At 52.5% G+C, this 42,333-nt stretch carries 31 protein-coding genes; 14 read left to right on the top strand and 17 right to left on the bottom strand.

What is annotated here, in order from left to right:
- Window positions 1–108: 108 nt before the first annotated feature.
- The 4 genes from AC6T8Q_RS19290 to AC6T8Q_RS19275 form a co-directional block, all read right to left on the bottom strand.
- Entirely contained in the window at window positions 109–969 is an 861-nt protein-coding gene (locus tag AC6T8Q_RS19290) for a DUF1559 family PulG-like putative transporter (protein WP_500680631.1), read from the bottom strand.
- Window positions 970–1,118: 149 nt separating this feature from the next.
- On the bottom strand, window positions 1,119–2,447 hold the full coding sequence (locus AC6T8Q_RS19285; RefSeq protein WP_500680630.1) for a hypothetical protein: 1,329 nt from the start codon (window positions 2,445–2,447) through the stop codon (window positions 1,119–1,121).
- A gap of 241 nt (window positions 2,448–2,688) precedes the next feature.
- On the bottom strand, window positions 2,689–3,828 hold the full coding sequence (locus AC6T8Q_RS19280) for a PEP-CTERM sorting domain-containing protein (RefSeq protein WP_500680629.1): 1,140 nt from the start codon (window positions 3,826–3,828) through the stop codon (window positions 2,689–2,691).
- Window positions 3,829–4,011: 183 nt separating this feature from the next.
- On the bottom strand, window positions 4,012–5,184 hold the full coding sequence (locus AC6T8Q_RS19275; protein WP_500680628.1) for a XylR family transcriptional regulator: 1,173 nt from the start codon (window positions 5,182–5,184) through the stop codon (window positions 4,012–4,014).
- 171 nt (window positions 5,185–5,355) lie between these two features.
- Between AC6T8Q_RS19275 and AC6T8Q_RS19270 the strand changes: the two genes are divergently transcribed.
- From AC6T8Q_RS19270 to AC6T8Q_RS19240, 7 genes are all read left to right on the top strand, one after another.
- Entirely contained in the window at window positions 5,356–6,441 is a 1,086-nt protein-coding gene (locus AC6T8Q_RS19270; protein WP_500680627.1) for an anhydro-N-acetylmuramic acid kinase, read from the top strand.
- Between the two features lie 13 nt (window positions 6,442–6,454).
- Window positions 6,455–7,387, top strand: coding sequence for a Gfo/Idh/MocA family oxidoreductase (locus AC6T8Q_RS19265; protein ID WP_500680626.1), 933 nt, complete (start codon window positions 6,455–6,457; stop codon window positions 7,385–7,387).
- 2 nt (window positions 7,388–7,389) lie between these two features.
- A complete protein-coding gene (locus AC6T8Q_RS19260; protein WP_500680625.1) occupies window positions 7,390–8,448 on the top strand; it encodes a Gfo/Idh/MocA family protein in 1,059 nt (352 codons plus the stop codon).
- Window positions 8,449–8,477: 29 nt separating this feature from the next.
- Entirely contained in the window at window positions 8,478–10,361 is a 1,884-nt protein-coding gene (locus AC6T8Q_RS19255; protein WP_500680624.1) for a sodium:solute symporter family transporter, read from the top strand.
- A 9-nt stretch (window positions 10,362–10,370) separates the two neighbouring features.
- On the top strand, window positions 10,371–12,080 hold the full coding sequence (locus AC6T8Q_RS19250) for an FAD-dependent oxidoreductase (protein WP_500680623.1): 1,710 nt from the start codon (window positions 10,371–10,373) through the stop codon (window positions 12,078–12,080).
- 82 nt (window positions 12,081–12,162) lie between these two features.
- Window positions 12,163–13,800, top strand: a complete 1,638-nt coding sequence (locus AC6T8Q_RS19245; protein ID WP_500680622.1) for a glycoside hydrolase family 10-like protein — start codon at window positions 12,163–12,165, stop codon at window positions 13,798–13,800.
- Between the two features lie 24 nt (window positions 13,801–13,824).
- Window positions 13,825–15,294 (top strand): Gfo/Idh/MocA family protein, encoded by a 1,470-nt coding sequence (locus AC6T8Q_RS19240; protein ID WP_500680621.1) that lies wholly within the window; start codon window positions 13,825–13,827, stop codon window positions 15,292–15,294.
- Between the two features lie 700 nt (window positions 15,295–15,994).
- Here the strand turns inward: AC6T8Q_RS19240 and AC6T8Q_RS19235 are convergent.
- Entirely contained in the window at window positions 15,995–18,100 is a 2,106-nt protein-coding gene (locus AC6T8Q_RS19235) for a glucosidase family protein (protein ID WP_500680620.1), read from the bottom strand.
- 147 nt (window positions 18,101–18,247) lie between these two features.
- Window positions 18,248–20,056, bottom strand: coding sequence for a class I mannose-6-phosphate isomerase (locus AC6T8Q_RS19230; RefSeq protein ID WP_500680619.1), 1,809 nt, complete (start codon window positions 20,054–20,056; stop codon window positions 18,248–18,250).
- A gap of 281 nt (window positions 20,057–20,337) precedes the next feature.
- Between AC6T8Q_RS19230 and AC6T8Q_RS19225 the strand changes: the two genes are divergently transcribed.
- The 3 genes from AC6T8Q_RS19225 to AC6T8Q_RS19215 are packed head-to-tail and all read left to right on the top strand — an operon-like array spanning window position 20,338 to window position 23,513.
- On the top strand, window positions 20,338–21,546 hold the full coding sequence (locus AC6T8Q_RS19225) for a GntR family transcriptional regulator (RefSeq protein WP_500680618.1): 1,209 nt from the start codon (window positions 20,338–20,340) through the stop codon (window positions 21,544–21,546).
- A 31-nt stretch (window positions 21,547–21,577) separates the two neighbouring features.
- Window positions 21,578–22,594 (top strand): N-acetylglucosamine kinase, encoded by a 1,017-nt coding sequence (locus AC6T8Q_RS19220; RefSeq protein WP_500680617.1) that lies wholly within the window; start codon window positions 21,578–21,580, stop codon window positions 22,592–22,594.
- Between the two features lie 4 nt (window positions 22,595–22,598).
- Window positions 22,599–23,513 carry a GNAT family N-acetyltransferase gene (locus AC6T8Q_RS19215; protein WP_500680616.1) on the top strand — a complete coding sequence of 305 codons (915 nt, stop codon included), beginning with the start codon at window positions 22,599–22,601 and terminating at the stop codon, window positions 23,511–23,513.
- Here the strand turns inward: AC6T8Q_RS19215 and AC6T8Q_RS19210 are convergent.
- The 3 genes from AC6T8Q_RS19210 to AC6T8Q_RS19200 form a co-directional block, all read right to left on the bottom strand.
- Entirely contained in the window at window positions 23,440–25,536 is a 2,097-nt protein-coding gene (locus AC6T8Q_RS19210; protein WP_500680615.1) for an alkaline phosphatase family protein, read from the bottom strand. The two genes, AC6T8Q_RS19215 and AC6T8Q_RS19210, sit on opposite strands and share 74 nt — an antisense overlap.
- 37 nt (window positions 25,537–25,573) lie before the next feature.
- On the bottom strand, window positions 25,574–26,701 hold the full coding sequence (locus AC6T8Q_RS19205) for a hypothetical protein (RefSeq protein WP_500680614.1): 1,128 nt from the start codon (window positions 26,699–26,701) through the stop codon (window positions 25,574–25,576).
- A gap of 209 nt (window positions 26,702–26,910) precedes the next feature.
- Window positions 26,911–27,795: a PEP-CTERM sorting domain-containing protein gene (locus AC6T8Q_RS19200; RefSeq protein WP_500680613.1), complete on the bottom strand. Its 885-nt coding sequence runs from the start codon at window positions 27,793–27,795 to the stop codon at window positions 26,911–26,913.
- Between the two features lie 450 nt (window positions 27,796–28,245).
- On the opposite strand from AC6T8Q_RS19200, the gene AC6T8Q_RS19195 reads away from it, so the two are divergent.
- Window positions 28,246–29,994: a dockerin type I domain-containing protein gene (locus AC6T8Q_RS19195; RefSeq protein ID WP_500680612.1), complete on the top strand. Its 1,749-nt coding sequence runs from the start codon at window positions 28,246–28,248 to the stop codon at window positions 29,992–29,994.
- 20 nt (window positions 29,995–30,014) lie between these two features.
- Here AC6T8Q_RS19195 and AC6T8Q_RS19190 read toward each other — a convergent pair whose 3' ends face one another.
- Entirely contained in the window at window positions 30,015–30,674 is a 660-nt protein-coding gene (locus tag AC6T8Q_RS19190) for an EF-hand domain-containing protein (protein WP_500680611.1), read from the bottom strand.
- A 46-nt stretch (window positions 30,675–30,720) separates the two neighbouring features.
- Window positions 30,721–31,767, bottom strand: coding sequence for a DUF1559 family PulG-like putative transporter (locus tag AC6T8Q_RS19185; RefSeq protein ID WP_500680610.1), 1,047 nt, complete (start codon window positions 31,765–31,767; stop codon window positions 30,721–30,723).
- A 774-nt stretch (window positions 31,768–32,541) separates the two neighbouring features.
- Here AC6T8Q_RS19185 and AC6T8Q_RS19180 point away from each other — a divergent pair.
- Window positions 32,542–33,540 (top strand): DUF5005 domain-containing protein, encoded by a 999-nt coding sequence (locus AC6T8Q_RS19180; protein WP_500680609.1) that lies wholly within the window; start codon window positions 32,542–32,544, stop codon window positions 33,538–33,540.
- 50 nt (window positions 33,541–33,590) lie between these two features.
- Complete coding sequence (locus AC6T8Q_RS19175; protein WP_500680608.1) at window positions 33,591–35,399, top strand: sodium:solute symporter family transporter; 1,809 nt, start codon at window positions 33,591–33,593, stop codon at window positions 35,397–35,399.
- A 7-nt stretch (window positions 35,400–35,406) separates the two neighbouring features.
- Here the strand turns inward: AC6T8Q_RS19175 and AC6T8Q_RS19170 are convergent, their stop codons facing one another.
- Complete coding sequence (locus AC6T8Q_RS19170; protein ID WP_500680607.1) at window positions 35,407–36,444, bottom strand: DUF5005 domain-containing protein; 1,038 nt, start codon at window positions 36,442–36,444, stop codon at window positions 35,407–35,409.
- 95 nt (window positions 36,445–36,539) lie between these two features.
- Window positions 36,540–37,385, bottom strand: a complete 846-nt coding sequence (locus AC6T8Q_RS19165; RefSeq protein WP_496918757.1) for a fumarylacetoacetate hydrolase family protein — start codon at window positions 37,383–37,385, stop codon at window positions 36,540–36,542.
- Window positions 37,386–37,453: 68 nt separating this feature from the next.
- Here AC6T8Q_RS19165 and AC6T8Q_RS19160 point away from each other — a divergent pair, with 68 nt between their 5' ends.
- The gene (locus AC6T8Q_RS19160) at window positions 37,454–38,407 is read left to right on the top strand and encodes an SMP-30/gluconolactonase/LRE family protein (RefSeq protein WP_500680606.1); all 954 of its coding nucleotides are present in this window, start codon (window positions 37,454–37,456) and stop codon (window positions 38,405–38,407) included.
- Between the two features lie 268 nt (window positions 38,408–38,675).
- Here the strand turns inward: AC6T8Q_RS19160 and AC6T8Q_RS19155 are convergent, their stop codons facing one another.
- From AC6T8Q_RS19155 to AC6T8Q_RS19140, 4 genes are all read right to left on the bottom strand, one after another.
- Window positions 38,676–38,900, bottom strand: a complete 225-nt coding sequence (locus AC6T8Q_RS19155; protein WP_496918759.1) for a Rossmann-fold NAD(P)-binding domain-containing protein — start codon at window positions 38,898–38,900, stop codon at window positions 38,676–38,678.
- A 112-nt stretch (window positions 38,901–39,012) separates the two neighbouring features.
- Window positions 39,013–40,011, bottom strand: a complete 999-nt coding sequence (locus tag AC6T8Q_RS19150) for a mannonate dehydratase (protein ID WP_496918760.1) — start codon at window positions 40,009–40,011, stop codon at window positions 39,013–39,015.
- A gap of 35 nt (window positions 40,012–40,046) precedes the next feature.
- Window positions 40,047–41,237, bottom strand: a complete 1,191-nt coding sequence (locus AC6T8Q_RS19145; RefSeq protein WP_500680605.1) for an aldose 1-epimerase family protein — start codon at window positions 41,235–41,237, stop codon at window positions 40,047–40,049.
- Window positions 41,238–41,253: 16 nt separating this feature from the next.
- Window positions 41,254–42,039, bottom strand: coding sequence for an SDR family NAD(P)-dependent oxidoreductase (locus AC6T8Q_RS19140; protein WP_500680604.1), 786 nt, complete (start codon window positions 42,037–42,039; stop codon window positions 41,254–41,256).
- Window positions 42,040–42,333 lie beyond the last annotated feature (294 nt).

The raw sequence follows: 42,333 nt of genomic DNA, 5'->3' as shown, positions 1-42,333 counted from the left end.
CCGTCAACAGCATGATCAAACGCTCGATGGGATCCGCCCTGCGGGCGAGAACCTTCTGGTCTCAGTCACGCGAAATCACACTTCGAGTCCTGACACACAACATCATGATTATCCCGTGCGACTAGGTTTTCGACAGAGCAGGACAGGAGTATTTTGCCGGTGCATACAGATATTGGGGGCATTTTCTAGGACCTTCATTGCATAGGGGACATCGCCAAAACCAGCCACATACCAAGGACGGACATTCCCCGGAACGTCTTCCGTTACGACTTCCTGAAATTGGCAGTTAACGTGTACGTATTCGCCAATCAGCATCGAGTTGCTTTGGCCATCGGTGATTTCACCGAGTCCGCGAGCCTTGCCAATGGGGGGGTCGAATTTACCCGGTCCCGCTTTTTGCATCGTGAAAGCACCATTATCAGGGATCGCGCCTTCGCCAGAGGAAATCGTCGTCTGACCCGGTTGAATAGCCCCCGCAACACCCGCGTAGGTCACCATGGCTCCCAGCCGATACTCAAAATTGGGAGGCGCGGATTGATTAACTCGATCATAAGGCCAACTAGGACAGATGTAGGTTTCCACCAAGTGATCGCGTGCCGGGTCATTGTAATAGGGCGTGCTCGTGGTATAGAAATCGCGATCCTGCAAATTGTAAGCGGCTTGTTGTTCCATGTAAGGGAGGATCTCGGAAAAGAGCCCCGTCTTGACGAAGGTGCGACGCGCGTCGGTCACATCCTCCAACACTCGCCCATACCCCATCGGTAATTCACGTTTCGTCGACATGTAATTTTGCGCGCCCAATCCCATCTGATGGAGATTGTTGCTGCACTGGGCACGCCGCGCGGCTTCGCGAGCCGCTTGCACGGCCGGGAGCAACAAAGCCACCAACACACCGATGATTGCAATCACGACCAGCAATTCAACGAGCGTGAATGCTTGTTTGCTGAGAGAGCGACGAACGAGTGACATGGCAACGGCTCACTTCCGATGTTAAGTAATTCTCGCCACGGGCGACGCTGCAAAACGCATGTCGTCCTTAACTAATCTTCACGATCTAACGCAAAATTATTCATGGGTGCCTGCTACCCCTGACAGGCACCCACGAGTTAATCGAACACTCAGCGGCTGCTACGTTTCAGCCCCGCGAGGCAAGCCACTGCTGCTGCGATAATAGTCAGCGAACTTGGCTCAGGCACGGCCGACAAAGCCGTTAAAGCACCACCGTTGTACGCCCCTTGCCACTCGGCGAGTGCATTCGCGTCGAAAGCGGGACTGGTTTCCCCTCGTTGCCAAGCTAGGAAATCTCGCCCGGTCACTGCTCCATCGCCGTTGAGGTCTCCGGGAAGTCCACTTTGCGTGCCGACTTGGAAGATGTGGACCAAACGATTCGAGGTATCCAAAAGGGCCAAGGTTTGTGTTACAGGATCAAAATCGTAGTCATACCAAGCAGCTCCGGTCGCTGGCAGAAAGGCAGAACTATCGGCATTCGGTAACCACGTGAAGTTCATCGCCTGCGGGGTGCCGGTCGGAGTTACAAGCTGATTAACCGTGAAGAAATCTTGGCCACCCCCTCCGGAAGCACGATTATTGTAAATCACGAAGTCACCATCACTGGTTGTGTTGAGAAACGCCAGATGTTGATAGTTCCCAAAGACATTATCCGTATTATCAACAATCTTGAGGTTCTGAGATTGATCCGTGGTGTTGTCGCCAGTGCGTTTGGCGAAGAACAAATCATTATTTGATCGAATGTACATGTCACCAGTATCGGGATCGAACGTGATGTCGCGGGCATTACCAGCGTTTCCACCATTAGGAATCCAAATCATGCCATCGGTCGGTGTCCAGATGTCCGCCCCCGTGGCCGCATCGAGCAAAGCTCGTCGTCCACTGCCGAACGATTCCACATAGGCCACGCCCGTGCCTTGGGCCGCATTTCCCCCAGGAAACCCAGGATCAAAGGCCACGCCACTATCCCCACGTTCGGCGTATGACCACAGTCGCGAATTATCGCTGGTATCAAAAAGCTGCAAACCATCCACGGCTGGCCCTTCGGGTGACGTGTTGGCAAACCCGTCGCTAAACGAAGCTGCCAGACGTGTCCCGTCGGCATTTAGATCGAGTCCCGTGTATCCACGTTGTGAGGGAGTAATCTGGGTGCTGATCAACGAACTGTAAGTCGGGGTCACCAGCCCAGTCGAGGTGGCGTTGGTGATTTCGATAATGCTGGTGACCGCATTCACCGAAGGAGGCTGAAGACCGCTGTTGTTGAAGCCGGCGATGTATAGCTTCGAGCCACTCCAAGCCATGGCCACGGCGTTCACGCCGATAAAGTCCTGATCAGGGGGAGGCAAGGGATCGCCGGGTGCAACCGTCGGATTCCCCGTGGCACTGATATCAAAACGAGCGATTTCGGTAAAATCGACGCCCTGAACTCCGACACTCATCGATAAAACACAAGATAAGACCAACACACAACTGGTAAACCTACGGGCTGTCATCGCCATATCTCCGTCAGGATGTTTGTTTGGATCGTATTCTCGGCTGAAAGCTTGTCCACCCGAAGTCAACGAAAGCGTTCGCAAAAGTTGGTCGCGAAATTCTTTGTCATTTCTTCCCTGCGTAACTCAGGTCGGTCCAACCGCCCGCAGCCAACAAGCATGACTGCGGACGGTGGGTAACTTGTCACTATCGTCCGTTGCGGCGGCCGCGCATGACTCCCATGACGGCAAGTCCTAAACCACAAAGCGCCAGGCTCGTTGGTTCGGGCACCGTTGTGAGTTCAAAGGCCTGGATGCCGTTGTTGGTATCCAAGGAGTAAATAATCGCCTTACGATAAGTAGTCTTACCGATGGCCACTGAGCCCGTAGCGTTACCGTTAGCGTTCGAGATCGTGGTGTTGCTTTTCTGAGCAATCTCTACAGGATTATTCGGATCGGTCATATCATAGATAAATAATCTTGATGTAGTGCCAATACCTAGTGAAATATCGCCAGCAATCTGCTGCATAGCAAGAATCGGAATACCGTTGCCTAAGACCGTGTAATCGATTGGTCGGTAAGTGTTCTGACCATTACTGCTCACCGCAACCTGTGTTCCCGTCGTCAATCCCGCAGCGATATCAACGACACGCGTATTGGCACCATCGCCACGTCCTACGACGGTATCATTGTCTGTAAAGGTGAGCCCAAGACGGAAAGAGCTCGAAACGGTTCCACCTGGAGCAGGTGACAGTGGAATCGCAACCGATGTGCCAGTGAAGTTACTACCATCGGCAGTTGTAAAAATCGAAAAGTTGTTGGCTGGAGTCCCATGACCAGCGATGATACGCGTATTGACGCCACTGCCAGTGACATCAATTGTGTCACCGTATCGGGTAGCTTGCGGAGCACCCGAGAAGGCAAGTGTCGGAGTCGCGGCTTCGTCGTCCCACCGATAGATTTTGTAAGGACTCGTGCTTGAAGCGGGACTGGCCAAATTGGCTGCGAAGATAGCGCCGTCACTGGCAACGCCAATCGTGCTAAGAGCAAAAGTACCGCCGGAAATTCCAGTCACATCGAGAGTCCCCTCATCGGCTCCGGTGACACCATCAAACTTCTGGACAAAAGTTCCACCCGTGCGACTGACCAGCAACACATTGCCTGATACAGGGTTGTAGGCGAGTCCACGCTGGTTGTTGTCATTCTGAACTCGAGGATGATCCCCCGGAGCAATCCAACCATCTCCCCCACCAAAAGTTGATAGAGCGGTGAGTGTGGCGGCCTGCAACGAGCCATAAAATTGAAATACGATGGTTAAACAGAGTAGCGGAAACAACAGTTTCTTCATTAGACACCCCTCGACACAGATGATGGGACAGAGAAAAGCGGGTAATCGCTGGGCAATTTCCAACTCTCGTATGCTAGCCAGTTTCCGAGCGAGCACAAAATGAATCTGCGCAATTCTTTCCACTAAAAGCGCACAGACTGTTTCCGCAGTTCCATGATATTATTGCGGAAAATCGCAGGCCAATTAGCTTTGATGAAGCTGCTTACGGAACGCGAGAGGCGTCAGGCCATAGCGTTTGCGAAACGCGACGCCGAATTGCGTGGCACCGGCGTAGCCACAAACCGTGGCAATCGATTCCACGGAATCATCGGTTTGCGTCAATAACTCTTTGCCACGTTCGAGGCGTAAATGACGGATTTCTTCGGCAGGCAGTCGGCCAAAGTAGCGTTTGAACTGGAGCTCCAGATAGCGACGCGATACGGGGACTTCGCGGAGAATGTCATCAACCACGATGCCTTGAAAAGCATAATTTTGAATAAAACGCATGGCCTTGACGATCAAAGGATCCCCAATCGCCATCGCGTCGGTCGATTGATTGCCGATCACTCCCAGCGGCTGAACCAGGATGGGTTCGGTGTGGTTTGATTTCCCTCGGATCATTTCGTCGAGTAGCTTAGCGGCTTCAAAACCAATTCTCTGACCAGCCACCAAGATGCTTGAGAGCCGCGGCGTGCATAGCTCGCAGAGCAAATCGTCGGTATCGCCTGCCAAAATCGCCACTTCGTCGGGTACAGCAATCCCTTCGATGTTGCATACTTCCGCGAGATCACGAGCCCGACGAGCATCTATGGCTAAAACCGCAACCGGTTTGGGAAGCCCACCGAGCCAACGGAAAACACGGTTGTGTTGCTCATCGCGGTCAACTCGACGACTCACACGATAGCCGGGGCGATAGACATGGCAGTCGAAGCCATCGTTTTCCAACGCAGCCATGAATTCATGTTCCCGGCTCTTGGAGTACTCGGTGCTTGGGGGTGCATAATAGGCAAATTGACTGAAACCACGTTCACGAAAATGATCGACCGCCAGTTGGGCACGCTTGGCTTCATCGGTCTGCACTCGCTCGATGCCTGCCAGATCGGTAAACACGTCGTCGACGTTCACCGTCGGGAGCTTGGAATTGATGATTTCATCCAACTGCAAAGGGGAACTAATCCGCGCGATGATCCCATCGCCACGCCAGCGATCAGGCAATGACCAGCGATGACTGTAATCTCGCGGCGCGACAAGCAAATGCCAGGGGCCATGCTTATCTGAATAGTTGGCAACACCTTGCACGATGCTGCGCCCCCAGGTGCTGTCGGTTTCTACCAGCACCGCAATTTCACGCACTCGCGTCTTTTCGGTTTGAATCATACGGGTTTTGCAAGGGTGCAGGGAATCGCCGAGCCTGGCTGACGAACTCCATAATAACGTACATGCGCAATCAATGGAAAAAATATCGCTATTTGTTAGCTTGCTTCAATAACAGAGTGATAAACTGGGAATCTCGTAATATTTTTTCACGTTTCGCACGAGTTGTGACTGATGTCGGCTGCTTTTCTTTATCGCTCCGTCGGGCTTATCAGCTCATCGTCCGGCGATGGCGTAAAAGCGGCTGTTATTGATACTGACGGCCGTGACGTGATCAAACCCCTGGGCGGAATTTCGCTTGATTACAACGAGCAACTCCGCTGGCGAATTCTCGAAGCGACTCAGAATGATCTCCCCACCACCGAAATTCTTCGCTTAGAAAAGTTACTCACCCAGCACCACATCGAAGCTTTTCGCGTCTTGTCAGAAACTTATCCCTCGGAGGTCAAGGACGCGAAGCTGGCAGGGCTCAATGGCCACATGATCAGGCATCTGCCCAGTGAAGGGCTCACTCACCAGATCGGTAATCCCTGGCAGCTTTCCGAAGGGATCGGTCTGCCGGTCGTGAGTGATTTTCGTCGACACGACATGGCAACAGGTGGGGAAGGGGACCCTCTGGTAGCCATGTTTCATTGGGCCCACATGGCAACCGAACCACGTCCTGCCTTGATGCTCAACATCGGTTCCGTGGCTAGTGTCACATGGCTTAGCAAGCAGAACGAGATTATCGCGGGGACCACGGGCCCTGGCGTGGGATTGCTAAATGAATGGGCCCAAGAAATGGCGGGCTTGCCACATGACCTCGATGGCAGGCTTGCCTTAGAAGGAACCGTCAACACGGCGGTTGTCGAAGAGTCATTGTCCGCTCCATTTTTTCAGCGGCCACTCCCCAAGGCCGCTGGATTGCATGAGTTCGATCACATTGACGTAGCAAGTTTGAATGTGGCTGATGGCGCTGCTACGCTCTGTGCAATCACTGTCGAGGCTTTTGCGCGTGCGGCCAAGAAGCTCCCTGATCTCCCTCAACTGCTATGGGTCACAGGTTCGGGAAGCGATCATCCCTTGATCAATCGTATGCTGAAAAAGCATTTTGCCGACGTGAAGAATGTTAGCGAACGAGGGCTGAATCCACGCTGGATGTCGGCGGAATGCTGCGCCTGGCTCGCGGTGCGGCACGTGCGCGGGCTTCCCATCACAACTCCCGAAACAACGAACTGCCGTTCGGCGGACTGCGGCGGATTTATCACGCGTCCGCTTTGATTAGGACTTGGATATGGCGAACAAACGGATTGGTTTGGTTGACTATCAACTCGATAACTTTCACGCCCGTGTTTATCTTGCGGCGGTGCGGGGAGTGCTTGCCCCGCGCGGATACGAGATCGCTGGGGCAACGGCTTGGGATTGCGACTCCAGTCGCTGCTGGGCAGAAAAGAACGGCGTGCCGTATTTCGAGACGACCGAAGAATTAGCACGCAACGTCGACTTCTTTATGGTGTTGGCCCCCGCCAACCCCGAGTTGCACCTGGAAATGTGCGAGCAAGTTCTACCGTTCGGCAAGCCAACCTTTGTCGACAAAACGTTTGCTCCGAGTTTCATGGTGGCCCAGCAAATCTTTGAGATCGCCGAGGCACATAACACGGCAATTCAAAGTACGTCGGCCTTGCGCACGAGCACCGTTCAAGATCGACTCGGCAAAACGGCGGAGCCATTAAGATCGATGTTGATCACGGCATCAGGGCCTACATTTCAGGAATATGGCATTCATCCCGTTGAGTTGGCGGTCAGTTGCTTGGGGCCGTCCGTTGAATCAATAATGTTCGCGGGCACGGATCAGTATCCGCAACTTATTCTGGTTTTTTCTAACGCGCGGACGGCCGTGATCGATTTCAATACTCAGGCGGAGTTGCCATTCACGGCGACCTTGCTCACGAGCAGGGGCGCGGAGCACGTCGTCGTAGCTGGCGATCAACTGTTCGTCAAAGCCGCGGCGAGCATTCTTGACTTTTTTGATGCGGGAGTTGCTCAGATCGACCCTTCCGAAACACTCGTGATCCGGAGAATTCTCGACTTGGTCGAAAGTATCCCCCAACGAAACACGTTGATTTCGTTGAGCAGCTCAGGTACGCAGCACACAATCAAGGGCCCTCATTGGAACAATCCGGCGCGGGGCCATTCCGAACGGACATCGCCATTGGAGAAGGCATAAACATGAAGATTGGTATCATCGGAGCAGGTGCCATTGGCAAGAAGCACGCCGAAGCGGCCATTAAAGCGGGGGCCAACGTCAGTTGGGTCATCGATATCGATCCCGAACTAGGGCCTGCCTTGGCTAAGGAATATTCCGCCAAGTATTCTGAATCACCAGAAGCCCTGTGGGAGGATTCTTCAACCACCAGCGTCGTGATTGGCGTACCCAATTGGCTGCACAAGCCGTTTGCCGTTGCTGCACTCTCCGCAGGAAAGGATGTGTTTCTCGAAAAACCGATGGCGCTCACTGTGCAGCAATGCCAGGAGATTGCCGAAGTCGCGGATTCGCATAACCGCATCCTGCAAATTGGCTATGCCCATCGCTATACGGGCGTGGGGCAAATCTCCCGTGAAATAATCCAGCAAGGCAAACTCGGCGAGATCTATCACGCCCGAGCCAATCTCTTCCTACGCCGTGGCGTACCGGGGCTAGGAAAATGGTTCACCAACAAGGAGTTTTCTGGCGGCGGAGCGCTGATCGACGTCGGTGTGCATCTGATCGACTTATCTTTGTTTTTGCTCGATTTTCCGCAGCCAACACAAGTCTTGGGGCAAACCTACGAAAATTTCGGTCGGCGTATGAAGGATTATCAGTTTGAGAACATGTGGTCCGGCCCGCCCAATTACAACGGTATTTGCAACGTCGAAGATTCGGCCCAAGCCTTAGTTAAGTTTGCCAACGGCACGACGCTTGAACTTCACATCGCTTGGGCGGGCAACTATCCCAGCAAATTCATGCCCATCTCACAAGTTGCTGTCTTGGGTGATCGTGGCGGGCTTGGCTTTGAACTCTTTGGAACGGAGGTTCATCTCGCCCAAGTCGAAGAAGGCAAGCTTATCGACTCGGTAGTGACTGTTGCCGACGACGACTTTTTTCTTAAACAGTTTCGTGATTTCATGAATAGTGTGACTCAACGCGAAACTCTGGGCCCCACTTCCCAGCAGGCCATCGCCGTTCAATCGCTCGTGGAAGCCATTTACGAATCCAGCCACGCCGGTGAAATCGTTGAACTTGTCTAGATAATCGTGATTCTGGTCTCCTTCTAAACATGCCAATCGCTGCCGTTCATTCCGCCGATGTCGTGATCATTGCAATCTACATGATTGCCAGTTTCGGTATTGGAATCTTCGCTAGCCGATTCATGCACACGAGTGCTGGGGGAGAAGAAGATTTCTATCTGGCGGGGCGGAATGTCTCGGGGTGGCTCAATGGAGTTTCCTACGCCGTGACCGCCATGAATGCCGACGTTGCTCCGCTGTATTGCGGTTTGATGGCCGTGATTGGACTCCCCATTGCTTGGTACTATCTTTCTCGTTTTGCTTTCGCATGGCTGATCGTGTCGCTGCTATTTGCCGTCCGTTGGCGGCGTTTGAACATCAGCACGGGCCCCGAGTTTTATTCTTTGCGCTTTGGCGGTAGGGGTTCAAAACTTGTGCGAGTCTATACGGCGCTCTTCACGATTGCAGTCAATATCATTCCGTGGATCGGGGCGGGTCTGTTGGGGACCTATATGATCTTCGGCCCGATCTTCGAGATCGAAAGCAAGTTCACGTTGCTACTTATCACCTTGCCGGTGCTCGTGATTTATGTCTGGGTCTCCGGATTCGCGGGGGTGCTCATTACCGACGTGATGCAGACTGCTGTGATCTTGGTGGCCAGCTTGATTATGCTGCTGAGCATTTTGACCAAATATGATGGGCCACAAGGTCTCGCGCAAGCCATTACCTCTGCCCATCCCGCCGAGCATCAAGAGATTCTGTCGGTGCTCCCCGTCGCCGGACATGAAGTCCTTGGTCCCTTGCTGGTCCTGGCATGGATGATCGTGCCAACCGTGGGCCGCGGTGGCAGCGTCGACGTCGACGGGCAGAGAATGTTTTCCTGCGCCAATTCCCGTGAAGCTGCGAAAGTGCCGATCTGGGCTGCCTGCACGTTGTTCGTGATGTTGTTGCTGATAACGCTACCAATTCTGAGCGTACTCATCGATCACCCTGAAATGTACCACGCCTCCCCCGGTGAGCGCGAAAAAGCGTATAGCATGCTATTGGCCGAGAATCTTCCCACTGGTGTTTTGGGGCTGGCCATGGCCGCACTGCTTGCGAGTGTCATGTCGACCGTGAGCGGACTGATGACCTACGGCGCGCAAACAGCCGTGAACGATGTCTTGCGTCCGCTGCTGCCTAACACCCCACTACTCGATCCGCAAAGTAAGGCCTGCGTCTGGATTGGCCGACTTGTCATGTTGGCCATCATGATTGCTGGTGTGTTCGTGATGCTGGGCGCGGGCTCGCTGTTCCGCATTGCGACAATCATCTCCGGAATGTTTGGCGCATCAGGCGCGTTCTTTTGGGCTCAATGGTGGTGGTGGCGGATCAATGTTGCCTCGTGGCTCGCCGCGATGATTGCTGGACCGTTTGTTTATCTGGGGCTCGGATTGGTCTTGCCGCTCTGGGATTGGTGGGACGCCCAATTGCAAATCAGCCCGGCCAACGCCGACGCCATGGCGATGCTCCAGGCCGTCATCTCGATTGGCTTAACTACCTTGTGCTGGTTATTCACTGCGTTGCTTACCACTCCTGAGTCCGAGGCAACCCTGGTGGAATTTTATCGCCGCGCGCGGCCGCTCGGCTTGTGGAAGCCCATTCGTGAAGCATTTCGCCGCCAATATCCGGATGAATATGCGGCAGCCCCCGCCTTGTTACTCCCTGGTTTGGGGGTCGCGATCGTCGGCACTGCCTGGATTGCACTCGCGATTCTTGGATTGTCGCAACTGGCAGTCGGCAAGTATGTCCTTGCGGCGGAATTGGGAGTCAGTGCTCTCCTCATCGCTTTCGTCTTTCGTTCCTTATTCAATTGGCACATCACACGAATGGAAACATCACAACCCATCGACCACTCATTGCCTATCAATTTAAGTACATCTTTTTCGAAATAATTGCGGACCATGCCTAGAATTACGCTCAGCTTTTGTATTTGTTGGCTCATCGCTTTTTATCCTCTCGGTCTCCTTGCCGAGGAAACCACGCCGACAATTCACGACGAATTCGACGTCGTGATCGCCGGAGGTTCGACGGCAGCGTTTGCCGCGGCGCTCGCCTCGGCCCACTCGGGAGCGAAAACCGCTCTCATCGAACCCACGGATTGGGTGGGGGGGCAACTCACGGCCAGCGCGGTCCCCGCCATCGATGAAGCCTGGCACACGATCAAAGACAAAGAAACCCAAGAGCCGCTGCTCAATGTGGCCAAGTTGGCCCGCGATCGCAAGAATATGACGCCCAATTTCCTGGGCACGCTCACAGGAATGAGTGACTGCGGCAATTGTTGGGTCAGCCGCTTTTGTTTTCGCCCTGTCGAGTACCTGCGCACACAACTTTTGCCGCTGCAAAAAGCGGCTGGAGAGAATCTTGTTGTCTTTCCCGAAACGGTCGTCAAACGCCTCGTGCTCGACGAAACAGGCACGCGCATCAAATCGCTCGAATGCATTCAGCGCAAACCCAAACCAAACGTCAGATCCAAGGGCTACGACCGCTTGCCATCCGAAGATTTAGCCGACTGGTATTCACTGACCCCTTCCGATCGATTCGAGAAATCGGTTGTGGTGTTTGAGAATTCCACAGACAAGCCAATCATCTTTATTGAAGCGACCGAATGGGGCGAGCTGCTCGCGCTCAGCGGTACGGATTATCTGCAAGGCGTTGAATACGAAGAAGGCGAAAAAGGAGGCAACGCCCTTTGCGGCCAATCCACGGTTTACTGCTTTGTTCAAGAAATTCATGCCGAACCCCAAGATCAACGAGTTCCGTCAGGGAATCCCAGCCATCAAGGGTTTGGTGACTACACCGACAAACCAAATCCCTGGCAGCAAATTTGGACGTATCGCCGGATTCGTGGAGAGAAGGATCCTGCCGTCGGGGATCTTTGTTTGCAGAATTGGGGCTACTCCAGCAAGCTGTCGCAAGGGGGGAACGATTATCCCTTCGGCTATCTCTTCAAGGCGCGCGAAGAGACCGCCGCGGAAACGCATAATTGGCAAGGGGGAATCAATCTCGAAACCCTCGCCGGCGCCGAACAACGCGCCTACGGTTGGCACGAGTGGTTCCGACAACACGCCCCCGAATCAATCAAGCCCGAACAGATCACGCTCGCGGGTACTGAACTCGGAACAGGTCACGGCTTGGCCAAGCTGCCCTACATTCGCGACACGCGGCGTGCCATCGGTTTGGATGGCTTTGTTTTGATGTTCGACGATTTGTCAGGTCCCGCCGCCGAGCAGGCCGGCACTAAGTTCGACGATCGCGTGGCACTAGGGGCGTATCCTGCGGATATTCATCCGCTCGTGGGTTGCCAATATCCCGACTATGTCCGCTCGGCACACGACACCTTGCCGTTTTACATTCCTTTCCGAGCGCTCACTCACTACCGCATCGGGAATTTGCTTGTCGCAGGCAAAACGATGGCCCAAAGCTTTTTGACCAACTCCGGCACACGGTTGCATCCCACGGAATGGTCGACGGGCACCGCGGCCGGTGTTGCCGCGGCCTACATGGCCCGCAATGGAAAATCAACGCAAGAAGCCTATGAATCCATCGAAGAGCTTCAAGAGTTGATCAAGAAATTTACCCCCATTGATTGGACCATCAGCAGCGCAAACTGAATTGCCAACCTTTTTATGATTCCCGCTTGATATGTACCGCTTCTTATTGAAATTTCTGAGTATTCCTCTTTATGCCTGTAGCATGATTGCCATGCTTGTGGCGCCGCATTGTTTAGCGGCGGCACCCGAAGTCCGCGGCACATGGCTCACCACGACGGGCGTCGATCACATTCGCACGGGGGCCAGCACCGAAGCCGTCATGAGCGATCTTCGCCAAATCGGCCTCAATACTGTTTACACCGAAACTTGGAAGAACGGTTACACCAACTTTCCTTCGCAAACGCTCAAAGCGATCATCGGCACGACAGACCGCAATCCAACCATTGGGACTTCACGAGATCTTGTGCAGGAAACGCTCACTCACGCCCACCGCAAGGGAATGACGTATTACGGTTGGTTCGAGTACGGCGTGATGACTCAGTACATCGGTCCCGAGGGAAATCCCAACAACCCGCTGTCCAACTACATGAAGTCACGAGGTTGGTTATTGCAGAATCAATCCGGAGATTATGCCGACAGCACCAATGGCGGGTTCGCGTATATGAACGTCGCTGTGCCCGAAGTGCGGCAGTTTGTCATCGACATGACCTTGGAAGCAGTCAATCGTTACGATCTCGATGGGATTCAGTTCGACGATCACATGGCTTGGCCGGTGAATTTTGGCTTTGATGCCACGACTTTGAATTTGTACACGTCGGAGACGGGCAATTCTGTTCCAACGTCTCCCACGAATACTCAATTCAGCCAATGGCGGCAGCAGAAAGTTACGACCTTTGCAGACGAACTCTATTCGGCTGTCAAAACGGCGCGTCCCGATCTCAAGGTGTCGGTCAGCCCCTCGATTACGTCCTTCTCAATGACAAATTACAACGCCAATTGGCCGCAGTGGAACTCCGAAGGCATCTTTGATGAATTCGCCATTCAGATGTATCGCAGCAGTTTGTCCTCATTCAACGGCATCGTGAATGCGCAGGTCGCACCTTTCGAGCCGAATGATCTCGACAAGCTGGTCTTTGGCTTGCGGATCAATCCCGATCCGAGCACACCCTATGCCGATCTGCAAGCCATGATCGAGCGCAGCCGCAGCGAGGGGGCCGCGGGACATAGTTTGTGGTTCTCGAGCGGAGTCCGTGATCTCTACAAAAACCAACTCACTGCCTTTTACGACGTTGCCAACGAAGGCCAGGCAGCCAATCCTCAATTCGCCGTTGATCGTCGCCCCGCGCCAGTCGTCGGCTCGAGTGCGGGGGCCAGCAACTGGAACTTTACAGTGACCGAGGAAGAGCGCTATCGAGTTGTTGCCAAGATCGGTGCTTACTGGACGGAATACAATGTCGCCTATCTTCCCGCCGGGGCTCATCAACTCAACATTCCCGGCGCAACCGCCGTGGAACTCCTGGTTGACCGGCGCACGGCGAGTTACTTCCTCGGCGACTTTGATGGTGATGGCGACGTTGATGGCCGTGATTTTCTACTATGGCAACAGAATGTAGGAACAACCGTTGGTGCCAGTCCCGCGGATGGTGATGCCAACTACGATGGCAAAGTCGACGCCGCCGATCTGTTGCGCTGGCGGCAGAATTATGGTTGGTCGATGACAGCCAACTTAACCAATACGCAGGCGGTTCCTGAACCTCACTATCAGTTGTTATTAGCACAGTTCGTCGTCTGGTTTGCTTGTCGGCGAACTCGGAATGTTTCAAAAATCAATGGGCTTTGACTCATCACAGAGGAGTGATTTCGCATGAATTCCCCCAACAATTCCGTCTCTCGCCGTACCTTCATGCAAGTCTCGGGTGCCACCGCCGCGCTGGCCGTGCCAGCTTTGAAGGCGATGGCCGAGCCTTCCACCAACGAGCGATTGCGCATCGGGTTCATTGGTTTGGGGGTTCGCAACAATCAACATCTCACCTCGGCGATCAAGCTGCAAAACGAAACCGGCAAGATTGAAATCGCCGCGGTCTGCGACGTCTTCAATCGCTATCGTGATGAGGCCGTGAAAAAAGTCGCCGAAGGGGTCAAACGTGAGCCCAAATCCGTAGGCGATTACCGCGATATCCTCAACGACAAATCGATTGATGCAGTCTGTATCGCCACGCCCGATCACTGGCACGCCCGGCAAACGCTCGATGCCCTCGCGGCGGGTAAGCATGTTTATTGCGAAAAGCCGATGACGCACACCGTCGACGAATCCTTGGCCGTCCTCGATGCCTGGAGAAAATCGGGACTCGTCATGCAGGTCGGCGTGCAATCGACGCAACTCCCCGTATGGGGTGATGCCCTGCGGCGTATTCAAGAGGGCAAACTTGGAAAGGTCGTTCAGTTTCAAACTGAAATCTTTCGCAATTCCGACATGGGCCAGTGGCGCTACTATGGCTTAGCCGAGGACATGACTCCCAAGAACATCGATTGGGCCATGTTCTTGGGAACCGAACAAGGTCTTGTTCCCGAGATGCCGTTCGATCGTGCGAAGTATGCGCAATGGCGGTGCTACTGGCCGTTTGGCTCGGGGATGTTCACCGACTTGTTTGTCCATCGCATGACCGCGATGCTGGCCGCCACGGGCTTACGGTTCCCAGGACGTGTGACGGGCGCTGGAGGTATCTTCCTGGAATACGATACCCGGCAAGTCCCCGATTGCGCGACCGTCGTGGCTGATTTCTACGAAGGAGTGCAAGGCTTCATTTCCGCGAGCATGTCGTGCCAGGAAACTCCGCTGAGCCAAGTCATCCGCGGCCACAATGGTTCGTTCAACTTCGGGGTGGGGGATGCCTTCACGGGTTACGATTTCGTGGCCGAGCGGCCGCAGGTCACGCACAATAGCAAGATCGTTAACGAGCGCATCGAAGTGGGTGGCATTGCTGACAATCATTTGGCGCACTTTGAAAACTTCTGCGATGCGGTGATTGCCGGTGACCCGAGCCAAGTGAAATGCGATCCTGAACTGGGTGCCGCGGCAATGGTCATCGTCAAACTCGGTGCAGAAAGCTACCGGCAGGGCAAAGTCTTTCACTTCGACCGCGAAAACATGCGCGTCACCGATGGCAATCCGAGTTGGGCCAACGGCTGGGAAAAAATGTCCGCCGAGCAAGCCAAGCCGCATCACATCCCGGGCTGGAAAGCGGGTGACACGGGCAGCACGCTGTTTACACCCGACTACCAACGCCTGGCGGGTGAGTGGGTCAACGGCGTTGACCCCGCTAAGAGCAGCTAGTACTAGCTCTGATTGCTGCGAGTTCCCCTTGAGCTTTGCGAGCTTGGCCAGGTTTGCGTGGTTTGCAGCTCCCTGAGCACGCAAAGCTCGATTTTTCGCGCGTGGGCTGGGGTCCCAACTTTCGCGCCGAAAGTCTTGGGTTTTGTCACGTGGCCACGCTGCAAGTCTTGATAATCCAAGTCCTTGCGAAAACCGCACGTGCCAAAACGCGCCGACTTTTGGACAAAACGCATGATTAAGCGTGTTGCAATAGGACTGTCTACGATTTCGGTTTTCAAAGAGCATGCCTACTCAAAGGCGAGCACTATTATCGCGATTGCGAAGCGCTTTGCCACAACGATTCTTGGCCGGGGTGGAGACATTAAACCACAGAGAGCAACGAGGGAAGGCAACCACGAATCGGACGAATAGCACGAATAATTCGGGTAACACCGACACATTTTCCGCAAATGATTGTCCATACGCGTTGGTTAAATTAGGTTCACCATCATTAAAAGAGGTGAACAGATGGAAGCCTATTCGTTTCAACGTTTCGGAATCGTGGGTGCGGCGTGTGAAGCAAGAACGCCGCGAACAAGGCAAGGTAGCCCTGTCCACGACATGCAATCGTCGCAAGAGTTGGGCGCCTGTTCTGGCGAAGCAATTCGATGACTCTATTTATTTCGCGTGATATGGCGTAACAAGGATCGTTTCAACCTTCCTAATCCTGAAACTGGAAGCTGACACCGTCAGAGTTGCTGGTAATGTCAAGCAACTTATCCTTGTATCCGACGTTGAGCAGTTGTCCTTCGAAGCCACGGTCGGTTTCCGACTCATAGAGCGTAAGTTCTTTCCCTTCTTGTGGACGGAAGCCAAACAACGTGCCAATAATGACCTCGGCAAAGGCCCCTCCACCAACACTTTCACGCATACAGGCCCCTCGCATGGCGATACGAACTGGGGCATTTCGGCTCGCGCGATTCTCGCCATAGTATTCGCGAGATTGGCCGTAAATGCCTTCGTAGAGCACACCTTGAGTGTCAGCGAAAAATTTAACACCGTCTTTCCAATCGCCCAACATGCACATCACCTCAGCAGTGAACGCGGGCCACGCATCGTAAGCGCCCATGGGTCCGTGATCGGGCCGATCAGAATTTTCTGCTGCCTTGTCTTTAGGCGACATGGCTCGCATCCACGTGGGCGTCAGCAACTCCCGTTTGACAAAATCGACCATTTCACTTTTCATCGACGGGTTGAGATCATCGTTCATATATCGGCCAACGCAGACAAAATCGTAGCAATGGCGCAGTTCAACCTTTTCGCCATCTCTGTGCAGGGCATACCACACTCCATCGCCAGCTTTATACAATCCAAGTACGGCCTGCCCAAACCGATCAGCCCATTCACGCAGTTCGCTGGCTCGCGCGGTATTTCCGCGCTCTTCCTGAATATTAGCCATCGAGCGCATCATCCAAACGTTCGCGGCGTTGAACGAAGGCACACGGTGAATATAAGCCGGTGCACACTCCAGCAGGTTTTTGTTTTCGCCATAGTCAGCCAACATAATACTCTTGTCGGTCTGAAGTTCTTGCCAGTTGGTAGCCAAGGAATCGAGGTGTTCGAGGACTGTGCGATCATCAATCTTTTCGTCTAAAAACTCTTTGTCGCCAGTTGTATTTAGATATTCGTTAACAAATGTGAAAATTGTCGAATCATTCGCTGCATACCAGCCCTCCCACTGTTGGCGCGTATCCATACTATAGACAGGGCCTTTATGGGGATCACAAGCCAAAAATATCTTTGCGTGCTCTTTCATGCCCTTTGGCTCAAGGAGTCCAAACACCTTGGACCACATCGATGTATCCCAGAAAAAAACGACCCCCTTGGCGCGTTCACCGCTCGTAACAAAAGTCCGATCACACGCATTCATGTTTGTTCGGTGCAATACCAGGAGAGTTAGAATGCTCCGATAATAGATATCGCTTAGCTCTTTGTTGCTCGTATTAAGAACCGGCAGATGTCCGGAAAAGTGATCGTTTCCTGGTGTAAACATTTGCTGCCAACGATGCTCCCAGCTCGATTTGATTCCATCCCAAATTTGGGTGAATCGTTTAGCCGACTCCAGGGCCGTATCGACGAGTTCTGGCGATGGAAATTTGCCTGAGTTCCAATCATGAACCATCACAAGCTGAACCTGAGTCGACTCGCCAGGTTTCAGGACTTTTTTCCAGGTCGCGGCGACGTGCGAATCATCATTCTTTAAGCTTTCAGGTAGTTCGACAAAGGCATGGACCATCTCCAGTTTCGCGTCTTTTTCCTTCTTACCCGTCGAATCACCAAAGCCATGTGATGTTGCGAGCTTCGGGTCGTTGGACTCATAAGCGATCGCCCGAACTGGTGAACCTGCCACCTCACTCCCGGGAATGTCCATCGTGAGATCCACAGTTTTCTCTTCTTGAGAACTGTTGGTGGCCGTCACTTCATACAAAAGGCCGCCCCCTTCAAACATCATCCGGACTACTGTCTCAACAACGAGTCCATCCATGCTGTGCTGCCTAACAGCTTGATGGGGGTACCATCTGCATTTCGTCGTTTCATACTCATGGCCGTTCACTTTGAGTTTCACAAGTGGGAGCGTCAGATAACGGAACCACCGAGGGCCCGTTGGCCAATCGAAGAGCTGACCATCGGGATTGTAGTTCACCCCCATCAGATCGGGTGAGCATGCCGCCATGTCATGGAAGTTGTGTAATGAGGGCATGTGTGCCAGTTCGGCCACTTCGAGCCACTCGCTCGCCATCTCGTCGATGGCCGGGACGTATTGCATACTCTCTTGCGTTTCCGCGGGAGCCTTCTCTGTCGTCTGGGCACTTGCAACGACACTAAGTGTGGACGTCACTGACAGTGTTGCGAGCGCTAAAATTACAAGCGTCGAAGAGATAAGGGAAAATCGCATAGGTCACTCACATTTTCGTTACAAGCGATCAGCGGCCTTAATGAATGCCTTGATCACTTTGACAGGAGATTTACCGAGATTGAGAAGTTTGTAAGAGCCGGCGGCCGCGGGTACCACGAAAGTTTCGATAAAGTTAAATCGCGCGGTCATTCCATTTTGGGTTTCGACCATCACGCTTGAACCTTCGACCACCATCAACACGTGCGGAGAGCCGTCAGTTTCGCCGACGATTTCTGTTTCGAACTCATAGCGATGAACATCATAGAAGTGTTCCTCGTGCGTCGGCAAATGAACGACCCGCCAATCATCACCGTCAGAGATGACTTTCGGCTTGCTGATGAGTTGCCGCAGAGCTTCATCGCCTCGTCGTTCAAAATCGAGATTCTCGAATGCGCGCTCAATATTTAACGGCCTGGGAACACCGTCGAGGCCGAGTCTCAACCAATCGTACATCTTGAACGTAAAAATATAAGGCGTGGCGCTGATCTCCAGCACCAGAATATCTTCTCCCGAGCAATGAATCGTGCCGTTGGGAATAAGCAATAACTCGTGCTGGCGAGCCGGCACGGTGTTAACATATTTCTTTACGTCTACTATGGTCGAGATGCGATAGCTCTCTTCCAGCTCAGCGCGGAATTTGTCGGGATCAATGTCCTCTTGGAAACCAAGATAAACTTCTGCCCCGGTTTTACAGTCGACAAGGTAGTACGTCTCGTCTTGTGTGAATGATTCTCCAAAGTGCTCTTGGATGTAATCTTGACGAGGATGGCATTGAACGGAAAGATTGCCGCCATCGAAAGTATCGAGAAAGTCGAAACGAATAGGAAAATCAGATCCAAACCGATTTACACTCTCGCCCAGCACTTCACGGGCGTTATGGTACATCAACCAATCAAATGACACTTCCAGTTGGTGGCGGCCATCGTAGAAAGCAATGCCATTTTCCGGCGTGATAAGCTCGAACGACCAAGCATAGTTTGACTCTTCTTGAGGCAGCTGATGGATACGTTCCTTGAGCCACTGTCCTCCCCACGGCCCAGCCTCAAACCAAGGTCGGACGCGAAACACGTTCGTGCTCATCCGATCCAATGCATCCCGAAGGATGGGCCCCGATATCATCGCCAGTTCAGAGGGCCGCTGTCCGTCGACAAACCAGTCCACTTGGTTAATGAGTTTTGACTTGTGCCGATTGAGGATCGGCCAATCGACGAAATAGAACCGTTTGTACTGCTCCTTAGGGGACACGTATCTATCAGCGCCAAGATTGAGAACATTGCCCATCCGGGACCGATATTGCAGCTCATTTTTGGGGAGATCAACATAGAACAGGGGACCTTCCCAATCAACCAAGGCCGCCCCGCAACCATAGAGGATCGTCACGGTCGCGCTACTATCAGGAATTATTGCGGCAAGACGACTTGCGTCGAAAAAATCCGTCAACTCGCCGATATAGCGCGTACCGAACAATGGGTCGTGGCCTCCCAGAAAGGGCTCCACCATCGACTCAATTTCCCATGGACTTTTCTGTGCCTGGGAAACGTCAATCCATTTCGCTTCGATGTTGATACTTGACAGGGCATCCTTGAGCTTTTCACGTAAGCCATCCCAAAACACGCCGATGAAGCCATCGATGCGGACGGTATGGTGAGAGACAACTTGGTCGGCGAGCGCGTCAAAGCCATACTTCACAGTTCCCGGCGGGACTGGAAACGCTGGATAGAGGCAATAGGCCTGATCGACGCTGAACGTCGGTATTATCGGAGCCAGCCGCTGAGTCGACTTCCGAAATGCTACATCATTTGGTTTGGTGGTCGGGCTGTCGTGCACGTTTTATCCAGACTCATAAGTAGAAGTTCAATTTTCACTCTTGTTCACACCTGGGAGGTCAATAAATCAGCGAAATTGCTGAAGCATCGATAGCTTGCCCATAGCGTAGAATTCGCTCAAAAAGAGTGTGCAAAGCACGGAACCGGTTTATAATTTAAACTAACATTTTGACCATCTACGTCAATACTTCTGCCCAGAATGTAGTATCTATTAGACCAATATTGTATCCTGTAGTTGGCGATACCCCTTGCTTGTCGTTAATACGTTAGCCTGGAACTTCTATGAAACCTGACGGCAATCATCTCTCGACACTCTCTTGGCTTGGCAGCATAGACCCGCAGAAACCCCGCTCAAGGCAACTTCACGACGTTCTCCTTGAACGGATTGAGAGCGGCAACCTATTACCTGGCGCGAAGTTGCCTACAGAACTTCAGTTGATGCAGCATTTTGATGTCTCGCGCACCACAGTGTCGCGGGCGATGCGTGATTTGGAACTTCACGGCTTCGTTCAACGGCGGCGCGGATCAGGCACCTATGTCAAACAACGCGTCCAAACCGAGCAGTTAGACTTATCGTTTTTCGTTCCTTGGGTCGAATCGGGTGTACCTCTGCCTTATGTTGAAGGTCTAATTCATCAGCGATTGGCAGACATTGCTTCGCAGCGGCATTCAACATTGATTTTGAAATGCTACTCGGGTGAAGGGACCTTTAGTGAGCGGGTCATCAATGCAACTAAGTCGTTGATCGACTTGCGAATTGACGGAGTTTTCTACTATCCTGCCGAATTGCCCGACGATCAAATGCAGTTAAACCGTATTGTCGTCGACATGTTAGTCAAAGCAGGTATTCGCGTGATCTTGATCGATCGGGACATCGTGCCGTTCCCAAATCGTAGCGAATTCACTCGTATTGGTTACGATAACCGTCGAGCAGGAGTCGCACTTACGGAGCATCTGATTGAACTGGGGTGCGAACGTATTGCCTTTGTGGGAATACCAGAAGTGTCGACGGCAGTCGCTGATCGCCTCGCAGGGTACTACGAAGCTCACCGCATGCACGGGCTGCGCCTATGTCCACGATTAGTCCACATGGTCGACGAAATTGAGTTGACGCGAACCTTTTGCGAGAAGTTAGTGCGAGTTGAATCACCCGATGCCATCATCTGTAAGATGGACCGCTTTGCCGCCCTCATAGGCAGGCATCTTATGGAGCAAGGATTGCAGATTGGTCGAGATATCAAGCTGGCAGGCTTCGATGATGATCCAATAGCTGAATTGCTGCCGGTATCACTGACGACCACCAGACTGCCCGTACAACCCTTCGCCGAAGCCGCATATGAAGCGATGCTCGCTATGATCGCCGGTGTTGAGACAAGTCCACGACAGGTCATTATTGACACTGAATTAGTAGTCCGAAACTCGACGGACAACAGAACTGGGCAAAAGAATGCTGTGGCTCACACAATGATCCGCGAGGAACAGGTTCAGTAACGATGAAAAGCTTCAGAATGGGTTTCAATCTATGAGCGAACAGGTTGTGATCGGTATCGACGGTGGCGGGACCCGGCTACGCGCCGCCATTGTTTCGTGCAGTGGAGAACTGCTGGGACTTGGTGAGGGTGGTTCAGGCAATTACCACGACGTCGGGGCAAATCAGGTTCGCACGAATATTAGTGAGGCTGTTTCGCAAGCGTGGACTGCTTTCGACAACAGCCCACGAGAGGTCGCTGCCATTTTCCTTGGCCTTGGTAGTATTGTCACTCGCGAAGATCAAGAGGCCATTCGCGAAATCGTCACTGAGTTGGCGCTAGTACCCGCGGATTTAATCGGTGTTGACCACGATTTGCGGGTGGCATTGATGGGAGGCTTGGCCGGCGAGACGGGGATCGTCTTGATCGCTGGCACCGGTTCATCTTGCTACGGACGCGACAAGCATGGCAACAGCTGGCAATCGGGCGGCTGGGGACCGACGCTGGACGATCCGGGTAGCAGCTTCTGGTTGGGACGCATGGCAATGGTCGCCGCCATACGCGACTACGATGGCCGTGGCGAAGCCACGATGTTACGAGACGGTGTAATCGACGCGTTGGAGTTATCCGATATTCGGCAGATTCTGCGGCGTGTTGAGTTGCAGGGAATGACGCGCACCGAAGTCGCCGTTTTGGCTCGTCTCGTCACAGAATCGGCCGCTGAAGGGGATTCTGTCGCTTGTCAAATTATTCAACAGGGCACCGACGAGCTCGCTAAGATGGTTGCTGCAGTAGCGGACAAGCTCACAAGCAACAACGAGACAACGCAACAAATTCCCGTTGTCGTAACTGGTGGGCTTACGTCCGCGCGGCAGGTCTTTATGAACCCCCTCAGTCAGTCACTGAGGCGCATTGCGCCGACGACTATTTTGAAGGAAACCTTTCTACCACCAGTGCTTGGCGCAGCTCTGCTTGCAATGGAACTTACAGGCGAACGACTTTCCTCCAGCGTAGTGAACAAGCTTGAGGCAGAATACTCCGCGATTAAGCACGTTTGCTCGGTCAAGTGATGCCATGTCGCAGGATTCGTCGTATTCGACCCGCATAGCACATAGCAACGATGCTAAAGCTGTTCGAATGTTGCTTTCGTCGGCGACCGACGTGTTTGAACACATTTTGGTCGCCGAAAGTGAACTCCCACAGCGTATCGTTGCCGCGGGAGCGTTGACACGTTCAAGGCGACCGAAGCCTCTGAAAGGTCCGGGAGTGACTCTGCAAGTCATCGAACCTTTCAGACGCAAGGGCATTGGAAAGACATTGCTGTCGCAACTTGCCGCGCGTGCGATGCAGCTCGGTGCAGAGGCCATCTACGCCACGCAGAAGGTGGATGTCAACAGCGAAGCCATGCGAGCCTGGGCTGCTTTTGGCTTCTCCCCTTGCGAGACTGTCGAGCACCATGAATTGCCACTCGACCAATTTGAACCTCAATTAGCTCCGCTCTATGATCGAATGCGTCAGAAAGGAAAGATTCCAGCTGCTGCTCGTATCATACCTTTATTCGACGCCGACTCTTCAGAAGTTTTGCGACTTCACCTCGCCACAATGGGAGGCGATCCGATGGCCCTCTCTGAGAAACTTCGCGGCGAAGTAAATGGCTCGTTCATGCCACGACTTTCTCGAGTTCTCATAATCGATGACCAGGTAGCTGGGTTTATTCTTGCCCACCGCGTGTCACCAGAGATCGCTTACGTCGATGCGAATGTAGTTGCACCTGAAGTGCGTGGCAGTTGGGCAAATGTGTGGCTCAAACTTGAAGCGACCCGAGAGGCCATGCGATGGGGTATCAAGCAGTTTGTTTTCACTTCGTTCGACCATTATAAAGACACTCGAAGCTTCACCGATAGAATGCGTGGCGTCACGGTGCGGAAGTCGGTATTGATGTATCTTCCACTCGTGCCAGCTCACGTAAGTGATGCCGATAGCGGATAACTGCGTTGCCTTGATCGAGACATACCTCGGCCTGTGATGTATTCGCGAGCAACATCCGATAGACTCTGGCCATCCAACGGTATGGCGCAGCAGCTCGTGGTTCTAAAGCCGCCCACGAGTTCAGTGCCTGAAGTGCCCCCTCCGGCTTATTGAGAAAGTATAATGCGACAGCTAAATGATAATGTGCCTTACTAAATCGCATATCTTTTTCTAGTGCATCGAGTGCGTAAATCGCAGCATCTTCATATTCACCCAAATGCAATTTGACAGCTGCCAGCCCATCGAGTGCAGCAGCCGAGGCGCCATCGTGTTCGAGCGATTGTTGAAAACTTCTCGCGGCCGCAGGGAGGTCGCATTTCCGTAGATGAATAGTCCCCGCCAATAGGGACAGGCCAAGAGGCATCGCTTTGCCTCGACGGGCGCAGCAGAGCGCTTCCAGCGCCCGATCGAAGTGTCGATCCGCAATTTCGATGGCGGCGGAAAGCAGATAAAGTTGCGGCTTCTCGAACCCGTGACACGTCAGCCAGTCAACTTCTTTCCTGGCAGCAAAGCGCTGGCGTCCCCGAAGATAGCTTTCGGCAAGTAGCGAATGAGAATGGTACCAATCAGGGTTTTGACATGTAAGTTCCTCGAGCACGGAAGTGGCCTGATCGATCAATCCGGCGTCCATCAACGATATTGCCCGATTCAAAGTGATGTTACGCTGACATTGAATCGCTGCTTCGCTGGCTGCCACATCAATTGGATCGGTGTAACCTAACTCAACGAGGTACTCGTATTCCTGATCATTGGCTCGATCATTCTCTGTATCTTCAAGAGCAGCCAACTCGGGATTCATCCGCGCCTTTTCATCGACTAGGTGAGAATCCCATGTTGCGATCGCCTTCGATCCGAGTCCGCCCTCAAACAGATCCTCGAGGGGTCGGCCACTCATATCTTCTCCATAGGGCACACCAAGCAGAGAGAGAATTGTTGGAGCGACGTCAAGGAGACTTCGCGGCGTGATTTCTAACCGATGACTCACTCCCGGTCCAAAAATCACAGCCAGACCGTTATTGCGAGGAACTGAACCCGACAGAGAAAGGGCATTTGATTCGCCATCCTCAGAAGATGTCGTGGATGCATTTCCAGTTGCAGAGACGACCATCACGTGAGTGCCTTCATCAAGCTGAGACAATAATTGCCCGAGCAGCAAATCGTGGTGCTCGTAGCAACCTGCAATCAGAGGTAGACACAATTCAGCGGCAGCTGGCGAGAGATGACGCAGCCAGTTTGCCAGTTCATGACAGCGGCGCAATCCAGGAAAGACGCATGTCGCAAAATCCCAAGCCTGCGCGCCGAGACACCAACGAATCGCCCGAAATAAGGTCGCTGTTTGGGCTAGGATATCGCGACACATCGCCTCAAGTTTTGCGTGTTCGCGCAAACCAATCATATGAGATGGTAGCAGTTGGCCAAGAGTAACATCTTCGACTTGGTGGGGCGCCATACCTCGCTCACTCAACACTTGCCCTGCCTGAAGAGGCATAACAGTCGGTCCTGCAGGCCGCGGAATTGCCCTACCTGAAAAGTCTGGCGCGAAACGATCTGATACACAGATTCCTGCGAGCGACTCGGCCGGATGCGTGACGGGCCAAGCGACAACATGGGTCCGCAGACCAGCATGGTGCAGAATATTCCACACCGCGCTGCATTCTCGATTATGACGCGTCACGGGCCGAAGTTTGGAGCATCCGGCAACCGGATAGAAAGCGTGTAGTACGCCGTGCTGATGCGGTCGTTTTCCGGTAGCTAAAGAAGTCCACGCGGCTTGATTGAATGTCGGTCGCGATACGGCTAGTTCAAGTGTGACACCGCCATCCACGAGCGATTTAAGGTGCGGCAACCGACCAGCTTCGAGTAGAAACCTTAGGGTGCTAAGTTCTGCGCCCTCCCAACCAATCAATAAAACACGTTTTGCGAACCGCCTGGCCCCCACTACGCCAGCTTCAGTGGGCGTTTGCTCGGGTTGCTGATCCGCCATCGTGATTATTCGTAGTCTTATAGGCTAATGCCGTCCACTACGACCTTCCGCCACTGAAAAACCTTCTTGACGCGAATCCACCGAGGAGCAACATGCCACCAATCGCCGTCATGAGCATCGATCCTGGTTCCGGGATCGCGGTAACAGAGGCAATATTGGCCACTAAGCCGCCGCCAACGCCGTAGTTGGTCTGCCAGCTTGTTAGATCACCAGCAGAGAAGGGATTGGGCGACTGCCCTCTTTGCCATGCGAGAAAATCCCGTCCATCGACATCGCCATCGCCGTCGAAATCCCCGGCCTGAGTTTGCTCACCAACATCGCCTGCGACAATAGACACACCCTTTGTAGTCTCGTAGGCCCAGCCAGTAATTGTACCAGTAGCATCTGCTTCATTATCGATGCGAACACCGATCCAACCGTACCAGTATTGATTGGCATTGTTGTTCAATCCCGTCCGCCCAGCATCGTTCAAATCTAAACGAACACCCAAATACCGGACTTCTCCATTATTTCCTATAAAATCGTCGAGCAAAGGAAATTCTGGCTGCGGCCCAAATGGAATTGTCAGCGGTTTGCTAGGTTGGAGCGCGGTGTCGATTTGACCAGCGTCTTCGTCAATGAGCCGATTTGCACGAATTCTCGTACCCGTTCCAAGAAAGCTATCCCCCTCTTGGAAATCCCAACGCGTTCCTTCAACGAGCCCGTTGGCGCTCGACCCTGTAGCACCGATCAAATCACCGGCTTTCAACCCGACGGCATACCCGCCTTGGTCGCCAAAACTGTTTGTGAACGTCAAAAATTCGGAATCACTGTTGGCAGGAGTTCCATTTACAGGGAATGTGGTGAAATTGTCGATCGGCAACGGATTAGCGGCACTCGACACATCGTTCTTATCGACTTGCAAGTAATCGAGAATGCTTCCACCGGAAAGGACATACCGATCGTGATCTATCTGAAAGTCGGTCTGGCCATCGAGATTGAAATCGATGTTAACTTCTTGATTGATACCAATGGTATGCGGCGTCGTCTTCGACACCACAACACCTTCCGCTGTCGAAGCCGAGATAGCACCTACACCTCCTGCAGCAACAAGATAGGCTTTCAGGCGATTATCAAGACCTGATAATTGATGGCTCGATTTATGTGAACGACTGAAAATATTCATAGCAAGTTTCTTCCTGATGCAGCTTCAAAAAAGCCTCAATTACATTCCTAGGTATCGACCGCACGCCGTCATACGGAGTTCAATACCGCACACAACAAATTGTCGGAGATGTTGCAGAAATTGAGTGTGAAAAGGAGTTCGATCGCGGCGGAACAAAGTATTTGTTCCGCCGCGATCGTTTAATCTCAATCTGATATCGCAGATTGTCTCTATTCGACGCGTCTGCCACGGCGACTAAACAGTCGTCCTCCAATAAGCGCCACAGCGCCGAGGCCGGCTGCCAACAACGTTGATGGTTCGGGAACCTGACCTGCGATTATACTTGCACCGGTCGTCTCGTAACCGTAACCAACAACCGCGCCTGTAGCATCGGCTTCGTTGTCGATACGAATCCCAATCCAACCATAAGTGATCGGATTAGGATCGCCTTGGAGCTTCATCTGGACTCCGAGATACCTCACTTCGCCGCCCAGACCAAGGAAATTCGGTCCGTTAGTCGGCACGGAGACATCAGCCGCTGGGGTCCCACCTAATACTTGGTCGACTTGGCCAGCGTCTTCATCGATAAGTCGATTGGCTCGAATAATATTTGTATTAGGACCAAAGCCATCGCCCTCTTGGAAGTCGAATGAGGATCCTGGACCGATCGAAGTCCCTGCAACCAAAGCGGCAGGATAGTCGCCAATTGTCCCTGTAGGGATGACATACTTTGGATCGAACGAGCTATTGAGGGGGTTACCATTTGGCGGGAACCCATCGAAGATGCCCGGAATTGCCAAAGGATTGATTTCGCTTGTGCTGTCGTTTTTGTCGAGCTGCAAATAGTCGACAACATTGCCACCGCCGAGGTCAACGCGGTCATGATCGATTTGGAAATCGATTTGGCCATCCCCGTTGAAATCGATGTTGACTTCACCATTGACGCCAAAGAGTTGTTCTGTCGTGTTGCCGACAACAGCTCCTTCTGATTGGGAGGTGGCAACCGTTGCCATCACGCCACTGACTGCGAGGTAGCTGGCAAGCTTGCCGTTGAGACGCGAACGAATGTCGCGACCAAGAGAATCGTTTCGATCAACCCATGAAGTCTGGATCATTAGACACCTCCCAAGAAGCTAAAAAAATTTGCAGATCGCAACAGCACAATTCAGGGCAGTTGACGAGACTATAAAAGTGAGAAAAGACGTGAATTTGGCCCTGACGCCATTACTTAGTATCAGCACATGCACCAAGAGCGTCAAGCAAGTTCACGAGAATTCCCCCTCGGCCGCTCGATATGCTACATCATTTTGAGCCTATAAAATCAGGCCTGATTGATGCCTTTGTGACTCGGACTCCACATGAATACAGCTACTAAAGCCGTCTTCCCTCTCGAAAAAATCGTGCAATAAGTACATCAAGGGGAGCAATCTGTTCCCCAAGTGACGATCAAGTTGTGACCCGCTGATATACTGACATGCTGGGAGCAGCACGCCAATTCTCTTGTCCCATCTCTTAGTTGGCATCCTATGCGGTGGTATATCCTAACAGTTAGCTACTGGTTCCTAATGGCGGCTCTTGGCTCTCCTGCCATAGCTCAAGAATACTTTGGGATTCAGGTGCTAGATGCTCAGACCCTCAGAGGTGTGCCACTCGTAAAACTCAGCGCGCAAAGCGAAGAATATTACACGGACAGCAACGGCTTCATCGCTTTAAACTCACCAGATTTACTCAACCAAAACCTCGACTTTACCCTCACCAGTTTTGGGTATACCAGCAGGATCTCACCGCTACAAACCACGCCGGGCACAACGAATCAAGTGACTATCAATCGGCAACAATTGGCCGAGAGGATGTATCGTGTTACCGGGACCGGAATCTACCAAGATTCTGTTTTACTCAACCAGGCCGTACCCATTCAGCAACCACTGCTCAACGCGAATGTTCGGGGGCAGGATTCTGTTCAGACTGCAATGTACAAGGGTGAACTTCAATGGTTCTGGGGAGATACGCTTTATGAGGCTGGATTTGGGAACTTTCGCGCGGCCGGTGCAACTTCCCTGTTGCCGGGTCAAGGCGGTCTTTCCCCATCCGTCGGTGTTGACCTCGAATACTACGTCGATGCCAACGGCTCGGCCAAGCAAATGATGCCGCTATCCCAACCAGGACCGGTGTGGTTCGATGGCTTGTTCACCATCGTAGACAATACGGGGCAGGAGCGGATGTTGACGCATTACTCGCGAAGAGATCCTAATAACGCACTCGGGGGACAGGTCGAGCACGGCTTAGCACGCTTTAACGATTCCCAGGAAATTTTCCAACGCTTCCAGGTTTATCCCTTGGATGCTCCCATCTCTGCCGTCGGTCATGCCTTTGAAGTCTCAAAGGGCGAGGATGATTACATTTACTTTGCCGAATCCTACCCCAACATCCGCGTGAAGAAAAATTGGAACGATGTGAGCGATCCCTCAAAGTGGGAAGCATTTACGCCGCTGCAGCAAGGAACGCGGTACAACGCGGCAAACCCGCCGCTTGAACTTGATGCTCAAGGAAACCCAGTCTATGGGTGGAAAACAAACACCGATCCACTTACGACTGACCGGCTTGAAGAACTTGTTCAGAACGGCCACATCAACCGTGAGAAATCGCCGTTTCGGCTCAAGGATTTCGAATCGGGTAGCGATGTCCGCCTGCATCGCTCGTCGGTCTTTTGGAATGACTATCGAAATAGCTGGGTGATGATCGGCAATCAGTTCTTCGGCGACAGCCTCTTGGGCGAAGTCTGGTTTGCCGAAGCACCGACTCCAGAGGGACCTTGGGAGAACGCCGTCAAAGTGGTCACACACCACAACGACAGCGAGAACTACACCTTCTACAATCCGAAGCAACATCCCTATTTTAACGAAGAAGGGGGACGATTTATCTATTTCGAAGGTACCTATGCGAATACGTTTTCAGGCAACCCGACCGCAACGCCGCTGTACGATTACAATCAGATGATGTATCGCTTGGACCTGTCTTTCATCCCCAGATTATTTTCGATTCCTGGCGACTTTAACCAGGATGGCTATGTCGACGGTGAGGACCTTGCAATCTGGCAGCAAAGGTATGGAGATGTCGGAAGCGAGTTTGCTGATGCTGACCGCGATGGCGACACAGACGGTCGCGACTTCTTGATCTGGCAGCGCAACTACACTGGGCCGTCGCCACTGGGAATTGTCAGTGAAATCCCCGAACCAACGTGCGTGCTGCTCGCGTTGATGTCGGGCGGTGCGCTACTGGGCTTGAGAATGCCGCGAGAACTGGAGTCAATTTAATATCATTGATCGCAGCAGTATCAACGACTTTTCATGTCCACATTGAAATCGGGATTGCCTTTTTCGGTTTCGTAGCCCAAAGTCGTTTGCGTGTTGTATTTGGCGGGTATTGGTTTGTCGGGATGAGTGACTTCTATCTTGTAGGTGCCGTAGTGAACGCCCAACAGACCGTGGTCTGACTCTGGCAGGTCTGAATCTTTAATATCCATCGTTGCGATTCCGCGGGCATTCGAGGTTCCCCAAGCCGCCTTCACCTCATCACCCAAATAGGCTTCTGGTACGAGTTTTACTTTGGCACCCTTTAGGGGGCGACCATCTAGCAGCAATCGCAGATTCAGCATCGTAAGGCCTACACGCGAAGACCTAAGTTCGGCGATTTGCTTTTCGATCTCTTCCTGTGACACCGAACCGTTCTTGTCCAAATCGTAAACCGACAAGTGGCCCAAGATGCCCGGACAGGTCGCTAGTTCGGATTGTGTCAATTCGCCGTCGTGGTCCTTATCGTATAGCTCTATGGCCAATTTGGCAGCTTGGCCTGGATCGACATCTGGCACGTTGACCGCGGCCGGCCCACCACTACAACCAACTACCACGAGCAGGCATACTCCCATCGCCACAGCTCGAGAAGCGAAATTGTAAAGCGAAAAGTGAAGTTTCGCAGAGATGCAGAAATATTTCATAGTCAACCGGTAATGAAAACACAGATGAATTCAATATGAGAAGTGTTCAAGGCAAAGGCAGAGTATCTTCTTGCTCTGGAAGAATACCCCCCTCATCATGTCGATGCCCACCGCGACGATGAACATCGTAGTCGATGTCGAAAGAAATATGTGAGACCGACCCGTCGCAGTTGACCATATTGAACCCCCCACTATGAGCGCTACCGAAGCTCGCATACTTTTCATAATTGGGCCGATCTTGCACCGGGGGAGACGATTTGCATGTCCAACGATTGACATCAAAATCGAATCCCTGATACATACTCGCATTGTCGCCAGGGTCGACACCGGTTTCGTAATGGTCAGCATCGACGTACTTTTCACCGACAGCGTAGGTATTTGAAGTACCATCCGTAATGTGTTTAAAGCCAATTTCCGCACCGTTGTAGTTAATACCCGTCTGTCCATCAAAAGGGGGGTACTCGTTACCCGATGGACTTCCATAGTTTGAAAAAAATGCCCATTCAACCTTTTGAGGGATGTATTCTTGTGTCGCAACGTCCAACGATTCCATGCCACTTTCGCCGTCTCCTGCGTTGGCGGCGTAGTCGCTGCGCACCACCTGCAAGGAACGATCTCCGTTGCGTGGATTCCAAGAGTTCGACAAAGTCCACGGAGTTAGAGCTGGCGGACGACGTGAAGGGCAATTGAACGAGGAGATTGGCGTCTGTTGCAAAACGATCGATTGCGCTCTTTGAGCAGGGGTTATCCCAGCCTTGTCGCCGTCGCCAGTGAGATTGTAGACCGCCTGCTGTTCAATGTATGGCAAGATCTGGTAGATCCACCCCCCCGGTTGATCACGGCCCGCTCCCAATAATGGATCACCGACATAATAAGCACTCCGACCCGCGCACGGCAGGAACTTATGCGTGGATTCGTGATTTAAAAATCCGATGCCAATCTGCTTCAAGTTGTTAACGCACTGCATGCGCCGCGCGGATTCACGAGCCGCTTGAACCGCTGGCAATAGCAACGCAACGAGGACGCCGATGATTGCGATCACCACCAGCAACTCGACGAGCGTAAAACCATGTAAACCACGTGACCGTTTCACTGTGGAACTCCGTGCTGATGAGTTGGATACGAAATGACAAAGACAATGAGCAGTTGGACGAGAAAAAGGAAAAGCGAAGTCAAAACTGCTTGTGCTGTTTAGCTATGAGATAAATTTGATTATTGCTGATGCGCGACTTATGGTCAAACCAAAACGGCGAATATTGACCGCCGTACAGTTCAAATGCCGCAGCCTTAAATGCTGTAGCAATTGATTGCGATCACCCAATGCGGGTAGTTTCGGAATGAAATCACCGTGCAATTTGGCTAAGTGGAATGTTGCGAATATTCCACTACGCTAGTACTGCAAGTCGCTTTGATTAGAATAAACGCCGCACCACGATTCACCTCCATGCGGGACGTTCAACGTCGAGTTTGGCAATCGGCAACTGCTCACCAAGGCCCAAATACGGACACGCTCTCCAGCGTTCAGCGTGACCTATGTGGTGCTGGAATCCATTTCAGCCCAAGAGTCTTGATGAGCCTAGCCGCATGTGGGCAGAACCTTGTCGGAAATGACGTCGAGCCCTTATTGAATACCAATCCGTAATTCGACTCCACCGATGACACTGCAACTTTTCGCTTCTTATCTCAGGTGAAAACTCATATGAGTACGCGATCAAATGTCCGAAGCGATTGGTTGTGCTTGCTTGCTACGACCGGATTCGTGGGTTTAGCTTTAAACATGGCTACTGATGCGGCGCGGTGTGAAGAATCTGTAATCTATGAGAGTGGCTTATGTGTGACAGCCTCGGCCTGGCCGGAAGCTGATGCCATGTTCCATCGCGACCCCCAATGGCTCGGTGGTGATGATGCTTATTCGGTAGACTTGGGAGGAGGGCGTGTCGCATGGTTTTTTGGCGATAGCTTTGTTACGCCAAAAACACTTGGTGAGCGGCGTGGGACCACCATGGTCCGAAACAGCGTGGGCCTGCAAGCAGGTTACGACCCGACGACTGCAAAGTTTAAAGCTTTTTGGCGCGAGGAGGATGGAAAGCCGAAGTCATTTATTGCCGACGAGGGCAAGGAATTTTTTTGGCCGGGCGGTTCGCTTCTCGATAAGGGCAAGTTGCTGATGTTCATGATGCGAGCCCGCGATGCCAATCGGAAACTCGCTTTTGACGTAACCGGTTGGGGAGCAGTTCTAATCGATAATCTCGATGCAAGCCCCGAGCAATGGAAGGTGCGGAAGCTCACAGCACCACAAAATTCCTTTGGCGTTTTGGTTGGCTCGGCAAGCCTCTTGCGAGATGGTGATCATTTGATCGCGTTCAGTGTGGCCGACAAAGATCACGATGTGCACCTTGTGCGGTGGCAGCTGCGGGACGCGTTTGAAGGCGATCTCTCGCAACCCGAGTGGTGGGCCGGGGCCGAGGCCGGTTGGGTCGCTCAAGATAAGCTCACCAAATTGCCCTCACCTGTCTTCAAAGGCGGGCAGACCGAATTTACGGTTCACTATGATGCCGACTTTGAGCGTTATGTCCAGTTTCAGTTCGCGGGCTTTCCACTTTCTCCAATCGGATTTCGCACCACGCAAGTCTTGACCGGGCCCTGGTCAGAACTCGATGATTTTTACGAACCAAAGAAAATTAAGTCAGACGACCCCGAGCAGTTGCTCTATGCAGCGAAAGCTCACCCCGAGCAAACAGCCGATGGGTTGGCGATGACCTACTGTTCCAATACTTTTCAACTCGAAAGTCTTTTCGAAAACCTGGAACTTTACTTTCCCCGCTTTTTGCAAGTGAAAATTACTCCAGCTTCCAAAAATGATTAGTCGCTGGAAATGAATTTTCCTGAATCACAACCCTCAAAGGGCACTTTAGAATGTCTACGCTCGATGCCGCTATCATTCTTCTCTTTTTCGTCGCCTTAATCGGCATTGGCGTTTGGCAACAGCGCAAGGCCGCTGCGAGTATGGAGAACTACTTTCTTGGAGGAAACCGGATTCACTGGCTTGCACTGGCTATGTCGGGTTCTGTGTCGACCTTCGATATCAGTGGCACGATGTGGATGGTCACGTTGATCTATCTGTTCGGCATGAAATCGGTTTGGAACCACTGGATGTGGGGCTTCCTGATGGCGGCATTTTTCATGTCCTACATGGGCAAGTGGGTCCGTCGTTCACGGGTCATGACGGGAGCTGAGTGGATGATCACTCGCTTTGGCGACCGTGCGGATGGCCGAGCCGCTCGGTATGCTTACGCGCTGATGGCTGTCATAACACTTATAGGTCTCACGAGTTATGGGTTCGAAGGGATCGGGAAATTCTCGGCCGAGTATGTTCAAACGGGCCTGGAACCCGAAGCCAACGTGCGCGTCTGCGCTTTAACCATTTTTGGAATTGCGACAATTTACACATTGCTGGGAGGATTGGAAGCGGTAGTCATTACCAACGTCCTTCAGACTTGTATCCTCGTCGTCGCTAGCATTGTCATTGCCGGGATAGCTTATTTCGAATTGACCCCCGAAAGCTTGGCTGCGATCGCGCCGGTCGACGGCGGAAGTTTCACAAGTCTCTGGCCACAATGGGAATTGACCAATGTCGAGACATTGCCGGCCGGATATCAGAGCTACCGTATGTTCGGACTGCTCGTGCTGGTGTGGGTCGCCAAAGGACTGATGCTCAACCTCGGCGGGCCTGGGCAGATGTTCGACTTTCAAATGTTTCTCTCGGCGCGTGACCCGCGTGATGCAGCAAAAGTTGGCGCCGCTTGGAGTGCCTTCCTGGTCGTGCGCTGGGCGATGGTTATGGGAATAGCACTCCTAGCGATTTCAGCCGGAATTGCAATCGTCGATGGACAAGGAACACTCGACGCCGAGATCGTGATGCCCCGAGTGCTGGCCAAGTACCTCGGTTCGGGCGTTTTGGGATTGGTATTGGCAGGTCTGTTGGCTGCGTTCATGTCGACCTTTGCCGCCACGGTCAATTCAGGGGCATCCTACTTGGTGCGGGATCTATGGCAACCTCTCTTCCGACCCCAAGCAAGCGAAAAGCATCTCGTGAGAGCTAGTTACATCGCCACGATCGCGATCGTCGGCGCTGGAATCCTCATCGGACTCTATGCAAGCTCGATTCGACAAGTTTGGGACTGGATCATGATGGCGCTCGGCGCGGCGTTTGTAATTCCCAATGTGCTGCGCTGGTATTGGTGGCGGTTCAATGGCACGGGCTACGCCGCTGGAACTCTCGCAGGCCTTGCCGGCGCGATGCCATTGTTGTTCATGTCGTTGATGAATATCGACCCCCCCATTTTTTATACGTTTCCCGCTCTTTGTGGCGTATCGCTGGTGGCGTCGTTGATTGGCACCTTCATGGGGCGACCAACCGATGACGCCGTGCTACTAGAGTTCTACAAAAGCATCCGACCTTTTGGCGCGTGGGGACCGATTCGGAGTCGTGCAAATCTCTCGGCTGAAGAACTTAACGACCCAGGCGAGAGCGTCGGATATGCCGTCATTAATGTTACATTAGCATGCGTGGCAATCTTTGGGGCCTATGTCTCGCCCATGTACTTGGTGGGACATTGGCATTGGAATGCACTGGCTTGGGCGGTAGTGTCGGCGGCAGCCATGATTGCGCTCAAATTCACATGGTACGATCACCTACCTCAACCGGAAGAGGTTCGCAGATAAGACGGTGCTATTTCAACGTCACTTCAATGAGTTGCGGTGCGTAACTCTTTGAGTCCACGTAGGTTACATAAATAATCTTACCATTCTCGCGGGCCAACTCAGGGTGCTCCTTCGCGGCATAGAACAGTTCTGATGCGTCCTTTTTCTCAGGACGAAAGATGACCTCTGCTTCACTCCAAGGCCCTACAATTTCGGGTGCTGTTCGTAAAACTATTTCATTTTCGCGTAAGCGAGTGTGAATGGCCGTGTAACAGCCAAGATGCTCGTTGTAGGATGCCGACATTTCATTCGGAACGGAATCAAATAACACTGCCGTCGGCTCGAATGTTCTCGACCAAACGGATTTTGCTTGCGGATCGGCCGTCGTGGGTGCCGCAATTAGGTACTCATAGCTTGCGACGTCAGCAATCTTGTCCGGGCTGGTGCGAGCCAGGAACATGCCCGTCATTAGGCTTCCCCACACATAAGCCACACCGTCTTGTTCTTGCACGAAAACCCCAAACGTGGGTTTGTCGCCTTTCCAAAATTCGTAGCCACCATCGGGAGCAGTAAGGCGCTCGAACTTCCACTCTCCGATTTTTGCGCGAGCAATGCCCATCCCCTCAAGAGTAAAGTTATCAAAAACATCTACACCCGGGATCAACGAAATCCGGTGATAGAACACATAAATCTGCCCTTCACTGCATAGACCATGAATCGGCCAGATGCGTTGGGCAGCGGGTGATTCATCGCCGTTAAATGGCACGATTTGGCGGGGCCGCTTACCATCTGGTTGTGTAATGAATTGAAATGTCTTGATACCCTCGGAAACATCCTGCTTGGGAACGATGGCCGCTGTGTTCGACAGCTTGTCATCGAGGGCGAGACCACGAATCGTCTCAAACGGCCCCTCAATCGTATCTCCAAACAGCCAAAAAGCTTCACCTGACGGCAACCCGATGCTCGAAGCGCAGTCCTGTCCAGTCACCCCTACCGGATTTTTTTGGAACTGCTTTCCGAGATAGCGTACGGCTGAAACGCGTGATGAGTCCGTCGCTTCTGCCATTGAATGTAAACCTTGGGCCAACACTGTACCGAGCAGCAATCCGCTTATCGAATATTGAATGATTCGCCGACGTGATATTGTCATAGCAGCCCCTATTAACCAGCCTTCACGGTTCGTTGATGTTGTTCGCCCAAACCTTCGATCCCAAGTCGCATAGTCTGACCCGACACAAGATAGACCGGCGGCTTCAGACCCAAGCCAACGCCTGGCGGCGTACCTGTCGAGATCACGTCACCCGGTAGAAGTGACATGAACTGGCTCAAATAGCTCACCAGCTTGGCGACTCCAAACACCATCGTGCTCGTTGAACCATTCTGATAACGTTTCCCATCGACATCGAGCCACATCGAGAGATTCTGGACATCAGCAATTTCGTCTCTGGTCACCAGCCAGGGGCCCAGAGGCGCAAAAGTATCGCAACTCTTGCCTTTCACCCACTGTCCACAACGTTCGAGTTGAAATTCGCGTTCAGATAAGTCGTTAACTACGCAGTAACCAGCGACGTGCTCCATGGCAGCATCTTCGTCGACGTACTTGGCCTTTGTGCCGATTATCACTCCGAGTTCAACTTCCCAGTCGGTTTTCTGAGAATTACGAGGGATCTCGACGTCGTCATTCGGGCCACAGATCGAGCTCGTTGCCTTCATGAAAACGACTGGCTCCTTGGGAACCTCCATGCCCGATTCACGTGCATGGTCGGCATAGTTGAGACCGATGCATAGTATCTTCGACGTTCCCGCAACACATGGCCCAATACGGGTCTGAGGTTCGACAAGCGGCAGCGTCGCCGGGTCAATGGCTGCCAGTTTCCTTAAAGATTCGCTTGAGAGAACTTCACCCCCGATATCAGCAACGAAGTTAGACAGTGAACGAATTTTTCCATCTTGATCCAGTACACCGGGGCTCTCTTTTCCAGGTTCGCCATATCGCAACAATTTCATTTCATAGACTTTCTAGAATTTTATACAGGCAACTTTCGCAAGACATTAAGTGAGTTACGCTACTATCGATGGCTTCGATTATCGTCGTATGGTATAGTCCTGACAATCCTCGCATAGTCTTTTGTGGCGAAGCTTTTCATCATTCGGGAGATCGACACGTGTCAGATATTCCTCTCTCATCGTTTCGTGTGTTTGCCGACGGCCTCGATCACCCTGAAGGAGTCACGCTCGGACCAGACGGTCACGTTTATGCTGGGGGAGAAGCGGGCCAAGTTTATCGAATCTCGTCGCAAGGTGAGGTAAACCTCGTCGGCAGCACGGGCGGCTTTTTGCTCGGGCTGTGCCTTGATGCTCATGGAAACATCTACGCTTGCGACCCAAAGAAAAAGATCGTTGCCCGCATGTCTCCTCAAGGTGAGGTGACCATCTATTCCAGTGGGACGCCTGACCAACCTATGATTAATCCCAATTTTCCCGTGTTCGACGCCGCGGGCAATCTCTATGTCGCAGACTCGGGAAATTGGCATGGAAATAACGGTTGCATTTATCGCATTCGACCGGGAGGAAGTACCGAAGTTGTGAGCACTGAGTTCGCCGAGTTCCCCAATGGCTTGTCAATCAGCCCCGATGGCAAAGAGCTTTATGTTGCGTTGTCGACCCGGCCGTCAGTAGCCAAAGCAGAAATCTTGCCTAACGGCCAACTGGGTTCGCCACAGATGATTGTGGAACTTCCGCGAACAATTCCCGATGGATTGGCATTTGATCAAGACGGAAACTTATTCATCGCGTGCTACACGCCCGACATCATCTACCGTTACACACTCTCGGGAGAATTGAGCGTGTGGGCCGAAGACTGGGAGAGTACGATGATCTCGTCACCGACGAATGTGGTATTTGCCGGCGAAAATCTCAAGACGATGGTCGTTGCCAGTCTCGCGCGCTGGCATTTGGCCAGTGTCGACGTTGATGTGCCTGGGTCTCCTCTGAATTATCCGGCGATCAATGCCAACAACTCGCATTAGATACCGTATACTCCGTCAATCACGTAGACCGCCCTCGTGGTGATTGTCAACTCGCCGGCAGCAAAGTAAATGGCCAATTCGGCGATTTCCCTGGCGTTTTCAACCGTCCCATCGGCTGTTGGGAGATGATCGACGCAAAGGTGGTTCGAAATCGCCTTGAGCCGCAAAACGCTCTATAAGCGAGGGAATGTGAACCGCGCCGAGACAAATCGCGTTGCAGCGGATGCCTTGTTTGGTGAAGTCTGCCGCAATCGATTGGTAAGCCCGATTACGGCCGCTTTGCTCGCACCATTCGCAAATCGATTGGGAAAACCTTGCGGCTGGAAGCAACGATAGTTTCATGATGGACGTAGCCAGCGCAATTCATCAAAACATCTACCGTGACAATGCTTCCCGCAATCGCTTTGATCGCGTCACTATCAGTGACATCCAGAGGCCGACAATCCAACAGCGGTTGGTCACTTTTCAATGGCTCGAATAAATCGCGATTCATGTCCGTTGCGGACACGTTCGCGCCTTAGCGGCAAAATGTCAAGACCTAGACACGGCCGATCCCCTGCCCCGCAGGCGTTACAAATATTTTTTGCCTTCGAGTCTTGCCATGATCAACCCTCTCGCAAGTTGGCACTCTGAGAATTCCGAACCGGATGTCCGAAGACAGACTCCATAAGGCCCTTGAGATACCCAATTGCAAATGTATGTCCGTACATGCCATAGCCATCGTAAGGGGCCTCTTCTGTGGCTAGCAGCGGAACGTGGTCGACTCGAATGAAGCCGTGATAGTCGGTCTCGCGGTAAGCGCGTAAAACTTCCAACATATCGTTTGCGCCATTATCGGGGAACGATTCGTAAAAGTCTTCCGGCGAACCTTGGATATCTCGGAAATGAACAAAATGCGTTCGATCCTTAAAGTGCCGCACCACGCGGGGTAGATCGCACCCCATTTCCGCAAAGCAGCCCTGGCAAAGGGTAATGCCGTTGACAGGCGAGTCCACTATTTCAAGCATTTGGTCAAAATCTGCAACGCTACGCATGATTCGGGACAAGCCGCATAACGGAGATATCGGTGGATCATCTGGATGCATCGCCAGGAGAACTTCTTCTTGTTCTGCAACAGGGACAACACGTTTGAGAAAGTATTCAAGGTTGTCCCACATCTGATCGTCGGATGTGGGCTGTTCGCCATGTGGGATGCATTCTGGTCTAAAATCGATGCTGCGAAACTGACTCGTGAGTGCCCCGCCGCGTTCTGGGAACGTCATCGAAGTCCGCGCGACCATCGCGGCACTGGTGACTTGCGGCATAAAATTATAGCAGAGCACACGAATACCCAACCGCCCCATGTTCTTGATTGATTGAACATACTCTGCAATTTGCTGATCGCGACCCTCCTTACCCATGACCACCTGGTCGATTGGCGGACCACCTTCGATCACCGAAAGACGTAAGCCCTCGTTCGTGACAGTCCGGTTAATCGCTTCGAGTTCCTCGAAGCTGCCGGGCATTCCTTTCATGTTGTAATAAACGAAATCGTCGACACCAATCTGTTTGAGAAGCTTCAGATTAGTTTTGGTAAATACTTTCGCCACGCCAGCAATTTGCATATCTACCCTTCCTAGTGTGTTTGAGTTGTTCGGCATTATAAAAATGAAAAGCCTGGCTGAAGCGTTTTGTGAATTTGGGATTCGCATCGCGTTTGCTGATGAGCGATGGAAGCAATGATCGTTGCGATGGAATCAGCATCATTGAAAAATGACAACTGAACTGAGGCTTGCAGACTCTCGCCCGGTCCTAGCTGAGGAACGCGGCCGAGTTGGCGTTCCAAAGGCTTGGGGTTGGGGTAACTTGTTCCGGGCTCTATTCCGAGGACATATCCGTCTCGCTCCCCCGCAAAGTTTTTCCAAAGAGTCAAACAAGGAAGCCATTGCGTGTTGAACATGATTTGAACCGCAAAGTCACCCGTAGAATTGCAGAACAGAATTGTCGCAAGTCCCTCTGAATCGGCGATCGGTTTCACGAAATAGCATTGCTGAACAAAACCGGCAGTAGGTTTGCCACATATGTCCCAGCTTTCACTACTATTCGCTGAGTGCTCGTCGTAGGGGGCCAACTGCTCGATCGCGGCGAAGATTTTAGCCCCTTCCCCCAACAAAGGCGGTCCAAAATTAATGTGATAAAGAATTTGCCCCTCGGCCGACATGTTGCTGCAGTTGGTGATCGTGTCGTTGATTTCGAGACTATTGGAACCCGCAGTCATATGCAAAGAACTGTCGAGTCGTAAGCAGCCGCCAAACAGTGCTGCTTCCTCGACAATTCCACGCACACTTAGCTTGCCTTTTCCAGCCGTGTCGACTTTGGTGGAAACAAAGTGCGCAGGCAGATTGGCGATCCTCCCATGCAAGGTCGAAGGCCGTTCGATGACAGTTCCATCTTCAGAGTACGTCGAACTTGGCGCTCCAAACGAATGTAATCCGCATCGGCACATCAACTCGTTGAATCCTGTGAGCCAACCGGTATCTCGTTGGTCAGCCAGATTGACGAGACTTGGATGAACTGGAAATCGCACAGGCGATTGCCAACCAAGATTCTTTCCTCCAAACGTCCCTTTCCATAAACCCATGCCACGGGTGGGCAAAACCTGCACAGAAAGAACGCCATTATCCATGGTGATGACGTCGATATTCGCAGACGGTCCACCGTGAAGAGTTCGTTTCGTAATCGACCAATCGACAGAGCCTTCGAGTGTCAGGTTATCAGCCGCCGAAATATGAAAATCTTTCAACCAGAATTCTGATTCAGCGTCTGTCAAAACATCTTCTCGAACCGCCATTCAAACACCTCGCCGATCACCGAGCACTGCCACCGATTTCGAGTCCGAGCCCACCATCGATCCTGATGGCCTGCCCCGTAATGAATGAGGCGGAATCACTCAACAAGAATACCACCAATTGTGCGATCTCCTGGGGCTGTCCGATCCGCTTCAACAAATGCATATTTCGGCATTCCTGCAGCAGGGCCTCTTGATCGATCGCGCCTTCAATCGCGGCGGCTAACATCGGCGTATCAACGGAACCTGGGCAGACCGCGTTGCTGCGTATTAGAGGGGCATGGTCAACAGCCATCGCTCGAGAAAGTCCGATGATCCCTGCCTTACTCGCACAGTACGCCGGAACCCGACGTTGGCTAATAAAGCTTTGCACGCTCGCGACGTTCACAATTGAGCCTTTTCCGGCACACTCCATAAATGGAATCGTTTCGCGGGCACAAAGGAAGTACGACTTCAAATTGACGTTCAATACCCGGTCCCATTCGTCATCAGTCGTCGCGGTCACCGTTGCGTAGTGCCCGATTCCCGCGTTGTTAACCAACAAGGTAGGCGGTCCGAGTTCCGTAGCCACTTTTTGGCAAGTTGTGCGAACGGCCTTTGAGTCGCTCACATCGACAAAAAAACCCGCGTAACCCGTGCCTAGCGTCAATGCCAAGGATTCCGCAGCCTGTCCGTCAATATCGAGAATCGCGACGTTGGCACCGCATTTGGCGAGCAATTGCACGCACGCTGCGCCAATTCCTTTCGCACCTCCGGTGACAATTGCGGTTCTGCCTTTGATGCCAGGATAGGTTTCGTCAGCCATGTTTAAGACTCACCTAAAAAAGGCTAAATGCAAGAAGGTAACCGCCATTTAAAACAACATAATTATAGTTGCGAGTGACAAGACCGCGAATAGATGCGTCCTATATATTTCGCTCAAGTTATCCGCGGCGGCTGGCAACAAATACATTTTCACGTTGCGATAGCCCAGGACTTTCGGACAGTGGCGGGAGCCGGAATAATGGTTCTCGAAGGAGGTCCGATAGATGGACATACAAGCGAAGCAACAGCGGCCGACGTACAGCGATGAGTTTAAGCGAGATGCGGTGCGTCTGGT

The organism is Bythopirellula sp., from assembly GCF_041737835.1.
GTDB lineage: Bacteria > Planctomycetota > Planctomycetia > Pirellulales > Lacipirellulaceae > Bythopirellula.
The sequence above is the reverse complement of the archived record's forward strand: the minus strand, read 5'-3'. Positions and strand labels throughout refer to the sequence as shown.

Excerpts from the sequence above, each read along its gene's own strand:
- AC6T8Q_RS19290 (WP_500680631.1), bottom strand. The coding sequence starts at position 969 with ATGTCACTCGTTCGTCGCTCTCTCAGCAAACAAGCATTCACGCTCGTT.
- AC6T8Q_RS19285 (WP_500680630.1), bottom strand. The coding sequence starts at position 2,447 with ATGAGTGTCGGAGTTCAGGGCGTCGATTTTACCGAAATCGCTCGTTTT.
- AC6T8Q_RS19280 (WP_500680629.1), bottom strand. The coding sequence starts at position 3,828 with ATGAAGAAACTGTTGTTTCCGCTACTCTGTTTAACCATCGTATTTCAA.
- AC6T8Q_RS19275 (WP_500680628.1), bottom strand. The coding sequence starts at position 5,184 with ATGATTCAAACCGAAAAGACGCGAGTGCGTGAAATTGCGGTGCTGGTA.
- AC6T8Q_RS19270 (WP_500680627.1), top strand. The coding sequence starts at position 5,356 with ATGTCGGCTGCTTTTCTTTATCGCTCCGTCGGGCTTATCAGCTCATCG.
- AC6T8Q_RS19265 (WP_500680626.1), top strand. The coding sequence starts at position 6,455 with ATGGCGAACAAACGGATTGGTTTGGTTGACTATCAACTCGATAACTTT.
- AC6T8Q_RS19260 (WP_500680625.1), top strand. The coding sequence starts at position 7,390 with ATGAAGATTGGTATCATCGGAGCAGGTGCCATTGGCAAGAAGCACGCC.
- AC6T8Q_RS19255 (WP_500680624.1), top strand. The coding sequence starts at position 8,478 with ATGCCAATCGCTGCCGTTCATTCCGCCGATGTCGTGATCATTGCAATC.
- AC6T8Q_RS19250 (WP_500680623.1), top strand. The coding sequence starts at position 10,371 with ATGCCTAGAATTACGCTCAGCTTTTGTATTTGTTGGCTCATCGCTTTT.
- AC6T8Q_RS19245 (WP_500680622.1), top strand. The coding sequence starts at position 12,163 with ATGATTGCCATGCTTGTGGCGCCGCATTGTTTAGCGGCGGCACCCGAA.
- AC6T8Q_RS19240 (WP_500680621.1), top strand. The coding sequence starts at position 13,825 with ATGAATTCCCCCAACAATTCCGTCTCTCGCCGTACCTTCATGCAAGTC.
- AC6T8Q_RS19235 (WP_500680620.1), bottom strand. The coding sequence starts at position 18,100 with ATGCAATACGTCCCGGCCATCGACGAGATGGCGAGCGAGTGGCTCGAA.
- AC6T8Q_RS19225 (WP_500680618.1), top strand. The coding sequence starts at position 20,338 with ATGAAACCTGACGGCAATCATCTCTCGACACTCTCTTGGCTTGGCAGC.
- AC6T8Q_RS19220 (WP_500680617.1), top strand. The coding sequence starts at position 21,578 with ATGAGCGAACAGGTTGTGATCGGTATCGACGGTGGCGGGACCCGGCTA.
- AC6T8Q_RS19215 (WP_500680616.1), top strand. The coding sequence starts at position 22,599 with ATGTCGCAGGATTCGTCGTATTCGACCCGCATAGCACATAGCAACGAT.
- AC6T8Q_RS19210 (WP_500680615.1), bottom strand. The coding sequence starts at position 25,536 with ATGGCGGATCAGCAACCCGAGCAAACGCCCACTGAAGCTGGCGTAGTG.
- AC6T8Q_RS19205 (WP_500680614.1), bottom strand. The coding sequence starts at position 26,701 with ATGAATATTTTCAGTCGTTCACATAAATCGAGCCATCAATTATCAGGT.
- AC6T8Q_RS19200 (WP_500680613.1), bottom strand. The coding sequence starts at position 27,795 with ATGATCCAGACTTCATGGGTTGATCGAAACGATTCTCTTGGTCGCGAC.
- AC6T8Q_RS19195 (WP_500680612.1), top strand. The coding sequence starts at position 28,246 with ATGGCGGCTCTTGGCTCTCCTGCCATAGCTCAAGAATACTTTGGGATT.
- AC6T8Q_RS19190 (WP_500680611.1), bottom strand. The coding sequence starts at position 30,674 with ATGAAATATTTCTGCATCTCTGCGAAACTTCACTTTTCGCTTTACAAT.
- AC6T8Q_RS19180 (WP_500680609.1), top strand. The coding sequence starts at position 32,542 with ATGTTCCATCGCGACCCCCAATGGCTCGGTGGTGATGATGCTTATTCG.
- AC6T8Q_RS19175 (WP_500680608.1), top strand. The coding sequence starts at position 33,591 with ATGTCTACGCTCGATGCCGCTATCATTCTTCTCTTTTTCGTCGCCTTA.
- AC6T8Q_RS19170 (WP_500680607.1), bottom strand. The coding sequence starts at position 36,444 with ATGGCAGAAGCGACGGACTCATCACGCGTTTCAGCCGTACGCTATCTC.
- AC6T8Q_RS19165 (WP_496918757.1), bottom strand. The coding sequence starts at position 37,385 with ATGAAATTGTTGCGATATGGCGAACCTGGAAAAGAGAGCCCCGGTGTA.
- AC6T8Q_RS19160 (WP_500680606.1), top strand. The coding sequence starts at position 37,454 with ATGGCTTCGATTATCGTCGTATGGTATAGTCCTGACAATCCTCGCATA.
- AC6T8Q_RS19155 (WP_496918759.1), bottom strand. The coding sequence starts at position 38,900 with ATGAATCGCGATTTATTCGAGCCATTGAAAAGTGACCAACCGCTGTTG.
- AC6T8Q_RS19150 (WP_496918760.1), bottom strand. The coding sequence starts at position 40,011 with ATGCAAATTGCTGGCGTGGCGAAAGTATTTACCAAAACTAATCTGAAG.
- AC6T8Q_RS19145 (WP_500680605.1), bottom strand. The coding sequence starts at position 41,237 with ATGGCGGTTCGAGAAGATGTTTTGACAGACGCTGAATCAGAATTCTGG.
- AC6T8Q_RS19140 (WP_500680604.1), bottom strand. The coding sequence starts at position 42,039 with ATGGCTGACGAAACCTATCCTGGCATCAAAGGCAGAACCGCAATTGTC.